Source organism: Duncaniella dubosii, assembly GCF_004803915.1.
Taxonomy (GTDB): Bacteria; Bacteroidota; Bacteroidia; order Bacteroidales; family Muribaculaceae; genus Duncaniella; species Duncaniella dubosii.
Map to the genome: position 1 here is coordinate 2882353 of NZ_CP039396.1, position 57671 is coordinate 2940023.

General features: G+C 46.4%; 53 protein-coding genes and 5 pseudogenes (2 of these 58 only partly in view). 17 read left to right on the forward strand and 41 right to left on the reverse strand.

Annotation, left to right across the window (positions count from 1 at the left end; translation table 11 throughout):
• The 3 genes and pseudogenes from E7747_RS12865 to E7747_RS12875 form a co-directional block, all read left to right on the forward strand.
• On the forward strand, positions 1-209 hold the 3' portion of the coding sequence (locus E7747_RS12865; RefSeq protein ID WP_121737173.1) for a helix-turn-helix domain-containing protein. Its footprint begins 142 nt before the window's first position; the window shows 209 of its 351 coding nt (coding positions 143-351); its start codon lies beyond the left edge, outside the window; the stop codon is at positions 207-209.
• A gap of 19 nt (positions 210-228) precedes the next feature.
• A pseudogene (locus E7747_RS12870) lies at positions 229-1801 on the forward strand (DUF4099 domain-containing protein).
• 60 nt (positions 1802-1861) lie between these two features.
• Positions 1862-3066, forward strand: a pseudogene (locus E7747_RS12875) (DNA topoisomerase); the annotation flags it as partial.
• 62 nt (positions 3067-3128) lie between these two features.
• Here E7747_RS12875 and tnpC (E7747_RS12880) read toward each other — a convergent pair.
• The 3 genes from tnpC (E7747_RS12880) to E7747_RS12890 all read right to left on the reverse strand — a co-directional run bounded on the left by tnpC (E7747_RS12880) (position 3129) and on the right by E7747_RS12890 (position 5568).
• Positions 3129-4730, reverse strand: a complete 1602-nt coding sequence (gene tnpC, locus E7747_RS12880) for an IS66 family transposase (protein ID WP_136413423.1) — start codon at positions 4728-4730, stop codon at positions 3129-3131.
• A 78-nt stretch (positions 4731-4808) separates the two neighbouring features.
• Positions 4809-5165 (reverse strand): IS66 family insertion sequence element accessory protein TnpB, encoded by a 357-nt coding sequence (tnpB, locus tag E7747_RS12885; RefSeq protein ID WP_136413421.1) that lies wholly within the window; start codon positions 5163-5165, stop codon positions 4809-4811.
• Positions 5152-5568, reverse strand: a complete 417-nt coding sequence (locus E7747_RS12890; RefSeq protein ID WP_136413419.1) for a hypothetical protein — start codon at positions 5566-5568, stop codon at positions 5152-5154. Before E7747_RS12890 ends, tnpB (E7747_RS12885) begins: the two co-directional genes overlap by 14 nt.
• A 4-nt stretch (positions 5569-5572) precedes the next feature.
• Between E7747_RS12890 and E7747_RS12895 the strand changes: the two are divergent.
• From E7747_RS12895 to tnpC (E7747_RS12920), 6 genes and pseudogenes are all read left to right on the forward strand, one after another.
• Positions 5573-6529: pseudogene (locus E7747_RS12895) on the forward strand (DNA topoisomerase); the annotation flags it as partial.
• A gap of 167 nt (positions 6530-6696) precedes the next feature.
• A complete protein-coding gene (locus tag E7747_RS12900) occupies positions 6697-7149 on the forward strand; it encodes a DUF1896 domain-containing protein (protein WP_136416395.1) in 453 nt (150 codons plus the stop codon).
• A pseudogene (locus E7747_RS12905) lies at positions 7139-8323 on the forward strand (N-6 DNA methylase); the annotation flags it as partial. The gene E7747_RS12900 and the pseudogene E7747_RS12905, both read left to right, overlap by 11 nt.
• A 69-nt stretch (positions 8324-8392) precedes the next feature.
• The gene (locus tag E7747_RS12910) at positions 8393-8809 is read left to right on the forward strand and encodes a hypothetical protein (RefSeq protein ID WP_136413419.1); all 417 of its coding nucleotides are present in this window, start codon (positions 8393-8395) and stop codon (positions 8807-8809) included.
• Positions 8796-9152, forward strand: a complete 357-nt coding sequence (gene tnpB, locus E7747_RS12915; protein ID WP_136413421.1) for an IS66 family insertion sequence element accessory protein TnpB — start codon at positions 8796-8798, stop codon at positions 9150-9152. Before E7747_RS12910 ends, tnpB (E7747_RS12915) begins: the two co-directional genes overlap by 14 nt.
• 78 nt (positions 9153-9230) lie before the next feature.
• Positions 9231-10832, forward strand: coding sequence for an IS66 family transposase (tnpC, locus tag E7747_RS12920; RefSeq protein ID WP_136413423.1), 1602 nt, complete (start codon positions 9231-9233; stop codon positions 10830-10832).
• Between the two features lie 157 nt (positions 10833-10989).
• Here the strand turns inward: tnpC (E7747_RS12920) and E7747_RS12925 are convergent, their stop codons facing one another.
• Both E7747_RS12925 and E7747_RS17045 read right to left on the reverse strand, forming a co-directional pair.
• Positions 10990-11325 (reverse strand): hypothetical protein, encoded by a 336-nt coding sequence (locus tag E7747_RS12925; protein WP_025069034.1) that lies wholly within the window; start codon positions 11323-11325, stop codon positions 10990-10992.
• 61 nt (positions 11326-11386) lie between these two features.
• Positions 11387-11890, reverse strand: coding sequence for a hypothetical protein (locus tag E7747_RS17045; protein ID WP_228449166.1), 504 nt, complete (start codon positions 11888-11890; stop codon positions 11387-11389).
• A gap of 467 nt (positions 11891-12357) precedes the next feature.
• Here E7747_RS17045 and priA point away from each other — a divergent pair, with 467 nt between their 5' ends.
• Positions 12358-14826 (forward strand): replication restart helicase PriA, encoded by a 2469-nt coding sequence (gene priA, locus E7747_RS12940; protein ID WP_136416396.1) that lies wholly within the window; start codon positions 12358-12360, stop codon positions 14824-14826.
• Here priA and E7747_RS12945 read toward each other — a convergent pair.
• From E7747_RS12945 to E7747_RS13085, 29 genes and pseudogenes are all read right to left on the reverse strand, one after another.
• On the reverse strand, positions 14782-15189 hold the full coding sequence (locus E7747_RS12945; RefSeq protein WP_136416398.1) for a VanZ family protein: 408 nt from the start codon (positions 15187-15189) through the stop codon (positions 14782-14784). The genes priA and E7747_RS12945 overlap by 45 nt on opposite strands.
• Before the next feature lie 21 nt (positions 15190-15210).
• Positions 15211-15762, reverse strand: coding sequence for a DUF3332 domain-containing protein (locus tag E7747_RS12950; protein WP_123614707.1), 552 nt, complete (start codon positions 15760-15762; stop codon positions 15211-15213).
• Positions 15763-15813: 51 nt separating this feature from the next.
• Positions 15814-17202: an MltF family protein gene (locus E7747_RS12955; protein ID WP_136416400.1), complete on the reverse strand. Its 1389-nt coding sequence runs from the start codon at positions 17200-17202 to the stop codon at positions 15814-15816.
• Positions 17203-17284: 82 nt separating this feature from the next.
• Positions 17285-18451 carry an AIR synthase related protein gene (locus E7747_RS12960; RefSeq protein WP_136416402.1) on the reverse strand — a complete coding sequence of 389 codons (1167 nt, stop codon included), beginning with the start codon at positions 18449-18451 and terminating at the stop codon, positions 17285-17287.
• Positions 18452-18602: 151 nt separating this feature from the next.
• Positions 18603-19736 carry a universal stress protein gene (locus tag E7747_RS12965; RefSeq protein ID WP_136416404.1) on the reverse strand — a complete coding sequence of 378 codons (1134 nt, stop codon included), beginning with the start codon at positions 19734-19736 and terminating at the stop codon, positions 18603-18605.
• A 110-nt stretch (positions 19737-19846) separates the two neighbouring features.
• Entirely contained in the window at positions 19847-20107 is a 261-nt protein-coding gene (locus E7747_RS12970; RefSeq protein WP_123614711.1) for a DNA-binding protein, read from the reverse strand.
• 212 nt (positions 20108-20319) lie between these two features.
• Positions 20320-21099 (reverse strand): tetratricopeptide repeat protein, encoded by a 780-nt coding sequence (locus E7747_RS12975; RefSeq protein ID WP_123614712.1) that lies wholly within the window; start codon positions 21097-21099, stop codon positions 20320-20322.
• Positions 21096-22895, reverse strand: coding sequence for a BatD family protein (locus E7747_RS12980; RefSeq protein ID WP_136416406.1), 1800 nt, complete (start codon positions 22893-22895; stop codon positions 21096-21098). The genes E7747_RS12975 and E7747_RS12980 overlap by 4 nt, the downstream gene beginning before the upstream one ends.
• Positions 22896-22937: 42 nt before the next feature.
• Positions 22938-23720: a tetratricopeptide repeat protein gene (locus tag E7747_RS12985; RefSeq protein ID WP_136416408.1), complete on the reverse strand. Its 783-nt coding sequence runs from the start codon at positions 23718-23720 to the stop codon at positions 22938-22940.
• Positions 23717-24781: a VWA domain-containing protein gene (locus E7747_RS12990; RefSeq protein ID WP_136416410.1), complete on the reverse strand. Its 1065-nt coding sequence runs from the start codon at positions 24779-24781 to the stop codon at positions 23717-23719. Before E7747_RS12990 ends, E7747_RS12985 begins: the two co-directional genes overlap by 4 nt.
• A 15-nt stretch (positions 24782-24796) precedes the next feature.
• On the reverse strand, positions 24797-25783 hold the full coding sequence (locus tag E7747_RS12995) for a vWA domain-containing protein (protein ID WP_136416412.1): 987 nt from the start codon (positions 25781-25783) through the stop codon (positions 24797-24799).
• A gap of 6 nt (positions 25784-25789) precedes the next feature.
• Entirely contained in the window at positions 25790-26782 is a 993-nt protein-coding gene (locus tag E7747_RS13000; protein WP_136416414.1) for a flagellar basal body-associated FliL family protein, read from the reverse strand.
• A 57-nt stretch (positions 26783-26839) separates the two neighbouring features.
• Positions 26840-27715, reverse strand: a complete 876-nt coding sequence (locus tag E7747_RS13005) for a DUF58 domain-containing protein (RefSeq protein WP_136416416.1) — start codon at positions 27713-27715, stop codon at positions 26840-26842.
• Between the two features lie 29 nt (positions 27716-27744).
• A pseudogene (locus tag E7747_RS13010) lies at positions 27745-28739 on the reverse strand (AAA family ATPase).
• A 420-nt stretch (positions 28740-29159) separates the two neighbouring features.
• On the reverse strand, positions 29160-30473 hold the full coding sequence (locus E7747_RS13015) for an HU family DNA-binding protein (RefSeq protein ID WP_136416418.1): 1314 nt from the start codon (positions 30471-30473) through the stop codon (positions 29160-29162).
• Positions 30470-30745 (reverse strand): HU family DNA-binding protein, encoded by a 276-nt coding sequence (locus tag E7747_RS17525; RefSeq protein WP_123614721.1) that lies wholly within the window; start codon positions 30743-30745, stop codon positions 30470-30472. The genes E7747_RS13015 and E7747_RS17525 overlap by 4 nt, the downstream gene beginning before the upstream one ends.
• Complete coding sequence (locus E7747_RS13025) at positions 30745-31698, reverse strand: glycosyltransferase family 2 protein (protein ID WP_123614722.1); 954 nt, start codon at positions 31696-31698, stop codon at positions 30745-30747. The genes E7747_RS17525 and E7747_RS13025 overlap by 1 nt, the downstream gene beginning before the upstream one ends.
• Positions 31695-33314, reverse strand: a complete 1620-nt coding sequence (locus tag E7747_RS13030) for a hypothetical protein (protein WP_136416420.1) — start codon at positions 33312-33314, stop codon at positions 31695-31697. The genes E7747_RS13025 and E7747_RS13030 overlap by 4 nt, the downstream gene beginning before the upstream one ends.
• 94 nt (positions 33315-33408) lie before the next feature.
• Positions 33409-34890, reverse strand: a complete 1482-nt coding sequence (proS, locus tag E7747_RS13035; RefSeq protein ID WP_136416422.1) for a proline--tRNA ligase — start codon at positions 34888-34890, stop codon at positions 33409-33411.
• 83 nt (positions 34891-34973) lie between these two features.
• Positions 34974-35618, reverse strand: coding sequence for an OmpA family protein (locus E7747_RS13040; protein ID WP_168185347.1), 645 nt, complete (start codon positions 35616-35618; stop codon positions 34974-34976).
• Positions 35619-35694: 76 nt separating this feature from the next.
• The gene (locus E7747_RS13045) at positions 35695-36000 is read right to left on the reverse strand and encodes a hypothetical protein (protein ID WP_123614726.1); all 306 of its coding nucleotides are present in this window, start codon (positions 35998-36000) and stop codon (positions 35695-35697) included.
• 41 nt (positions 36001-36041) lie between these two features.
• The gene (gene rimM, locus E7747_RS13050; RefSeq protein WP_136416427.1) at positions 36042-36587 is read right to left on the reverse strand and encodes a ribosome maturation factor RimM; all 546 of its coding nucleotides are present in this window, start codon (positions 36585-36587) and stop codon (positions 36042-36044) included.
• Positions 36588-36595: 8 nt separating this feature from the next.
• The gene (locus tag E7747_RS13055; protein WP_228449167.1) at positions 36596-37183 is read right to left on the reverse strand and encodes a DUF4290 domain-containing protein; all 588 of its coding nucleotides are present in this window, start codon (positions 37181-37183) and stop codon (positions 36596-36598) included.
• 97 nt (positions 37184-37280) lie between these two features.
• Positions 37281-38027 carry a 3-oxoacyl-[acyl-carrier-protein] reductase gene (fabG, locus tag E7747_RS13060; protein ID WP_123614728.1) on the reverse strand — a complete coding sequence of 249 codons (747 nt, stop codon included), beginning with the start codon at positions 38025-38027 and terminating at the stop codon, positions 37281-37283.
• A gap of 22 nt (positions 38028-38049) precedes the next feature.
• A complete protein-coding gene (locus E7747_RS13065; RefSeq protein WP_228449168.1) occupies positions 38050-38655 on the reverse strand; it encodes a TetR/AcrR family transcriptional regulator in 606 nt (201 codons plus the stop codon).
• 143 nt (positions 38656-38798) lie between these two features.
• Complete coding sequence (locus tag E7747_RS13070; RefSeq protein ID WP_136416429.1) at positions 38799-41981, reverse strand: efflux RND transporter permease subunit; 3183 nt, start codon at positions 41979-41981, stop codon at positions 38799-38801.
• 73 nt (positions 41982-42054) lie between these two features.
• Positions 42055-43158: an efflux RND transporter periplasmic adaptor subunit gene (locus E7747_RS13075; protein ID WP_136416430.1), complete on the reverse strand. Its 1104-nt coding sequence runs from the start codon at positions 43156-43158 to the stop codon at positions 42055-42057.
• 34 nt (positions 43159-43192) lie between these two features.
• Positions 43193-44416 carry an efflux transporter outer membrane subunit gene (locus tag E7747_RS13080; protein ID WP_136416432.1) on the reverse strand — a complete coding sequence of 408 codons (1224 nt, stop codon included), beginning with the start codon at positions 44414-44416 and terminating at the stop codon, positions 43193-43195.
• On the reverse strand, positions 44401-44604 hold the full coding sequence (locus E7747_RS13085) for a hypothetical protein (RefSeq protein WP_136416434.1): 204 nt from the start codon (positions 44602-44604) through the stop codon (positions 44401-44403). Before E7747_RS13085 ends, E7747_RS13080 begins: the two co-directional genes overlap by 16 nt.
• A gap of 191 nt (positions 44605-44795) precedes the next feature.
• On the opposite strand from E7747_RS13085, the gene E7747_RS13090 reads away from it, so the two are divergent.
• Positions 44796-45080 (forward strand): hypothetical protein, encoded by a 285-nt coding sequence (locus E7747_RS13090; protein WP_123614733.1) that lies wholly within the window; start codon positions 44796-44798, stop codon positions 45078-45080.
• 64 nt (positions 45081-45144) lie between these two features.
• On the opposite strand, the gene E7747_RS13095 is transcribed toward E7747_RS13090, so the two are convergent.
• Positions 45145-45477 carry a single-stranded DNA-binding protein gene (locus E7747_RS13095; RefSeq protein WP_123614734.1) on the reverse strand — a complete coding sequence of 111 codons (333 nt, stop codon included), beginning with the start codon at positions 45475-45477 and terminating at the stop codon, positions 45145-45147.
• A gap of 148 nt (positions 45478-45625) precedes the next feature.
• Here E7747_RS13095 and E7747_RS13100 point away from each other — a divergent pair, with 148 nt between their 5' ends.
• The 4 genes from E7747_RS13100 to E7747_RS13115 all read left to right on the forward strand — a co-directional run bounded on the left by E7747_RS13100 (position 45626) and on the right by E7747_RS13115 (position 49559).
• A complete protein-coding gene (locus E7747_RS13100) occupies positions 45626-46246 on the forward strand; it encodes a hypothetical protein (RefSeq protein WP_136416436.1) in 621 nt (206 codons plus the stop codon).
• Positions 46247-46325: 79 nt separating this feature from the next.
• Complete coding sequence (locus E7747_RS13105) at positions 46326-46964, forward strand: thymidine kinase (protein ID WP_123614736.1); 639 nt, start codon at positions 46326-46328, stop codon at positions 46962-46964.
• Between the two features lie 17 nt (positions 46965-46981).
• Positions 46982-47755: a DUF3108 domain-containing protein gene (locus tag E7747_RS13110; protein ID WP_136416438.1), complete on the forward strand. Its 774-nt coding sequence runs from the start codon at positions 46982-46984 to the stop codon at positions 47753-47755.
• Between the two features lie 58 nt (positions 47756-47813).
• The gene (locus tag E7747_RS13115; protein WP_228449169.1) at positions 47814-49559 is read left to right on the forward strand and encodes a bifunctional metallophosphatase/5'-nucleotidase; all 1746 of its coding nucleotides are present in this window, start codon (positions 47814-47816) and stop codon (positions 49557-49559) included.
• Positions 49560-49627: 68 nt separating this feature from the next.
• On the opposite strand, the gene E7747_RS13120 is transcribed toward E7747_RS13115, so the two are convergent.
• Genes E7747_RS13120 through E7747_RS13145 form a run of 6 tightly spaced genes read right to left on the reverse strand, consistent with a single transcriptional unit; the run spans position 49628 to position 55862 of the window.
• Positions 49628-50470 carry a histidinol-phosphatase gene (locus E7747_RS13120; protein WP_136416440.1) on the reverse strand — a complete coding sequence of 281 codons (843 nt, stop codon included), beginning with the start codon at positions 50468-50470 and terminating at the stop codon, positions 49628-49630.
• Between the two features lie 38 nt (positions 50471-50508).
• A complete protein-coding gene (floA, locus tag E7747_RS13125) occupies positions 50509-51480 on the reverse strand; it encodes a flotillin-like protein FloA (protein ID WP_123614740.1) in 972 nt (323 codons plus the stop codon).
• A gap of 26 nt (positions 51481-51506) precedes the next feature.
• A complete protein-coding gene (locus tag E7747_RS13130) occupies positions 51507-52943 on the reverse strand; it encodes a hypothetical protein (protein WP_136416442.1) in 1437 nt (478 codons plus the stop codon).
• Between the two features lie 17 nt (positions 52944-52960).
• On the reverse strand, positions 52961-54433 hold the full coding sequence (gene gltA / locus E7747_RS13135; RefSeq protein ID WP_136416443.1) for an NADPH-dependent glutamate synthase: 1473 nt from the start codon (positions 54431-54433) through the stop codon (positions 52961-52963).
• Between the two features lie 54 nt (positions 54434-54487).
• Positions 54488-55270, reverse strand: coding sequence for a sulfide/dihydroorotate dehydrogenase-like FAD/NAD-binding protein (locus E7747_RS13140; RefSeq protein ID WP_123614743.1), 783 nt, complete (start codon positions 55268-55270; stop codon positions 54488-54490).
• Between the two features lie 49 nt (positions 55271-55319).
• The gene (locus tag E7747_RS13145) at positions 55320-55862 is read right to left on the reverse strand and encodes an RHS repeat domain-containing protein (RefSeq protein ID WP_123614744.1); all 543 of its coding nucleotides are present in this window, start codon (positions 55860-55862) and stop codon (positions 55320-55322) included.
• Between the two features lie 123 nt (positions 55863-55985).
• On the opposite strand from E7747_RS13145, the gene E7747_RS13150 reads away from it, so the two are divergent.
• Positions 55986-57371 carry an MATE family efflux transporter gene (locus E7747_RS13150; RefSeq protein WP_136416445.1) on the forward strand — a complete coding sequence of 462 codons (1386 nt, stop codon included), beginning with the start codon at positions 55986-55988 and terminating at the stop codon, positions 57369-57371.
• A gap of 135 nt (positions 57372-57506) precedes the next feature.
• Positions 57507-57671, forward strand: partial view of an ion channel gene (locus E7747_RS13155; protein ID WP_136416447.1) — the beginning only. The gene runs 633 nt beyond the window's last position; 165 of the gene's 798 nt are visible here — the first part of the coding sequence; the start codon lies at positions 57507-57509; its stop codon lies off the right edge, out of view.

Consider the following 57671-nt stretch of genomic DNA (forward strand, 5'->3'; position numbering starts at 1 on the left):
ACCAGGACCTCTGCATGCTGCTCCAGATCAGCAAGCGCACCCTGCAACGCTACCGCAGCACCGGCGCGTTGCCGTACAAGACGCTCGGCAAAAAGACCTATTACAGCGAGGAGGACGTGCTGACGTTCCTTTCCGGACACGTAAAGGACTTCAAAAAAGAAGATATAGCCTTCTACAAGGCTCGTATCCATAATTTCTTTCAAAAATAACCATTAAAACATTTTTCAGATGGCAAAGAAAAAAGACGAAAAGGACGTGCTGATTGTCCGTGACGAGAAGACGGGCGAAATCAGCGTGGTAGCCGGGCTGAACGCCGACGGCTCCCCAAGCGCACCCCGCGAAAGCGGAGAACGCGCAAAGTTTCCTGCAATTCGACCGCCACGGCGACGTGCTGGACAACTTCTTCAAGAACTTCTTCCGGCAGTGTAAGGAACCCAGCCGCTTCGGTTTCTACCGTGTCGCGGCAGACCAAGCCGACAAACTGCTGGAGGTTATCAAGGACTTGCTGAAAGACCCCGACGGCAACAAGGAGATGCTTGCGCCCCACAAGGTGGACACCTCCGGCTACGAGAAGAAAGTGCAGGAGGAACAGGCGGCTGAAAAGCCTGAACAGAAACAGGAAGAACCTAAAAAACAGGAAGAAATGGAACAGAAAAATGAACAGAATCAGGAAAGCCCGCAGCAGACGCAGGGCAACCGGGGCTACCAGCCCATCGACGAGAGCAAGATCAACTGGCAGGAGCTGGAAGAGAAATGGGGTGTGAAACGCGATGACCTTGAGAAGTCCGGCGACCTGACCAAGATGCTCAACTACGGCAAATCCGATTTGGTGAGAGTGTCGCCCAATTTCGGCGGCGAGGCTTTCGAGCTGGACGCGCGCCTCTCCTTCAAGAAAGACAGCGAGGGTAATGTCAGCCTTGTGCCGCACTTCATACGCAAGGAGCAGAAGCTCGACGAGTACAAGGAACACAAGTTTTCCGATGAAGACCGTAAGAACCTGCGCGAAACGGGCAACCTCGGCAGGGTCGTGGACATCGTGGACAGGGAAACGGGCGAGATCATCCCCTCGTTCATCAGCATCGACCGCAAGACGAACGAGATTACCGACATCCCGGCAAACAAGGTGCGCATACCGGAGCGCATCGGCAAGACGGAAATCACCAAGCAGGAGCAGGACATGCTCCGCGCCGGGCTGCCCGTGCGCGACAAACTTATCGAGCGCAAGGACGGCAGGAAGTTCGTCACCACCCTTCAGGTGAACGTGGAGCAGCGCGGTGTGGAGTTCGTGCCGGGGACCGGCAGGTCGCCCCGTGCCGCACAGGCACAGGAAGCCAAGAACAATCCCATACAGGGACAGGCACAGGACGCGGAGAACGCCGCAGCCATACAGAACGGGCAACGCCGCAACTCGTGGACGAACGCCGACGGCAGTATCCGCCCCATCAGCAAATGGAGCGGCGTGGAGTTCACCGAGCAGCAGAAAGCCGACTACGTGGCGGGCAAAGCCGTGAAACTGGAGAACGTGACCGACAAGCAGGGCTTCCACGCCACGATGTACATCAGGTTCAATCCGGAGAAGGGACGTCCGTACCGCTACGACACCGACCCCGACAACGCACAGAAGGTCGCACCCTCCAACGAGAGCCGCACGCAGGTGGCGGTGAACAGCGAGGGCAAGACCAACGAAGCGACCAAGAACCTGAAAGAGCCGTTGCGGGAGGGACAGACCGCCCCGAAGGACACCGCGCAGCAACAGCAGCAGGAGAACGGCAAAAAGAGAAACAAGGGCATGAGGATGTAACCCTGTGTCCGCCACTGAATCCGAAGTAAACATTTGTAAAATTTCAAAACAGAAAAAAACATGAAGACAATCATTGCTGAAAAGCCATCCGTGGCACGTGAGATCGCCCGCATCGTGGGCGCGACAAAAAGAGAGGAAGGATATTTCGAGGGAGGCGGCTATGCCGTGACATGGGCGTTCGGACACCTCGTGCAGCTTGCCATGCCCGACGGCTACGGCATACGCGGCTTCGTCCGCGACAACCTGCCCGTCATACCGGATACCTTCACGCTCGTTCCCCGTCAGGTAAAGACGGACAAGGGCTACAAGCCCGACAGCGGCGTGGTGTCGCAGATCAAGACCGTCACCCGGCTATTCAAGGAAAGCGAACAGATCATCGTGGCGACCGATGCAGGACGAGAAGGTGAACTTATCTTCCGATACCTCTACCATTATATCGGATGTACTACTCCTTTCGTGCGCCTCTGGATAAGCTCGCTTACCGACAAGGCTATCCGCGAGGGATTACGCAACCTTGAAACGGGCAGCAAGTATGACAACCTCTATCTTGCTGCCAAAGCGCGGAGCGAATCCGACTGGCTCGTGGGTATCAACGGCACTCAGGCACTCTCCATCGCCGCCGGACACGGCACGTACTCCGTCGGACGGGTACAGACACCCACGCTGGCAATGGTATGCGCACGTTACTGGGAGAACCGTCGTTTCACGGTGGAACCTTTCTGGCAGCTCCATATTGCCGCCGACGATGGCAACGGCGAAGTGGTGAAATTCTCCTCTTCCGAGAAATGGAAAGCAAAAGAGCCTGCGACGGAACTATATAATAAGGTGAAGGAAGCAGGCACAGCCACCGTCACGAAAGCCGAGCGCAAGGAGAAGATAGAGGACACTCCTCTCCTGTACGACCTGACCACGCTCCAGAAGGAGGCCAACGCCAAACACGGCTTCACGGCGGAGCAGACACTTGAAATCGCGCAGAAGCTCTACGAGAAGAAACTTATCACCTATCCGAGAACCGGAAGCCGCTACATCCCGAAGACGTGTTCGTGGAAATCCCCAAGCTGCTCGCCTTCATCGGCAACTTGCCCGAATGGAAAGACAAAGTCAATCCGAAGGCAGTGCCTACACGCCGCAGCGTGGACGGCGGCAAGGTAACAGACCACCATGCCCTACTCGTCACGGGCGAGAAACCGCTGTTCCTCTCCAAAGAAGATAATACCGTCTATCAGATGATTGCCGGACGCATGATTGAGGCTTTCTCTGAAAAATGGTACAACCGTCCGCGACAGCAGGTATAGCTTAAAAAAATAGCCGTCCAGGTTTTGGGCGGCTATTTTTGTGAGAGTTTCCAGCGGTCGGGAAGCAGGTCGCGGTATTTTTCGATCGGGGTGTTTGGCGGCCATGCGGCACATCGGTCGATTATGTCGCAGAAGTAGTCGAAGACGTTGACTCCGCAGCGGTGGCAGGTGATCGCAAGAGAGTGGTACAGGGCGGCGGCTTCGGCTCCGGAGTGGGAGCCGATTGTAAGTCGGCGACGGGTCAGGGATATGTAGCGGTTGATTCGCTCGACTTCGTTGTTGTCGAGTCTGTAGGTGGGTGAGGCAAAGATGCGTGGTATCTCGTCCCATTGTTTGAGTGCATGTTCGGTGGCGGCGAGCAGCGGGTCGTCGGGTGGCACGCCGATGCGGTCTTTGACTGCTGTCAGTCTCATGCGGATTTTCTCGAGCATCACCTTGGAGTATCGTTGTCTCCACTCAAGGTGCTTTCCCGCCGTCCATCCGTCTTTGCCTATGCGGTGCTGATGCTCGAAGTGGTAAAGGAGTCCGAAGAGCTTTGCTATTTCCTGCGCCTTTGGATTGTCTTTCAGATCGAGAAACTTTCGCTTGATGTGCTGCAGGCATGGCAAGCGTTTTATCCCGCTCATCCCACCGATTCCGATATGCCGGTATCCCGAGTAATAGTCGCACTGGAAGGCTCCGTTGAAGCCTTTTATGTGTTGCTCGAAGACTTCGGCCGAGCGGGAGCCGTCGTCATAGAAGAAGTACACAAGCCCGGTTGTCATGCCGACGAACACCCATATGTAGCCTTTCTTGATCTTTCTTCCCGAAGGAGTTGCCACCTGCAGCCGCACTTTCTGATAGGTCTCGTCACCGCAGATATAATTGTCCGCGACTATTGCCTGACCCAGCGCCTTGTATAGATTTTCCAGATGTACCCTTACCTTACTTACGAGCTTCTGTGCGGTGCCTTTGTCAAGGTCGAAGCCGTGGGCACGGAAGTATTCGACAGCATTTTCAAGTGGCATGCAGTGGAGATAGCGTAGCTCGGCGAGTCCGGCTATGAAGGAAGATGTATACTGCGAGTTAAGCAGCGGTGTGGCGGGTGCGGAACCTTTGTATATTTTCTCGTCCTGCACGTATTTTCTGACCTTGTAGATAATTTTTTTGAAGCGCATCGGCTCCATGACGTAGCGCACGACATCGCACTCGCCGATAAACGTCGCCGCCTCGGGATTGAAGTCCGGACTGTCAGGCTCCACTATAATGGTCTCCACCTCACACTCCGGATGCGTCTTCCTTTTGGCGCCGTTGTTGGTACGTTTCTTCTCTGGCTTCTGCTGTCGAGTTTCGGATGTGGCAGGAGTCGTCACCGGTTTCTTCTGACGCTCCGACGGCGAGCCCTGCAGACGCTGCACTGCCTGACGCGCGGCTTTCTCTTTGCTCAGTTCCGCACTTTTGCCTTTCATAGCCTCCTCCATTGAGGCCATTTGCTTGCGCAGTTCATCTACAGTCGCCACAAGCTTCTCGTTGGTCGACTGCAGCTTTTCATTGGATAAAGTAAGCGAGCTGACAGAGGCCAACGCCTCGTCGAGCCGCCCTTGAAGGAACTCGATCTGACGTTGCAGAAACTCTATCAACTCGTTCTTTTTCATGGTGTAAAGTTACAAAAAATATCTGACATTTGCAACTTTCCACGCCATTTATTTATTTGATTAACAAATTATTAAGCCTTATTTTACGGCCATTCTGAAGCGATTTTCGACCATCACCTTCACAGGCGTGAGGCCCCTCATCAGCATATAGAAATCGTCCCATTGGAGCCTGCGCACGCCGTCATCGCCCTTTTTGAGCACCTCCCGGAAACGGCCTCGCGACAGTCTTTTTGTGTACATCAAAAATCCGTCGCCATCCCATTTCAACGCCTTCATGGTCTTGCGGTCCTTTGAGAAAAACACATACACATCGCCCGATGCCGGAGAATGCCCCTTCCACGACCACACCATCTGGGCCAGACCCCGGATGCCGTAGCGCATCGATACCGGCTGCCGGCATACCCAGAGCCGCATATCCGCCTCAAGACTCCACATCACTCCTGCGTGTCATGACATCCACCAGAAGCGCCAGCCCCTCCGCGCTTATCTCTCCCAGACTCACGCCTCGGCCCCAACCGAGTTCGATGTGCACGTCACGCACGACACTGGTGGCACCGACATCCCGGCTCTCATCCGCAACCTGAATACCGGGAACCTTAACCTCCCGGAATAACGGCCCGCCACCTTCCCGCGACGAATCCGGTCTCTCCGGCAGACTGCGTTGATAATCGCTTATGCTGATTTTGCGGCGCCGAAGCCACTCATAAAGCCGCTGGACGTTGACGCCGGTACCGGCACAGAAACGGTTCAATGCGATATAGCCGTCTGTCTCGCATTGATTCTTGTAACGCGTCCATGTCTCTGAATAGACATCGGACAAAGACTTGTTATAACCCATGATTCTTTTTGTCGACAAAGATACAACTCTCTTTCGGAGTTCGTCAATATGCTATCGCGGATGGTTGTACGAAAAATGCGTCAAAGACACCGCTACTGTTACGGCGGAGTGTGCCGGAGTAGAGTTCGTGGCAAAAGGCAGCATCATCAAACAAGCCGGGTGGCGTGCCGTTTATGTCGAGGAAGAGAAAGAGGAAACCATCATCCCCGGCTGGCAGGAAGGCGATACGCTGGCACTGAAAGCCGCTTCCATCACGGAGGGAAAGACCAAACCCAAGCCGCTGCATACCGAAGCCACTCTACTGTCCGCAATGGAAACGGCAGGCAAGGAGATTGAGGACGACGCACTGCGGCAGGCATTGAAGGACTGCGGCATCGGCACCCCCGCCACCCGTGCGGCGATTATCGAAACGCTCTTCAAGCGCGGATACATGGAACGCTGCAAGAAGTCGCTTGTGCCGACTGAAAAAGGGCTTGCCCTCCATTCGGTCGTGAAGACGATGCGCATCGCTGACGTCGCCATGACGGGCGAATGGGAGAAGAATCTGGCACGCATCGAGCGTGGCGAGCTGCCCGCCGACACTTTCCGCAAGGAGATAGAGGCTTACACACGCGAAATCACCTCCGAACTGCTCTCGTGCGACAAGCTGTTCTCCCGCAGGGATTCGGGCTGCAAGTGCCCCAAGTGCGGAACGGGCAGTATGCAGTTCTACGGCAAGGTCGTCCGCTGCGACAACGCGGAATGCGGGCTGCCCGTGTTCCGCCTGAAGTCAAACCGTACCCTCACCGATGACGAGATCAAAGACCTGCTTACAGACGGACACACGAAGCTGCTCAAAGGCTTCAAGAGCAAGCAGGGCAAGAGTTTCGATGCCATAGTAGCCTTTGACGGGGAGTATAACACGACTTTCGTGTTCCCCGAAAGGAAAAGTAAGGCAACCTCTGCGAGAAGAAGAAAATAATGAGTAACTTTGCCACTGATTCAGAGTAATGAATTGTTCTTCGATACCGGATTACACTCATGCTTTGGATTTAGTGGTGGCACTCGGAGGGATACCGAGTGCCTTTTCTTTCTCCTTTCAGACAATTATCCCGGTCATGATTTACCAATCCACTAAATTCCAAAGTAATGAACAACAAGAAGAAAAACGAGGGGCAGACCGACTTTTCCTACTACGGTCTGTATCTGCTGGACTATCTCCGCACGAACAGGTTTGAACAGGCTTCCGACGAAGCCTTCATCCGTGAACGCGCCGACCGTGCCGCCGGAACGTATGAACGGGCAATACTCGAAGGCTATCCCGCCGCAGGTGCGCAGGAATTGGCTATGCGCACGCTGACGGAGGGGCTTCGCTACTCCAAGTACGCCATCCTGTGCGAAGTCGTAGAGAACGAGTTTGCCGACGACGTGCCGGAAGCGGAGCGTGAATCCTTTACCCGAAAACTGCTGCCGCTTGTCGGAAACGTATTCTCCATTTATGACCTTTCGGATGACAATTTCGCCCTGTCGCCCGATTATGACCTGCTCTATACGGAGCTGACGGGGGCTGTCGTCCTTTATATAGAGGAATATGGCGTTTAACCGCAAACAAAAGTTGCGGGACAACATTGAGGCGATACGGACGGCATTCGTCCTTGACAGGGAACAACGCACCCCCACCGCACGCGAAAGGCTCTTGTTGGAGCGTTATTGCGGTTTCGGTGGACTGAAGTGCATACTTAACCCAGCAAAGGAACTGACGGATGCCGTTCATTGGGCGAAATCCGACCTCGAACTGTTTGCCCCGACTGTGGAACTGCACAAGTTACTACGGGAGAATACAAAAGACGATACGGAGTATAAGCGGTACATGGATGCCATGAAGCAATCCGTCCTGACCGCCTTCTATACACCGCCGGAGATAACAGGCACTATTGCGGACGTGCTGCATGAACACGGCATACGCCCCGACCGGGTATTGGAACCGTCGGCAGGTGTTGGCGCATTTGTGGATGCCGTATTAGAGAACAAGCCGGACACGGACATCATGGCTTTTGAGAAAGACCTGATGACGGGCAAGATATTGAAACACCTGCATCCCGACCAGAAAGTAAGGATACAGGGGTACGAGAAAATTGAAAAGCCGTTCATGAACCATTTTGATCTGGCTATATCCAATATCCCCTTTGGTGATGTGGCGGTGTTCGACCCAGAATTTACCAACAGTCATGATCCCGCAAGACACTCGGCGGCGCGGACGATACATAACTACTTCTTTCTGAAAAGCCTTGATGCGGTGCGTGAAGGCGGAATCGTGGCGTTCATTACCTCGCAGGGGGTGTTGGATGCTCCGACCAATGCGCCCATACGCGAGTATATGATGAACCATGCCAATCTTGTGGGCGTTGCCCGTCTGCCAAACAACCTCTTTACGGAAAATGCGGGTACGGAGGTGGGCAGTGATTTGATTATCCTGCAAAAGAACAGCGGAAAGAACGGGGAACTGTATTATAACGAGAAACTCTTTGTGCAAACCGAACAGACCCCTATCGGCACTTCCGTAAACGGGTATGTATGGAGTATTGGTTCGCTTTCCCACACGGATTTGACCAAAAGTACCGACCCTTACGGAAAGCCTGCCTATAAACTCATGCACAGGGGTGACACCGCACAACTGGCGGAAGACTTACGGGAACATCTGAAAATAGAACTGCACCAACTCAACAGGGAACTCTACGAAAAACACAGCCTGCATCCAACGCAAACGGAAAGTACGTACAACCATCCGCGATAGCATATTGACGAACTCCGAAAGAGAGTTGTATCTTTGTCGACAAAAAGAATCATGGGTTATAACAAGTCTTTGTCCGATGTCTATTCAGAGACATGGACGCGTTACAAGAATCAATGCGAGACAGACGGCTATATCGCATTGAACCGTTTCTGTGCCGGTACCGGCGTCAACGTCCAGCGGCTTTATGAGTGGCTTCGGCGCCGCAAAATCAGCATAAGCGATTATCAACGCAGTCTGCCGGAGAGACCGGATTCGTCGCGGGAAGGTGGCGGGCCGTTATTCCGGGAGGTTAAGGTTCCCGGTATTCAGGTTGCGGATGAGAGCCGGGATGTCGGTGCCACCAGTGTCGTGCGTGACGTGCACATCGAACTCGGTTGGGGCCGAGGCGTGAGTCTGGGAGAGATAAGCGCGGAGGGGCTGGCGCTTCTGGTGGATGTCATGACACGCAGGAGTGATGTGGAGTCTTGAGGCGGATATGCGGCTCTGGGTATGCCGGCAGCCGGTATCGATGCGCTACGGCATCCGGGGTCTGGCCCAGATGGTGTGGTCGTGGAAGGGGCATTCTCCGGCATCGGGCGATGTGTATGTGTTTTTCTCAAAGGACCGCAAGACCATGAAGGCGTTGAAATGGGATGGCGACGGATTTTTGATGTACACAAAAAGACTGTCGCGAGGCCGTTTCCGGGAGGTGCTCAAAAAGGGCGATGACGGCGTGCGCAGGCTCCAATGGGACGATTTCTATATGCTGATGAGGGGCCTCACGCCTGTGAAGGTGATGGTCGAAAATCGCTTCAGAATGGCCGTAAAATAAGGCTTAATAATTTGTTAATCAAATAAATAAATGGCGTGGAAAGTTGCAAATGTCAGATATTTTTTGTAACTTTACACCATGAAAAAGAACGAGTTGATAGAGTTTCTGCAACGTCAGATCGAGTTCCTTCAAGGGCGGCTCGACGAGGCGTTGGCCTCTGTCAGCTCGCTTACTTTATCCAATGAAAAGCTGCAGTCGACCAACGAGAAGCTTGTGGCGACTGTAGATGAACTGCGCAAGCAAATGGCCTCAATGGAGGAGGCTATGAAAGGCAAAAGTGCGGAACTGAGCAAAGAGAAAGCCGCGCGTCAGGCAGTGCAGCGTCTGCAGGGCTCGCCGTCGGAGCGTCAGAAGAAACCGGTGACGACTCCTGCCACATCCGAAACTCGACAGCAGAAGCCAGAGAAGAAACGTACCAACAACGGCGCCAAAAGGAAGACGCATCCGGAGTGTGAGGTGGAGACCATTATAGTGGAGCCTGACAGTCCGGACTTCAATCCCGAGGCGGCGACGTTTATCGGCGAGTGCGATGTCGTGCGCTACGTCATGGAGCCGATGCGCTTCAAAAAAATTATCTACAAGGTCAGAAAATACGTGCAGGACGAGAAAATATACAAAGGTTCCGCACCCGCCACACCGCTGCTTAACTCGCAGTATACATCTTCCTTCATAGCCGGACTCGCCGAGCTACGCTATCTCCACTGCATGCCACTTGAAAATGCTGTCGAATACTTCCGTGCCCACGGCTTCGACCTTGACAAAGGCACCGCACAGAAGCTCGTAAGTAAGGTAAGGGTACATCTGGAAAATCTATACAAGGCGCTGGGTCAGGCAATAGTCGCGGACAATTATATCTGCGGTGACGAGACCTATCAGAAAGTGCGGCTGCAGGTGGCAACTCCTTCGGGAAGAAAGATCAAGAAAGGCTACATATGGGTGTTCGTCGGCATGACAACCGGGCTTGTGTACTTCTTCTATGACGACGGCTCCCGCTCGGCCGAAGTCTTCGAGCAACACATAAAAGGCTTCAACGGAGCCTTCCAGTGCGACTATTACTCGGGATACCGGCATATCGGAATCGGTGGGATGAGCGGGATAAAACGCTTGCCATGCCTGCAGCACATCAAGCGAAAGTTTCTCGATCTGAAAGACAATCCAAAGGCGCAGGAAATAGCAAAGCTCTTCGGACTCCTTTACCACTTCGAGCATCAGCACCGCATAGGCAAAGACGGATGGACGGCGGGAAAGCACCTTGAGTGGAGACAACGATACTCCAAGGTGATGCTCGAGAAAATCCGCATGAGACTGACAGCAGTCAAAGACCGCATCGGCGTGCCACCCGACGACCCGCTGCTCGCCGCCACCGAACATGCACTCAAACAATGGGACGAGATACCACGCATCTTTGCCTCACCCACCTACAGACTCGACAACAACGAAGTCGAGCGAATCAACCGCTACATATCCCTGACCCGTCGCCGACTTACAATCGGCTCCCACTCCGGAGCCGAAGCCGCCGCCCTGTACCACTCTCTTGCGATCACCTGCCACCGCTGCGGAGTCAACGTCTTCGACTACTTCTGCGACATAATCGACCGATGTGCCGCATGGCCGCCAAACACCCCGATCGAAAAATACCGCGACCTGCTTCCCGACCGCTGGAAACTCTCACAAAAATAGCCGCCCAAAACCTGGACGGCTATTTTTTTAAGCTATACCTGCTGTCGCGGACGGTTGTACCAATATCCCGAAGGCGGTGCGCACGATTAAACCGCATATCGCAAGTCCTATGTATTGCGCCACTTGTCTGAAATTTGCCGTTGCCGTCATAGCCGTATCATTTTTCAAGTTCCACAATGTTGTCTATCCTGCCGTATAGGTATCTGCGAAGTCCGGTCTTGTCCGTTGCCTTGTATTCCGTCCAACGTCCGTATTGGCATACGAGGAACGTGCGGAGAACATCGGAGAAGTCAAACCTCCAGCCTTGCAAGGGGACTGCGCTCTTGAAATAGGTGTTACTGTTCACGTTTTCGGTGAGCCAATCCTTTTCCTCTCGGTTCATCTGTCCTCCGTTGTTCAGTTTCTCACGAAGGATGTAAGCCTTACTGCCTTTCAGTGTTTCCAATGTCGGCACTTCCCAAGCCACGAATTTTGTTGCCATTGTTGTTTCCATATCCGTTTTGTTTTTGATTTTTTGTTTTTAATGCGGATTCAAGAGCTGAGGGAGTTGAGTTTCAAACTATCTTATCTGCCTCTCGTTTATCCGACATTTTTTTTAATGCGTCTTTCTGTCGCATCGGTCGTTTTCGTTTCGGGTGCTTAAAAAGGTAGGGATTAGGGAATGCAAGGTTTTTCGCGGAAATACTACCCGCAGGGCTGGAGATTTCCGCAGAAAACAGGAGGCTTGACCTTGCTTTCCCGTCCAATCCCGGAATTACCTTTGCGCCCAGAACGGAAATGACTGCCTGATGCGGCTCACTGAAAGGCGCGGAAATGGAGGTAAACGGAAGTGGAGGCAGATTGGACAGGAAAACTTCAAAAGAGAAATCCGTAAAAAAGAAGTCCACAAAAGAAAAAGGGAAACAGCCGGAAGCGTGGAACCGGGCAAACCACCGTGTGGAAAGTATGGTTTTATATGTCCGGCAGGACGTGTCCGGTCGGACATATAAAATCATTCTTTCAGGTTTGCCTGCCGTGGGTGACGGCTTGTTCCATTCATGGAGCGGGCGGTCTTGCACGGCTTTCCGCTTCCGGCTCAAATGGACAGCGAAAAAGAAAAACAGTCAGAAATCCGTAAAAGCACCTCTCTGGCATAAGCGCAAAAGAAATGGGCCTTGCATCATCAGTCTAAACTTCTGTTTAGGCGTGAGGCAAAGCCCTTTTCTCCGCTTATGCGGTAGTCGGCATACGTTCGTCCAAAATCTCTTTGGGCGATGGTGTGCCGACGGACAAAACCGCTTTTACGGAAAAACTTATATGTGAGGATAAAAAATCAGGAGATTTATTTCTAAATCTCCCGTTTAATTTCTATTTTTGCATACGAAGAGTTCTTTGAAGGTTACGCAACGCGCAGAAGGATAATGCAGTAGATAACTAACTAATTCGTAACCTATTACTATCATGAGCAATTAACCTACGCTCATTTCCAATAAATTACACTCTTTTCGTAACTTTACAACGCGATATTAGTATAAATTCATAATTTATGACCTTTGCTGACATTCTTGTTCCAGTCCCTATTATGGGAACATTTACATATAAAATCCCAGCCGACATCGGTGATTCACTGAGCGTGGGCCATAGGGTCATTGTGCCTTTCGGACGTAAGAAATTCTATACAGGAATTATTACCGGGATGAGCAATATCGGACCGGAGGACTATGAGGTGAAGGATATATCATGTGTTCTTGACTCAAATCCTGTTGTCAGGCATCCGCAGCTCAAGTTCTGGCAGTGGGTCGCTGACTACTATCTTTGCACACCGGGAGAGGTGATGCGTGCGGCAATGCCTGCGGGTCTTAAGGTTGAAAGTGAAACCTACATACAGCCGGCGCCTGACTATGAAGAGTCGGAAATAGACCGGCTGAACCAGCGTGAACTTGCTGTGATGGAGCTATTGCTTGGAAGCGATAAAAAAATGCCTCTCGATGTCATAAGTAAAAAAACAGGTTTTTCAAATATTGTCAATGTAACCAACTCGCTTCTTGCAAAAGGTGCGGTGATGATTTCTGAAAATCTTGTTGAGCGCTATCGGTCAAGGAAAGAAGTGTATGTGCGTCTGGCGATTCCGAAAGGCGACAATGAGGCGCTGCATCGGTTATTCGATTCTGTAAAAAGCGGTGGAAAGCAGGAAAAGGCACTTCTGGCCTTGATTGTACTCTCGGGTTTCATGAGGCAAGGTGGGAATGTGAATGAAGTTACTCGCACCGAATTGATTGAACGCGCAGCCGTGACGACTACAGTGGTGGCGACTATGGCTAAAAAAGGACTCGTGGATATATACACGAAAGAAGTCAACAGATTCAGTTTTTCAGGTCTTGTCGCCGGCAAGCTCCCCGAGTTGACTGAAGCTCAGAATGTGGCTTTGGACAAGGTACATAAATTATGGCTTGACAAGGATATCACACTGCTTCATGGAGTCACGTCAAGTGGCAAGACGGAGCTTTATATACATCTTATCGACTATGTGCTCCGGCAGGGACGTCAGATTCTTTATCTTGTGCCTGAAATTGCATTGACAACACAGCTCACAAGACGTCTGCAATGTGTCTTTGGCGATAAAGTCGTCATATATCATTCCAAGTTTTCTGACAATGAGCGTGTCGATATATGGAAGAAGCTGCTTGAATCCTCGGAACCTTGTGTGGTTATAGGCGCGCGATCATCGGTCTTTCTGCCGTTCAGTTCTTTGGGACTTGTAATCGTTGATGAGGAACATGAAAGCGCTTATAAACAGCATGATCCTGCTCCGCGATACAATGCACGCGATGCAGCGATAGTCCTCGCATCCATGCACGGTGCAAAAACACTCCTTGGAAGTGCGACGCCGTCAATCGAGACATATTATAAGGCTACGACGGGCCGTTTCGGGCTTGTCAGTCTGACAGAGCGTTTTGAAGGAATGAAACTCCCTGAGATGCGATTGATTGATATGTCGGATGCCCGTAAAAAAGGTCTTGTGACAGGTACATTTGCTTTTGAGACTGAACGTCTTGTCAATGAATCCTTGAAACGTGGTGAGCAATCCATCCTTTTTATCAATCGTCGCGGATATGCACCGATCGCACGCTGTAAGTTGTGTGGCTATGTGCCTAAATGTAATAATTGTGATGTGTCGCTTACATATCACCGACATTCCGATAAACTCGTGTGCCACTATTGTGCGGCTCCTTATTCAGTGCCTGACGTGTGTCCCGCATGTAAAGAGCCGGGTATAGAAGTGCTCGGCTATGGAACGGAAAGGGTTGAGGAAGAAGTTGAATCGCTTTTCGGGCACGCTTCCATATCGCGGATGGATCTTGATACCACACGCAGTAAGGACAGTTATGAAAATATCATTGAAAATTTCTCGAAAGGAAAATCACAGATTCTTGTCGGCACTCAGATGGTGACCAAAGGGCTTGACTTTGACAAGGTGAGCACTGTTGGGGTTATTAACGCTGATAGTGTAATCAATTTCCCGGATTTCAGAGCCTCCGAACGGGCATTTAATATGATCGAGCAGGTTGCCGGTCGGGCAGGGCGACGGAATGAAAACGGAGTGGTGGCCATCCAGACCTATAATCCGTCTCATCCAGTGTTGTCATATCTGTTGCAACATGACTACACCGGTTTTTATGAGCATGAGCTTTCAGAACGGCAGCGCTATAATTATCCTCCTTTCGTCAGGGTCATATACATATATATAAAGCACCGTGATCAGACTGCCGTGTCATCAATTGCATTTGAGTATGCAAACCGTCTGAGAAAGTTGTTGGGCAACAGGGTAAACGGACCCGACGAACCCTACGTAGCACGTATTCAGTCTCTCTATATACGCAGAATAATGCTCAAGATTGAGAACAATGCTTCTATAACGAAAGTCAAGAAACTGCTTAACGATCTGCGTATCGAGATGACAAATCAGAAACTACTTTCTGGTGCGGTGCTTTACTATGATGTCGATCCAGTGTAGACAGTAGCATAACGGGACAGCTGCGAATGCTCCTGCTGCATCGGCTATTGCATCAGCAAGGTCTCCGCTGCGTCCGAGTCCCATAGCGTTTTGGATGAATTCGACGGCTATGCCAAAGATTGTAACTACCGATGCTGTGATTAAAGCACCTTTCATGGAAACCGGTCGGTGGTCGCGTTTTCGTTCAAATATATACGTGAGTGCCAATCCGCCAAACATGCAGCAGTGGGCCAGTTTGTCAGCTCCGGGAAACAATGGCAGATCCTCCTCCCCAAAAGGTTTGGGAAGGAGGGTCAGGTAAAGGATTACGATGCCCACCGCCAATGTAAGCTGGTAAGGTGGAATCCATCGCAGATATTTCATAGTTCTGTGGTGTGCTTAGTTTTATTTTGCAGCCATAAGACTTTCATTAACCATCTCGCGATATGCCATGAGTCCTTCTGCCGACAATTCGACAATCTTACGCTCACCGTCAACACCGGGTACGGCAACATGGCTATCGTCAATAAATGTGACAAGGTCAAAACTCTCGCCTGAAGGTAGAGCTACACTCCATGTCTGATCGTCGGTGTCAAAATCAAGACGCACAACCGATTTGTCGTTTTCGGATGTGATGGTGTATCCTTTTCCGTCGCATTCAACGATATATCTCCCATCTTTGCCATCAATGACTTTCTTTCCGGCTGCAACGGGATTGTCTCCGCTCCAGAATTCGATGGAGTTAAGAACAAGAATATCGGCGAGAGCTGCAACCTCATAGACTGGAAGTGGACACCAGAATACAAAGAACACGAGTTCATTGACAAACTTATTGTCAATCTGTTTATTCCATGCCAGCAGTTTATTTGTCAGGGCAAAACTTCCGATACAAGATGTGGTGAGCATCGAACCGCAAAGACTGAGAACGATTGCTACGGGTAAAAAGCGTCTTTTCATTAGGATAAATAGTTGGAATGATGAGGTAATATATGTAATGATATCTCAGTTTCAAGCCTTTGTGCGGGCTTTGTTATAGAAGTTGTATATTCGGTTGACATAATCATATGTCTCTCTTCCTCGCGAATAGCCATATTTGACCACCGGGTCCCTGTAATATTTAGGATTTGATTTCCACAAAATGGCTTTTGCGACATTATTGTCCCATTTCTGAGGGTTAAGTCCGTATTTCTTTGCAAGATTTATTGCGTCGTTGACATGCCCAAGACCTGTGTTGTAGGCAGCAAGAACGAATTTCTTTCGTTCTTTTTCATCAGGAACTTTTTTTTCAAGCTGACGGTCGAGGTCGTTAAGAAATTTGAGCGCGGTTTCAATCGCGACTTCAGTTTTCATTACACTTTTGGCGCTCGCCCCATATCCTTTGGCGGTTTTGGGCATAATCTGCATGAGCCCTCTGGCTCCGGCCCATGAGACTGCTTTCGGGTCGAACTTGCTTTCGACATATGCCTGTGATGCTAATAGTTTCCAATCCCAATTGTAAGATTCAGAATATCGTTTGAAAAGATGGTCAAACGGTGAGACCCCTGCTCCGTTAAGGGCGTAATATTTGGTATTTGGATCATTCTTGCTCAGTTCAAAATAGCGTTTCAGCAACTGAGCCTGTTCTTCGCGTGGTTGGTCGCTGTTCAGCCACGCATTGATGCTATCGCCAAGCCATGCCTTGGACGGTGCTACGGCCCAGCTCGAACGCTGTTCGAAACTTAACGGGAGAGTGATGTCGAGATCATTGTAATAGGTCTTGTTGATTCGGGCAATATCACTGTCGACAACAGTAAGAGGTATTTTTCCTTCACTGACCATTGCAATGAGGTCTTCGGTAATCATCGTATCGCGGTCGACGGTATGGATGTTTATTCCTCCGCCGACTTCCTGATTCAGATTTCTGATGCGAGCCTCATATTTGGAGTCAGATTCAACGTATACATCTTTTCCGACAAGATCAGTCACATCGGTTATAAGTTCTTCGTCTCCTTTTTTAGGCTGGACAAGAACTTGGGTTGTTACATTTTCCGGGCCGCATGGAATAACTCTGTCCTTATACTCTGCAGTAATCGGAACTTCATAGGCAATTAGATCTACTATTCCTGAATCAAGCATCTCGATGGCTCGTGACAGCGATGGTGCTATCTTCATCTTCAATGCCATATTTTTGTCAGCTGCGAGAGCGGTTACAAGTTCATAGTCATAGCCCATTTCCTGACCCTTGTAAATGAAATATGCTTCAGGACTGTAAAGCGTGGCAATACGTAATGTGTCGGGAAGCCGATGTCCTACAGAGTCAGACTTCTTTAGGCCATCGGAGCTACTGTTGCCTCCACAAGCAAACAACAGTGAACATAACGATAAGACAGTTAATGTCGAGAGAATCCCTCTTCTCATAGAAAATGTGTTGATTAATGTTGAAAATCAATGTTTTATATTTCATGCCGAGACAGAGGGACGCTCCCGTTAACTGAAAGTGTCAATACTCAAATGTTCCGGCTGATGACTTTATTGTTAGATGATTGGACTCTGAGTCTTCAACGCGACCGATAATTCGGGATTCGATTCCGAATTCCGAAGCAATCGCCATGACCTTCCCGGCAGCTTCCGGACGGACATAAATCTCCATGCGATGACCCATGTTGAACACTTTATACATTTCGCTCCACGGAGTTCCGCTTTCTTTCTGTATAAGATCAAACAGCGGAGGAATGGGGAATAGATTGTCTTTGATGACATGTTTGTTCTCGACAAAATGCAGCACTTTGGTCTGTGCGCCACCGGTGCAGTGAACCATACCGTCGATTTCTTCACGCATCTCGTTCAGGAGCTTTTTGATGACAGGTGCGTAAGTACGGGTAGGAGACAGTACGAGCTCTCCTGCAGTCAGGGTAGTGCCGTCTACCTTGTCTGTCAGCTTCTTCGAACCTGAATAGACAAGATCTTCTGGAACAGCTGCGTCGAATGTCTCAGGATATTTCTGCGCAAGATATTTTGCAAAGACATCGTGACGGGCTGAAGTAAGGCCGTTGCTACCCATTCCACCGTTATAACGGGTTTCATACTTTGCCTGTCCGAAAGAAGCGAGTCCTACAATCACGTCTCCACCTTTGATATTAGCATTGTCGATGACATCAGCCCGACGCATACGGCAAGTGACTGTAGAGTCTACTATGATTGTGCGGACAAGATCGCCCACATCTGCGGTCTCTCCGCCGGTTGAGTATATGCCTACACCCATTTCACGCAGTGTTGCAAGAAGTTCTTCGGTGCCGTTGATGATTGCCGAGATTACTTCTCCGGGTATGAGATTCTTGTTTCTGCCGATTGTCGATGATACAAGTATATTGTCTGTAGCTCCGACGCAGAGAAGGTCGTCAATATTCATGACCAGTGCGTCCTGAGCAATGCCCTTCCACACTGAAAGGTCACCGGTTTCACGCCAGTAAGCATAGGCAAGAGATGATTTTGTTCCTGCTCCGTCAGCGTGCATGATATTACACCATTCCGGATCGCCACCAAGTATATCGGGGATGATTTTGCAGAATGCGTGAGGGAAGATGCCTTTGTCAACATTTTTGATGGCGTTATGGACATCCTCTTTTGAGGCAGAAACACCGCGTAGATTGTATCGCTGGTCACTCATAATATCTCGTAATTGAAAGTTCAACAAACGTGAGTAATGGTTGGTTTAGATAAATTTTTTACAAAAATACAAAAAAATGCCGAATCACTCTCAACAGGCTTCGATTTTTAGTGTGTCTGTTGTTGTTAGTCCAAGCAATGCAGGCGTTGTATCAGACCGGGATTGAGAGCATAGGGATGTCGGAATGAAACAACAGTTTATGAGCAAGAGAGGGATTGAACAATCTAATGAATATGTTCTTACGAGGAGTTGGGACGGCTATCATGTCGATATGTAATTCTTTGTCAAGTCCGTTGAAATCCTCGATTTCATGTGAAAATGAAAGCTGGATTGTCTTGAACATATATGCAGGATAATTTTTCCGGCAATAGTCAAGAAGATTGGCGATTGCCTCGGTGTCACCTTTCGGCTTTTTCTTTGACGGCAATGACACAAGTGTCACGGAAAGAGACGTTTCCGGAAGCATGCGGTAAAGAGCGTCGAGAGCGAGGATGTCTTGTTGTTTGGATGACGCAAGATAGACTACTTCGCGGATATCTTCAGCGCGTTTAAATCTGAGAGTTTCGGGGACTGTGAATACGCATGACCGACATGTGTCAAGCACTTCGGCGGTGACACTGCCGAGCATGTCGCGGTTCTGTTTGTCAGTTCCGCGTGTACCCATGACTATCAGCAGCGGATGGTTGGCAGCGGAATAATTGTTTATAACTTCTTCTGGAAGCCCCTCTGCGATTTCTGATGAGAAGTTAACCGGTGGTATGATTCCGTTTTTAATTTTTTCGCGTAAAGATGTTTCCAGTTCCTCCATCTGTTTTTTGCACATTTGGGATATCTGCTTGTCTTCCTGCAGCTGTTGGATGACATCGGCAGTCCCGTCAAATGTCATCGAGTCGGATAACTGTAAAGATGTATTCGTAAGAACCGGATCGAAATAGGTGTGGAGAAGTTTGATTCGGGCTTTGTGGAGTGCCGCTATATGAAATGCGAGATGACAGGCTTGAACCGATGATTTTGAGAAGTCTGTAGGGACAAGGATCTCAGGCTCTCCTGCGGGACATTCTTTTATGGCTTTAGGCGAAAAAATCTCGATGTTTTCAATCAGCCGTAGTGCCATAGGCAAATCGGATTCATGAATTCTCACCCTTATGCCGGACGATACTACCGGCGTAGAGAGATTGACATTTTGTAAGACAACTTCGAGACCTTCGCATTCGAGTATGGTTTTTAACTCGTGGGCTTTATCATAAGTGTGGATTGCTATAGTAATAAATCGATCTGGCTGCATAGGCTTGGAATTAATGAATTTATTCTAATTAAAACGGACGAAAGAGCAAAAAGTCGTTGTTGACAGCGCTCTTTTTGCTCTTTCGCGTATATTTTCTTGTTTTACCAAACTTATTCTTCCTTATTTTCTCCCTGTAGAATTTCTATTGCCATATCATAGATAGTAGTGTCGTCAAGGACCACGATGCCACCGTCAGGACCCGGTTCTATGTGTACGCCGCAGTTTTTACCAAATTCGTAGTTTGTGCCACCGAAATAGTTTCTGACTGTCTGAGGTGTGACGTTAAGCTTGTCAGCTATCTGACGGATTGAACCATCGGGAAGACTGTCTTTGATGCGACGGAGATCGTTGAATGAGATAGTTTTAGTCATGATACATATAGGTGTTTGGGGTTAATATTTGGTTTGTTTTATAGATGTTTGGTGGAATGTCTTTTATTTCCACGTCACTAAATTAGGCTTTAATTTCTATTAAAACAAATAATTGTCGAAAAAAAATCTATGTTTTAGAACACGTTTTTTTACCTGATTGCCATGAGTGAAAATAACCGTTTGACTTGCAATAAATAAAGTTCACTCAAGCATCATATTTTCTCAACGGCGGCAGCATTAATCCATGCACGGTGTGTATTGTCGACCTGCACATCATACCAGAGAGAATTGATGGAGTCTGTAGTTGATTTTACCGAATCAAGGATTTCAACGCGTGTCCCTTCGTGGAGGAGCATTGCTTCTTGTGTACGGTCTTTAGGAACTCGGGGACTTGTGCTCAGTATTGTGGATGGTGATGTGATTATAGCTATATTGTCTGCTGTGGCTATAGCAGCAGATCTGAATGCAAGGAAAATGAAACAGAGGCATCCGAAGAAGGTCAGCAGACTTCCGAAAAATCCGATTTTTCGTACTGCTATTATGTCAGAGAACAGATAGGCGAGAACTCCAATAAGTGTAAGAACAAAGCAGCCGAATGCAATCCATGCCCATGAATTCGAACGGGCTGTGTTGGCAACCGAGTCGAGAGCGTTTCCTAAAAAAGTCCCTCGCTCGCCGGGGCGGTCGGCGATTCTGGAATTGATGAATTCAAGGTTTGTTCTTGCGTCATGGAATGTCGGGTCAAAACGGAGTGCACGTTCGTAGGCAAGGATTGCCTTGCCCATTTCTCCAAGACGGTAATAGCAGTTCCCGAGATTGTATTGAAGCGTAGCCGAGTTGCCTTCGGTAGCTATGACATGCAGATATGTATCGGCTGCTTCCTTGAAGTTGTCAGCAGTGTAGGCCGAATCTGCCTGCTGGATAAGTGTCGCTTCCGCTTTTGAGAAAAGTCCGCAGACTGTCAGTATTATTAGTGAAAGTATATATTTCATTTTTTGTTGCTTTCAAGTTTGTTAATAGCGTTTACTCCTCGCTCGTAGACACTGTCCATGTGACTTGAACTGTCAGGTGTATAGCGTGCCATTTCACAGTCGTCAAGAACAGCTACGATAGCATTGGCGTTTTCTTCCGAATAGCCCTTTGATGCCAGAGTGGCTGAAATGTTGTCGCGAGAGAGCTGAGACACCGGCATTGATAGCTTATCGGAAAGATAACCCCATATTGCGCGTAACATTTCTTCATAGAACTTGTCGCTGTCTCCTGATTTCATGAAGCCTTCGGCTGCTTTTAGTCTGCGGCGTGCGACCTTGCTTGCCTTGGCGGTACGGCGTCCCGTCACATCAGCATTGAGTCGGGCATTGCGTCTGTTGATAGCCAAGACAGCTCCGGCGACGATAAGGAGACCGATATAGAGAATCCAGTACCATGATTCAAATACGACCAAATGATGTTGCTTCATTGGATTTTTGTCGCCAAGATAGATATGACGGATATCGGAATTCTTATTTTCGACATCTTTCTGATCCGTTGTCACAGGTGCTGAGACTCCCTTGGCAACTTTTATCAGATAGGACGGTGTATTCAAAGTGACATATTGTTTTGTCTGAGGATTGAAATAAACGAATTTATTACTTCCGATAGTGAAGTCTCCGACACTCTGGGGAACAAAGGTGTATTCAACAGTCATTCTTCCGGTGACATCGTTTCCCTGAACTTCAGCATCGATGTCGTTTTTCGGAGTGTACTGCTCGAATTCTGTCGGGAAATCAATTACAGGTTCTTTCACATATTTTATGTTGCCTGTACCGCTTATAGTATATATAAGCGTCGCGGGATCATTTGTGCGGAATGAATTGCCAATAAGACGGCTGTCGATATTGAATGTTCCGACTGCACCTGTAAATCCATTCGGCTGGGGCTGGGGGAGAGGGAGAATGTTGATTGATGCGGAATTGGAATTGACTTTTATTTTGGCTTCTTTAGGTTGGCGTACTTGGAACATGCCCATGTTCACATTGTCATACTGAACAACCGATATATCATAATTGCCGGAGTTTATGGTGAGCTTGCCACTTTTCTGGGGGAATATGATACATTTCTTCAATACAGCAGTCATGTAGTTCTGACCGTTGTATGTTTCCATTTGATTGAGTGAAGGCTGGACATCAACTTCCTGAATAAGGAATCCGTCAAATGCCGGTTGGCGAGTAGGAAGGAATGATGATATGCTGTATTTGGTATAGAGTTTGATTGTGCAGCCGATGGCTTCCTGTTCATAAGCCGATGATTTTGACAGTATGATTCGGACAAACACATCATCACTGTTGACACGCCGGCCGGCCGCCTGAGTGTCAACATCGTCAAAATCGACAGGCCTCTGTGAGGCCGGAGTGTTGGCATCCTGGATGCTGTGTACGGTAAATGTGACAGCTTTTGTCGAAAGATGTTTTCCGTCGGCTACTATCGAGGCAGCCGGTATAGTGAAAGTGCCTGCTTTGTCGGCTTTATAGTAATATGTATACTCGGTTGCTGATGTTGACGAAGCTTTACCATTTACCACCTGATAGCTTTGGGACTGCGAGACCGACGGCCCATAGAGCAGGCTACAGCCGTTGATCTGAGACACTTTCAAATCAGAGCCATCGGCATTTGTCAGGCGGAATGTGACCGGGAACCGCTGGCCTTCATAAACCCTTGATGGCGGTTTTACAGTAAAATTTACCTGCGCCTGAAGTGCTGTCGCACAAACGAGAAGGGTAAGATATATAAATATGATGAAACGTTTCATTCAGATGTCTAATTTAGTGGAATAAATTCAGAATACTTCGTCTTACCAAGGGTTGGTCACGGGTCGACGTGAAGGTGCTCCTGTCTTTTTCTTTTCAGCGTTTATGCGGGCACGGGTGGCATTCTCTTCATTTTCCATAGCCTTGAGTATTTTTTCGGCGTTTTGTTGGCTTATGCCTCCCTGCTGTTGTTGCTTCTGCTGCTGATCCTGTTTTTGGTCTGGCTGCTGCTGGTCTTTTTTATCGTCTTTATTTTGGTCATTATTCTGGTTCTGGTTCTTATTTTGATCCTGTTTGTCCTGATCTTTTTTGTCTTGATCCTGCTTGTCTTGATTTTGGTCTTGGTTCTGATCCTGATTTTGCTGGTCTTCAAGCCTTTTTTGCGCTAAACGAAGATTTTCGCGAGCCTTGTCATTGTCAGGATTTTTACGAAGCGCATTTTTGTAAAGTTCGATACTTTTCGCATAATCCTGAGAATTAAAGGCTATGTTGCCGAGGTTGTAAAATGCTTTTTCAGCAATAGATATATTTTCGGCATCACGAGTCAGATTCTGAAGTATGGCAGATGCCTCCTTCTGTGTCTCACCGGAAGCAGAACCCTGACGCAGGAGCGAAGCTGCAAGATTAAACTGCGCGATTTCATTCATCGCATTTTCCTGCAATGCCTTGCGATAAGCTACCTCAGCATCAGCATAACGCTGTTCGTTGTAAAGTTTGTTGCCTTCAACGATATAGTTTCGCTCGTCGCGAGTGGTCGCGGTCTTGCTCTGGGCCATAGACGGCATGACAGACATGGCAGCCATGATTGAGAACAATATCTTTTTCATTTGTTGCCTCCTTCCTCTTTTGTAAAGAAACGATATCTCTTAAGCCATGATATTTTTCTGGTTACTGTCACAGAATAAATCACAAGAAGGATTAAGGATATAAATGCAAAAATCGGGAATTGCTCGCTTTGTGGAGAGAATGACTTGCGTTCGAAATCACCTTGTTCCAGTTCGTCCATTTTTTCGTCAATTGCGTTTATGGCTGAATTGGAACCTCCGTTCACATAAATACCGTTGCCTGCTTTCGCTATCTGTGTGGCAGTTTCCTCATCGTGTTTGGTGATGACTTCTTCGCCTGTCATAGGATTTATCATGTATTGGCCTTTACCGATAGGGATACGTGCTCCGTGGGAAGTACCGAGACCTACGACATCGACTTGAACACCCGCGCTGGCTGCCCGCTTGGCTGCTTCAACGGCATTGTCCTCAAAATTCTCTCCGTCTGTAATCACAACAATGGCTTTGCCCATGTCGTCGTTGGGTGTGAAAGAGTTCATTGCCATTTCAAGTGCCGTACCGATTGCTGTACCCTGAGTCGGTACCATATCGGTTGTGATTCCGTTAAGAAACATCTTGGCTGAGATATAGTCTGACGTGATAGGTAGCTGGGTATAAGCATCGCCGGCAAACACTATAAGCCCGACCTTGTCATTAGTCATTTTATCAATGAGCTTTTCAAGGATATGCTTGGCTCTTTGCAGACGACTGATACCATGATCGTCGTCTGTGCTTGACGCAAGCATGGAATTTGAAACGTCGAGACAGACCATTACTTCGATACCTCTTGATGTTTTGGTCTCTGAAGCATCTGGTTCAAGTCCTCCGGTTGCTCGGGGACGGGCAATCATAAGGACAAGTGCGGCGATAACAAGCAGCGATAAAACCATTTTTACCCAGGGCATATATTTCGAGACCTCAGGCATTAGGTTTTCAATTACTTCCTGCCGGCCATATCGGGCAAGTTTGCGACGACGTGAGTAACGTGCCCAACAGAAGATGGCTGCTACCAACGGAAGCAGGAGCAGGAGATATAACAGATGTGGATATGCAAACGAAATCATAGACAGTTGTTTAATTTAAGGAATTGTCCTGAAAACTGTATATCGGAGAAGCACCGCGAGCCCAAACAGGCTAAGAGCTGCGATAGCCCAAGGCAGGTAGTCGTCTTCTGTGCTTGTGAAATTTCTAAGATCCATCTTAGTTTTTTCAAGGCGGTCAATCTCGGCAAATACATCCTTGAGCACATTGTTGCCTGTGGCACGGAAATATTTGCCACCTGTTGTTTCGGCGATAGTTCTTAACGTTGCTTCATCAATAACAACCGGCAGATTGACATATTCGATTCGTCCAAACATGTTTTCCTGTGGATATGGTGCAGTTCCGTTTGTTCCGATACCGATAGTGTAGACCTTTATGCCGAGTTGCTTGGCTATTTCAGCAGCAGTGATAGGTGCGACATTACCTGTATTGTTCGAACCGTCGGTAAGGAGGATTATGCTCTTTGATTTTGCTTTACCATCCTTTATGCGGTTGATTGATGTTGCAAGGCCGTCGCCTATGGCTGTTCCGTCTTGTAGCATTCCCATTTTGATGTCACCTATATAATTGGCGATGAGTGAGCGGTCTGTCGTCATAGGAATTGCCGTAAAACTTTCGGCTGCGAAAATCACGACACCGATATTGTCACCTTCACGTCCTGCGACAAATTTTGCTGCCACATCCTTTGCCGCCTCAAAGCGGTCGGGTTTGAAATCGCGGGCAAGCATACTGGTCGATATGTCCATCGCAATCACGATGTCAGTACCCTCTACACTTGATGTGTTCCATGAATCGCGTGTTTGCGGGCGTGCCAGCACAATGATAACGCAGCCTATCGCTCCTAACTGAAGGATGAACAGAACGTGGCGCATGGAGGCCAGCAACGAACGTGGCGCTTTTGAAAATGCGGACACTGTCGATACCTCCATTGAGGCATATAGTGAGCGCTGTTTATAGATATACCATGCTATCAGCGGGATGAACAGCAGGAACAGCCAAAGGTATCCGGGATTTGCCAGTAACATTGTCGCTTATTTATGGTTTGGAGTTGTAGTTTCTTTGTCATTATTTCTCTCAGATGGTTCTTCGGGCTCTGGTTTTGGTCTTGTATCCTCAACGAATTGCATTGCCGAATTGAATGCACAGATATTGTCGTCTGGAAGAGGTCTGACTTTCGCGAATTTAACGAAGTCGGCCGTTTCAAGCACACGCTCCATGTTTTGTTTTGAAAGTTTTGCTTCCGCATTGGAGTTGAGCATGTGTCTTATCTGGGTCGAAGTCATCTCCATCGCATTTATACCGAAGCGTCCGTTGAGATATACACGTAGAATATCGGTAAGGCGTGTATAGAATTCTTTTTCATGCCCGTTTTCGCAGAGTTTCTCTCCACGTAGGCGGTTAAGTTCCCCGATTGCTTTTTCATAGGGGGGCACAGGCTTTTCCGGTGCTGCAGCAAACGGATTCTTTTTGCGTTTAAGTAGATAGAACGCATAGCCACCCGCTCCAAGAACGATTATGACTGCAAGAATCCACAAACCATAGTCAACAATGAAATCAGGTAGATAATCGATGAAGCTACGGTCGATATCGGCCACGTCGGCATAATCATGTATTGTCTCTAACGAGTCTACGTCGGCAGGAAATACTTTAAGCACAAGTCTGTTTGAACGGAACGTGTCATTGCCGATGACATACATTATAGGGTTCAGTCTGTATACGCCGGAGTCAAATGATTGCAGAACGATGTCCTGTTTGATTTCAATCCTGTCGTTGCCAAGCTGAGTAGTGTCGGCTTCAAGCATCTTCAGAATCTCGACTTGATCACACATCGAATCTTTCGGGATGAGCAAACGACCTTCTGGCTTGGCCGGTGTGACGAGCTCAAGATGAAGAGGTGTCGTGCGCCCCATCAACAAAAATGCAGAGTCGAGACTTAGTTTCACCGTCGGGTTTTGAGCGCTGACGGTTATAGACGCAATGAGCGCTGTCAGGCTTATGAATAATATGCGGAGTGGTCGATGCATAGACTTTTGTATTTTATTTATACTGTCATAAACAATCTTGAGTGGGGGATGGAACGGTCAACGGACACCTCGGTTCTTAAATAGTGCCATGAGCGATTTCGCGAAATCTTCGTCTGTTGCGATTGAAGCATGGTCTACTCTACATTTGCTTAATCTTTCGACCATGATCTGCTGACGTTCATACCACCATTTGTCAAAAGCCTGACGTGTACGTTTCGAAGATGTATTTATCCACCGCGTTCCTCCGGTTTCAAGATCCATTACCCTCATTAACCCGACATCGGGAAGAGAAGTGTCACGCTTGTCGTAGACCTGAATTGCAATTATGTCATGCTTATTGCATGCTACCTGCAACTGACGTGAATAGTCATGGCTGTCAATGAAGTCGGATATCAGGAATGTAGTACATCGTTTCTTTAGAGCGTCTGTAAAGTAACGCAAAGTAATGCCTATATCCGTACCGGGACTTTCAGGAGTAAAATCAAGAAGCTCTCTAATAATCAGGAGTATATGCTTTTTGCCTTTTTTGGGCGGAATGAATTTTTCAATCTTGTCAGAGAAGAATATGACACCGATCTTGTCATTGTTGGTTATGGCAGAATAGGCAAGAGTGGCGGCAATTTCAGCAATCATCTCTCGTTTTTCCTCACCGACAGCTCCGAATAGGCGACTCCGCGACATGTCGATGAGAAGCATAACAGTCAGCTCTCGCTCCTCTTCATAAACTTTTACATACGGGTGATTGTGGCGTGCGGTTACATTCCAGTCGATGTCTCGCACGTCATCTCCATATTGATATTCCCTGACTTCAGAGAAGGTCATGCCTCGACCTTTAAAAGCCGTGTGGTACTCTCCCGCAAATATATTTTGGGAGAGACCACGGGTTTTAATATCAATTTTTCTGACTTTTTTAAGCAGTTCGTTAGCTTCCATGTGAGGACGCGATATGAGGGGGTTATGGTTTAGGGCACTTCAACCTTGTCGAGAATTTCGGAAATCACCTGATCGGTGGTGATGTTGTTTGCTTCGGCTTCGTAGGTGAGTCCTATGCGGTGACGAAGAACATCGTGACATACAGCACGTACGTCCTCTGGAATCACATATCCACGGCCACGAAGGAAAGCGTAGGCACGGGCTGCCTTGGCGAGACCTATTGAGGCACGCGGCGATGCACCGAAGCTGATCATTCCGGCGAGGTCTTTCAGATTGTATTCTGATGGATTTCGGGTCGCGAATACGATGTCGACAATGTAGCGCTCGATTTTTTCATCAAGATAAATCTTTTCGACAATCTTCTGCACTTCAATAATCTCGGAAGGCTGGAGGAGCGGTCTTACTTCGATTTTATGCCCCGATATATTTTGGCGGATAATCAGCTTTTCATCCTCCTTGGTTGGATATCCGATGATTACTTTCAGAAGGAAACGGTCGACCTGCGCTTCAGGGAGCGGATATGTTCCTTCCTGTTCGATCGGGTTTTGCGTGGCCATTACCAAAAGGGTTCGTCCAGCTTAAATGTCTTTTCACCGATGGTCACCTGTCGTTCCTGCATGGCTTCAAGCAGTGCGCTCTGTACTTTAGCCGGCGCACGGTTGATTTCATCAGCAAGGACGAAATTGGCAAAAATCGGTCCGCGTTTAATTTGGAATTGTTCTTTCTGCACGCTATAAATCATTGTTCCGATTACGTCGGCAGGAAGAAGGTCAGGGGTAAACTGGATACGGCTGTATTTTGCATCGATAATCTGGGCGAGAGTCTTGATGGCGAGGGTCTTTGCAAGACCGGGAACGCCCTCAAGAAGTACATGCCCGTTGGATAGCAGGGCAATCAGGAGTGAATCAATCAGATGTTTCTGGCCAACGATGGTCTGATCCATCCCTCGCGTGACAAGATTTATAAAGTCTTTCTTTCCGGCAACGAGATCGTTGAGTTCTCGGATGTTTACTGACTCGCTCATAGTCTCAGTAGTGAAATTTTCGTATGTATTGTGTTAATTAAAATTCCTATAAAATTCCTTCAAGAGTTGATGAAATGGAATACAAAATTATAAATAACAACAATTATTGTGTGAAAAAAGTGTGTTAATTTTAGCTATTTTTCGTTTAACAATATAGAAATGATAAATTTTGAAACTAAAAATAAAATCCCGTGAAAATTTATCTCAATATATTTTCACGGGATTTTATTTTAAACAACAGTTCGGTAATTTTTGAGCAGACATAGCTGTATCGCACTGATACACAATAGTTTGCATTGATATTGAATTATTATTGCATCTTATTGATATTCAATTGAATATGCAAATTTTACCGAACTATTGTTTAAAAGAAAGTATGAATGAAATAATTACGGAATCATTGATTGCTCATCTGAAAGATTATCTCGGATATTTTCGTAATATTTCCGTCGCTTTGACCCTTGCTTTCTGTAGACTTGCTGCATTGTCCGGGACTATGCCATATTTTTCTGCAGCAGGAATGACAAGCACTTGTCCCGGCTGGGTGTTGTTGGGGTTGCCGATTTTTGATTTGTTCTCTTCATAGATATAAACCCAATAGTCCTTGCTCCCGAAAAACTTCTTGGCCATATCTGGAATCAGATAGCCTCGGCGTATAGTGTCTGTAACAGTGACATTTGTTGCAGAAGTTGCCTCTTTGGGCTCTTCTGTCGCTTTCGGTGTTTCTGCCTGAGATGTTTCGTCGGGTATGGCTTCATTTTCTACAGTGGGTTGCGTTGTTATTGAATCCGGCAGCAATTCTGTCATCAGAGATGCGATTTCATCCTGTTCCTCAGATTGTTCTACAGCTGGACGTTGCACAGTTGGGAAAAAATAGTCAATGGCAAGATAAACACCGCATGCTCCAAGTGCAAGTCCGATGATTATACCGACTAACAGTCCGGTCCAGAAGTTGCCATTTCCTGATGGTTGTTTCGCTTGTCCGACATATTCTTCATCCTCGTCTTCTAACGGTTGAATCTGTTTTGGCGTAGAAGGTATGACAACAGGTTTGACTGGCGGTGTTGGTGTGCAAATCTGACGGGTGCTTGATTCAGGTGTGGGAATTTCTGTTTTAGCCGTGGGCTCAGACTCTGGATGCTTGATCCCTTCTGGTTCATTAGACGGGATCTGTGGCTCAGAAATGTGGACGGCCTGTTCGTAGCTTTTTTCGGCTTTTGTCTCTTGTTCAGGAACTGTTATAGGTTGCTCTTCTTTACCATTTTGCTCAGCGACGGGATTTTCCGGCGTGACAGGAACTGGAGTAGTGGATGATACATTCGTAGCAGACTGTCCGTCTATTGTTTCTTCAACATCTGAGGCCGATGGAAAATCTGAAACTGATTCATCTTGAATGGATACATGGGGTTCTTCGTCTTCAGTATTGCTGTATGCCTGCGTAAGCATTTCCTCTGAGACAGAGGCATTGAGCTTGACAGGCTCAAACATTGCAAATGGAGCATTGATTACGTCAGTAATATCTTTGTCAGCCAGGAACTCGATGCTTTTCTCGCCATTTATATCAATCAGGTTGAATGCTCCGAGCCCCTTGACCTTGACGCTTTCGCCTTTGATTAGCGATTCGAATATGAGGTCAAAGAAATTTTTGACAAATTGTTCTGCGCTTTCCTCACTGATACCTGTAGTGGTGGCTATGCGTGCTGAAAGTTCGTGAAATGGTATTTTCTGATTCATTTGCTTAATTTTTTCCTAAGAATGATGCTTGGCTGAAATTCCATGGAAATAACAGGAGGATATAGTGTTCGCTCCTGTGTAGTTTCATCAGTTACAACCCTCTCCTCTGTCTTTGTCGATTTGAAAGTGCCGAATCCCGGGATGGCAATTGAATCCAGTTCAGAACCGGCTTCGCGAAATATCCTGCTTAGTCCGTCAATGAGTGTCGAGACTTCAGATGTATCACGATTTAAGCGTTTCGACAATTTTGTAATAAATGTTTTGTTGTCCATTAATCGAATAAAATGTCGCGAATAGCATATCGCGGACGTTGTTTGACTTCAATGAATATTTTACCGATATACTCTCCGACAATTCCGATAGCCATCAATATGAGGCTCCCGAGAAACCAGACTGAGATTATCAGGGATGCCCATCCGGCTTCAAGATGGTCGGAGAAAAGAATTGATGCGATGACATAGATTGCTACAAGAAGGTCTATTATCAGCAGTGCGAATCCAACAAAAAATACCATTCTCATAGGTTTTGCCGAAAATGAGGTTATACCGTCAATCGAGAAAGATAACATCTTCGATAGAGGATATTTTGATTCTCCTGCAGCGCGGGCATGGCGCTCATAAGTGACAATCGCATTGTCAAGCCCAATCATAGGAACAATTCCGCGTAAATATAAGTTCGATTCGCTATAATCAGCCAATAAATCGATAGCCCTTGAACTCATCAGGCGGAAATCCGCATGGTCAGCGATTGCATTGACTCCCATTAATTGCTGGAATCTGTAAAATAATCTTGCAGTAGTGCGCTTGAACCAAGTGTCGGTGTCGCGTTTGTTACGCACGCCATATACGATTTCTTTCCCTGAAATGAATTTATCGACCATTTCAATAATGGCGGCAGGGTCATCCTGAAGATCGGCATCAATGGAGACTGCGGCATCACATTTCACTCTTACGCTCATCAATCCGGCTAAAAGTGCGTTTTGATGGCCACGATTATGGGCCAATGCTATTCCTTTAATCCTGTTGTCTTTCCGGTGAAGGCTGTTGATTACAGCCCATGTGGCATCCTTGCTGCCATCATCGCAGCATAAGATGAAGCTGTCATGCGCAATTTTACCGTCCTCGATGAGACGGTCGAGAATGGCAAGCAGCTCTTTGGCCGAAAGTGGCAGAACTGCCTCTTCGTTGTAACAAGGAACGACTATGGCTAATTTTATTGGTGTCATCTCTGCCAGATGGTATAATCTTCGTCGCTAAGGTACAAAGAAAAACCGTTTTCAGCTAATTTATTTGAAATTTTCTGTCTGTCTGAATCCTTAAACTCATATCCGAGATATATGAAATCAAATCTATCGGCCATATCGTAGAGCTGGCATTCTATGCCTTCAAACGAATTGTCATCGTGGTAGCGTTGCACCGGATAACGGTCAATGTTGTCTTTTGAATGGCCGAGAAGATAGTCAAACATATAGCGGTCATTGCCAAGGAAGAGTATTTTCTTGTTATCAGCTTCAATCTCTTTCCCAAGATGATAAATTTTTGTTCTTCTTGAAACTTCTTTATCTGAATGACGTATGCCTTGGAGTTTTGTTATTGTGTATGTAGCAGGGTAGCGGTTCATCCATTCTCTTGTCCACGGATTTTTTAGCCGTAACGGCAGATAACAGATGACCACCACAACGGCAATTGAAAAATAGAATTCATTGACGCTGCGTAAGCGATATTTTGCTAAATCGGCAAGCGCTATCGGTATTAGGGGCATGCAGAGTATTTTATATAGTCCGCAGTCAGATCCTACGTATGAAACGAGAGCGAAAGCTATGAGCGTAAGGCAGAGTAGCACTGATTGCCGAATCTCAGAATGTCTGTATATAGCTATTGCAGGGATAAGAGCCGTGGAAAAATAAAACAGATCAATCATGTAGGAGTTTGTGTCGTCAGATGTCACACGTACGACAAGCCATAGCGCTATGATTGAGAACGATATTATAACAATAATCGTGTATTTCCAAAATCTGGTTATTATAATTTTGTTTAGATAGCATATGGCAGCAAATACTCCTCCCCACATATAGAAATATCTGAGCGAAATAGGATAGCGTGTCCATACTTGCAGGAAGAGTACATCGGTTAGGCTGCTATGGCCGGTGATGTAATTGTCGGAAGACCATGATGCGATGAAAGATTGGAAATCACCCCATATAAGGAATATAATTATTGCTGATGTGCATAGCGCAACTATCATGTAGACTGTGAAATCGCAGGCAATACGTCTTACCGTTCTTCGGCTGACGGATATAAGTATTAACGCGACAGGTAGAATTGCAGCATTTGGTATTCGTGCGAAGATAGCACATGAAGAAAAAACAGCGAGTAACGAGATTTTGGCAACTGTAGGTCTGTCAAGATAACTGACTGCAATCAGGCAGCATACTGTAAGAAACAAATGTGTAGTCGTATCCCATTCATAGGAAAATAATCCGAATAGCGACATACAGAGCTGCAGGATAAAAAAGATTACAGTGGCTGCGAGTGACTGATGTGTTTTGCTATAAAAATAGCAACATGGCAGCAATATGCTTAGAGCGTTGCAGATATAGGCAAGATAGCGAAATGACATGATATTGTCGTTCCCGACAATTATTGACCACAGGTGTCCGATATACATCGTTAGTGCGGCTAAAGGTGTAGACCTGTAGTCTGCTATGCACATAAGTTGATACTCCTCATCTTTCCAAGGGTAGAACCCGAGATGAAGCGTAAGCAATGGAACTATAAGCCCGAGAATTGCAATCAGCGTGGATATGCCGACTGTTACTCGCGGGATACGTATTATTGGCATGATTCTTATGTGCAGAAATGTCAGTAGAGAAGAGATATTGAAGGAGAGAGGAGAATAAGTGATGGTCAAGTCGAGAGAAAGACTTGCTAGTGGATTAGTAGTTACGGGCAAATATGACTCTGCGCGCAGAAGGCTTGCCAGTCACCATACATACTCCGGGAGTCTCGTCTCCGTCAAGAGGAATGCAACGGATTGTAGCCTTTGTTTCATCCTTGATTTTTTCCTCGGTTTCTGTTGTTCCGTCCCAATGCGCAAGGATGAAACCTCCCTTTTCGATTTCTTTTTTGAATTCTTCGTAGGTATCGACAGTGCGCGTCATCGATTCGCGATGCTTGAGTGCCTTTTGGAAGATGTTGTCCTGTATCTCTTCGAGAAGTTTGGCCACATAATTGGCGATACCGTCAAGCGGAGCGACGTGTTTTTCAAGTGTGTCGCGACGCATGACTTCCACTGTCCCGTTTTCGATGTCACGAGCTCCGATGGCAAGACGTACGGGAACACCTTTAAGTTCGTAATCGGCAAATTTGAAGCCTGGACGTTTGTTTTCGGAATCGTCGTATTTCACGCTGATACCGAGCGCACGGAGTTCATTGATGATAGGCTCGACTTTAGCCGAGATTTCAGCAAGTTGCTCGCTATTCTTATAGATGGGTATGATCACTACCTGAATGGGAGCGAGATGTGGCGGAAGTACGAGACCGTTGTCATCAGAGTGGGTCATGATGAGAGCTCCCATCAGACGGGTTGACACACCCCATGAGTTGGCCCATACATATTCCGGCTTGTTGTCTTTGTTGACGAAAGTAACGTCGAATGCCTTTGCGAAATTTTGGCCGAGGTTATGGGATGTGCCGGACTGAAGCGCTTTTCCATCCTGCATCATAGCCTCGATGGTGTATGTGTTGAGAGCACCTGCAAAACGTTCGTTAGCAGACTTCACGCCCTTTATTACAGGCATTGCCATATATTTTTCAGCAAAATCTGCATATAGGTTTATCATCTGCACGGTGCGTGCTTCTGACTCTTCGGCTGTGGCGTGTGCACAGTGGCCTTCCTGCCAAAGGAATTCTGCTGTGCGGAGGAACATACGTGTGCGCATCTCCCAGCGCATTACGTTTGCCCACTGGTTGCAAAGAACGGGGAGATCACGGTAACTGTGAATCCAGTTCTTATAAGTGCCCCATATAATTGTTTCAGATGTCGGACGGACAATCAATTCCTCTTCAAGACGTGCGTCAGGATCGACAACCACACCGTTGCCGTTTGGGTCATTCTTAAGACGGTAGTGTGTCACAACGGCACATTCTTTGGCAAAGCCTTCGACATGTTCGGCCTCACGACAAAGAAACGATTTGGGAATGAGAAGGGGGAAATAAGCGTTCTGCACCCCTGTTTCCTTGAACATTTTGTCGAGCGTTTGCTGCATTTTTTCCCATATGGCATAACCATATGGTTTGATGACCATACAGCCACGCACAGCGCTCTGCTCGGCAAGGTCAGCCTTTACTACAAGTTCGTTGTACCATTTTGAATAATCTTCACTGCGTTTGGTGAGATCTTTTAGTTCCTTTGCCATTGTAAAGAATTTATATTCTTGAGTTTTGTGATATGTAGAAGTTGGATAAATACAAAATTACAAAAAAATACGCGCCCGGAAAATTATTTCAGCATTCCTTTTTGAGCTGAACTTATCAGCTTTGGTCCGGGAATCAGGAAGATTTCGACTCGCCTGTTCTCTTTTCGGCCTTCGCGAGAGTCGTTTGGTCCGAGAGGATCTGTATCGCCATATTCGTAAGGAATGACAATCTGGTCTTCGCTGATTTTTTCGAGCAACCAATCGTAGATGGAGTTGTTGCGTTGGTGTGAAAGACGCATATTATATGTCGGAGAGCCTGTATTGTCTGTATGGACTGCATAGCCCACTTTGAACATGTATGGGTCAGAGAGGAGTGAGATTATTGGTGCGAGTTTTGCCGGAGCGGCAGGTGAAAGAAGCGTGTCGTTTGGGAGAAAGATGTCATCAGACGGGATTGTGACGAGAACAACTTCGTCATCTCTCATCAAATCCACGATATAGTTTTTTTTCGCAAGGTCTTTTCCAAGACGTGTCATGTATGATTTGACCGCATTGTGTTCGTTCTTACTGACCGTTGGTGCCTTTAGGTTGTCCTCCAGCTCCATGTCCATATAGACGGTCTCGTCGTATCCTCTATAGGGATCTTTGCTTATGTCTTTTGCTTCGCATTCGGCTGGTACGCCGAATGCGAAGGCGGCAAAAAGAGAGGCCAATAGAAATTTTTTCATATGTTTTGTCTGCTGGAAAAATAATTGTTGAAGAGATTGGAGAGTTCCGCGGTTGATTACAGAAAATCTGTATTGATTATATTTCGTCAAGCGATTGTTCATAACGAAGTTCGGCCATAACCAATGGCTCGACATCCTCACGTTTCACAGGAGAATCGGTATCCTTGGAAATCATTTTACCGACATGTTTGATGAGAGCGTCAGTATTGACATCTTCGTCATCCGCTTCAGCATCAATATCAAGAAGCCCTTGGTCGTCATACCAGTCCCATATTATGTCAATGATATTAAGAAGCTCGTCATCGTCGTAGAGTCGTGACTTTTCTTCGCTGATGGCGGTGCGCATGGCTTTTATAGCCTCTTTTTCATCAAATTCTTTCATGACAGAATAATATTTGATTTATTTGTATGTGGATTGTGTTCTTAGCTGTTGAGATCCACGAGCCCGGAGGGGAGATCCGTTGTTATCTTCTGAGAGTCATGGTCGATATCTTCGATGTATTCATCCGCTACAGGAATAAAAATATCATTTCCTTTATCGGTCGAAATGATAAAGAGCACGTTTTCGGTCGCATCGTTTATGCTTGAAATCATGCCTATGTCACCAAGATGGCGATCATAAATCCTGTATCCAATAAGGTCAGAAGCATAAAATCCATCTTCATCATCCGGCTCATCGTCGTTATCGTCTTCCGGTATATCAGAGCGCAGGATATAGAAAGTTCTGTTGTTGAATTCCTGCGCCTTCATGTCAGAATTGATTCCGTCAAGAGTAAGCAGACAGGTATCAGCCGTCTTAGGACGCCATGAGCGTATGAAAAAAGGCACAAAGATGCCTTCGACCGGAACTATGATACATTTGACATTATCTAAGTCAAGGTCGAAATCAAGTGTGGCCGACATTTCTCCTTTTATTCCGTGGGGTTTGTTGAAATGTCCGGCTTCTGCTATTTCCGCGAGTCTAATCACCTTCTTTATTATCTTTTCTTTTTCTTCTTATTGCTTGGAGGAGCTACAATTTTGAATTCATGCAGTCTGACGGTCTGTGGGTCGAGGCGCAGTATCCCGTGTGAATAGTCTGCCAAATCCTTGAAAATCTTGCTGTCGTCAACGCCATCAGCGGTGACGCTGAGCAGCAGTTTTTTCATGTGGTTGGCAATGAGCATGACAAATTCATCGCGCTCAGGTCCTTCTTCCATACTGACAGCCCGATTGATCATTAGCTCGATATCCTTTCCATAATGACGATACCTGATATGTCCGGCGGTATATGGTACTTTGGATGGCGCGGAGGTGAATTTTTCGGCCATTAGAGGTTCTGTCGGATAGTCGATGTCAAGTTTGAAATTGCTCATGATTGCAAGGTGGTCCCAAAGTTTTCGCTGATAATCCTCTTCTTCGCGTATTTTCGGGAAGAGCTTGGACATGCTGGCGATGATTGAATGGGCACACCGTGTACGTTCGTCTCTGTCCTCGATGGTCAGACAATGGTCTACCATCTGGTGGATGTTACGTCCGTATTCCGGAAGAACGAGCCTTTTAAGTTGGGTGTTATATGTCAGCATAGGGGTATACTCTTGATAAATGTTAATGACATAAGAGAACCGGATTGCCTTTTATGCAATCTACGATCCCTTATGTCAGTGAAACGTTGTCGGGCTATCACATGTTCATGCCACCGTCGACCTGAATAACCTGGCCGGAGATGTAGCTTGACATATCGGATGCAAGGAATGTAGCGACATTTGCGATGTCTTCCACTTGACCGGCGCGACGCAGGGGTATCTTGAGCGCCCATTCTTTGCGAACATCGTCAGGAAGGGCTGCGGTCATAGCTGTTTCGATGAATCCGGGTGCGATTGCATTGGCGCGGATACCACGTGAACCGACTTCCTGTGCGATACTTTTTGCAAGTGCGATGAGACCTGCCTTTGACGCTGCGTAGTTTGACTGTCCGGCATTGCCGTGTACACCTACAACAGATGCCATGTTAATGATTGAGCCTTGACGCTGACGCATCATAATCGGAAGAACCGCATGGATGAAATTGAAAGCACTCTTAAGGTTAACAGCGATTACTGCATCCCATTGTGCTTCAGACATACGCATCATAAGGCCGTCTTTGGTAATACCTGCGTTGTTGACGAGGATGTCGATATGACCGAAATCTTCTTTAATCTTTCCTACGACTTCTTCGGTTTGGGCGAAGTCAGCTGCGTTTGAGGCATATCCTTTAGCTTTGACACCGAGGGCTTCGAGTTCCTTCTCGGTAGCTTCCATGTTCTCATCACGATTGAGGTCTGTAAATGCGATGTCCGCACCTTCCTGTGCAAACTTGACAGCGATGCTCTTTCCGATACCACGGGCGGCTCCGGTGATGAGCGCTACTTTTCCTTCAAGTAATTTCATTTGTCTGATAGTCGTTATTTAGTTAACTATATTGATGGTTCTTTTTGATTATAGTATTGATGAGAAATTTTATGGTAGATTCCCGAATGTCGGATACCGTAAAATTAAATTGCGAGAAATTACCGCTAAGATGGCAATAATCGACCCCTTGGAATATCATCTGATACACTTCCGGGAGTAATCGTGCCTGTACCGGGTCGAAGACACCTTTCCCGATTCCTTCGTCAATCATCCTTGAAATCAGGAGTTGTTCCTTAGCGACAGCAAGTGTCCTTATGCGCTCCAGACGCTTATAGTCAAGAGTGAGATATGAGATAATCTGGCTTGTCGCCGATGCCTTGATGGTTTCTTCGACAATATCGAAGCGTGCTTCAAGAAAACGTTCGAATTTTTCAGCCGGCTCAAGGTCTGACATGACTACGGCTTTGAGCTTCATGACAATAGCTTCGCTTTCGCGTTCAATAACGGCATCATAAATCTCCTTCTTGTTTTTAAAATACGTGTAGATGGTACGCCGCCCCTTGTCAGAAGCGGTGGCAATGTCGTTCATTGTGGTCTTCTCAACGCCATTGCTGGCAAAGAGCTGACGCGCAACGTCCAAGAGTCTTTCGCGTGTCTTTGACGCCATTGTCATAACTTAGTCATTTGAACGACAAAGGTACAAAAAAATCCTAAAAAAATAACAAATATCTCCTGTCGGGTGCATTTTAGCTTCCGGCAGGAGATATTTATTCGTTATTTGACTTGTAGCAACCTCGCTTAAATAGCTGCTCAATCATGTTTGTCTGGCTTTGCAGATATGGTCGCATTGGTGGCAGAGGACTGGGTAGAGCCGGCGAATATTTTTGCAAGATGTTTCTCACGGAAATTTTCAAGCAACTCCCAGAATCCCGGGACAAAAAGAGTGCCGACTATAGCGTTGACCGCCATGCCAAAAACGACAGCCGTTCCAAGTGCGATTCGCGATTGAGCGCCTGCTCCTGTAGCAAACAGCATCGGAAGTACACCGAACACGAATGCGAATGCTGTCATCATGATCGGACGGAAACGAATCCTTCCTGCGTCAAGTGCCGCCTGTCTTACATCTTGTCCTCCTTTATGGAAATCACGTGCATATTCTACAATAAGAATTGCATTTTTTGCCGAGAGTCCAAGGAGAAGGATGATGCCGATTTGTGTGTAAATCGAAATAGATTGTGACAGGAACAGACATCCGATTACAGTTCCAAGTATTGCAGTAGGCATTGAAATCACTACGGCGAGAGGATCGGTCCAGCTTTCATACTGAGCGGCAAGGACGAGAATTGTAATTACTATTGCAAAGAGCAGTACAAATGAGATTGTCGTTCCGGATTGGGTCTCCTGATAGGCTTCGCCTGTCCATGCGTATGCAAAGCGGTCGCCTACAGTGTCTTTCAATATTTCTTCCATCGCCTTGATTGCATCTTCGCTTGATACGTGTGAGGCGGGTGTGCCTGTGATGGAGGCTGAGGTGTACATATTATATCGGCTGATCGTTGATTGTCCCATCGTCGGCTCGATAGATGCAAAAGAAGAGAATGGAACCATCTGTCCGTCGGTATTTCTGACAGTCAGATTCGGAATCTTTTCGACTGTGCTTCTCGCGTCACTGTCACCGCTCATGTTGACCTGATAGGTTCGTCCGAATTCAACGAAGTCATTAACATAGCTTCCACCCATGAATTCAGCGAGTGTGCTATAAATATTTTCGATGGTTAATCCCATAAGTTTTGCTTTGTCACGGTCGACATTAATTCGATATTGTGGTACTCCGGCCTGAAACTGAGTAGTGAGTTGTGCAAGACGGTTGTCTTTATCCGCTGCATCCTTCATTGACTGGATTGTCTGCTGCAGGGCTTGTGCACCGAGGTTGTTGATGTCGAGAATCTGCATTTCCATACCCGATGTCATGCCGAGTCCCGGAATTGCCGGAGGGTTGATTGAAAATACGATTGGCTCCTGATAGGTGGAGGCTATTTCATTGACTTTTGCGATTACGGCATCAACGTCGTGTGATTTCCCGCGTCGTTCATTCCACGGTTTGAGCACAACAAAAAGAGAGCCCATGTTGCCTCCCGAGCCACCGCCCATCATGGATTGACCTGAGATAGAAATTACATCTTTTACTTCTTCGATATTTTTGATTTTATCAGACAGCTCGGTCACAATCTTGTCAGTACGGTCAAGAGATGCTCCTGTCGGCAGTTGTATGGAAGTCATGAAATATCCCATATCTTCTTGTGGGATGTAGCTTGACGGTAGTTTGATGAATCCCCAGAATGCGATTGCACAGATGACAAAGTATATGCCTATGGCTACAATCGGATGGTGAAGTAATTTTCCGATCTGATTGGTGTAGCCCTTTATTACAATACCATATCCCTTGTTAAACCATTTGTAAAGAAAAAAGTGAGGGTTCGGATCTTCTTTTTTTCTGAGAAAGAGTGCGCACATCGCAGGGGTAAACGTGAGAGCATTGAATCCTGAGAAAGCGACAGAAGTTGCGATTGTAAGTGCGAATTGCTTGTATAATTCCCCTGTGATTCCGCTGATGAATGCAGTCGGGATGAAAACAGACAATAGCACAAGGACTTCACCAACTACCGGCCCTTGTAATTCAACCATGGCTTTTTCTGCGCTTTGGCGGGGAGTAAGTTTTCCTTCTTGGACAAGTCGCGCGCAGTCTTCAACCACGACAATAGCGTCGTCGACAACGATTGCTATGGCGAGTACGAGGCCAAAAAGCGTAAGCGTGTTAAGAGAGAATCCGAGCAGTTTCATGACTGCGAATGTAGCAATCAGTGACACAGGGATTGCAATCATCGGAATGATAACAGCTCGCCAACTCTGGAGGAATATCAGTATTACCAACATAACGATGAGAGTAGTTTCCACAAATGTGACCAAAACTTCATCAATCGATGCCGTCACAAATGATGTGGTGTCGAGTATGACGCTGTAATGTACTCCGGCGGGAAAATACTCCGAAAGCTCTTCCATCTTGGCTTTGACTTTTTTTGCGACATCAAGCGCATTCGCTCCGGGTAATTGTTGTACGCCTATAAGCCCAGCTTCTTTCCCTGACACATGTGATATGCCTGAATAGCTTTGGCTGCCAAGTTCGACTTTGGCAATGTCCTTCAAACGGAGTAAGCCTCCGTTCTCGGCTGTACGGATGATGATATTAGAGAATTCTTCGGCTGTCTTAAGTTGTCCCTCAGAAGTAAGAGTGAATTCAAATTCGACACTATTGTTAACAGGAGGCGTTCCGACACTTCCTGCAGATACCTCCAGATTCTGTGATTGAATCATCGCACTGACATCTGCAGGAGTCAGATTGTAATGTCTCATCTTATCAGGATCGAGCCATATGCGCATGCTATATTTTCCTGCACCGAATGCGCCTGCACCTCCGACTCCGTCGATTCGAGCCAGTTCATCAATTATGTTGAGTTGGGCGTAATTAGTTAGATATAGGGCGTCATAACGGCCACTGTCATCTCCTTCGAGCGCGATGAACAATATGATGTTTGATGACTCCGACATGACCGATACCCCTTGCTCTTTCACGGATGTCGGCAAAGTCGCTTCGGCTAAAGAGATGCGGTTCTGCACCTTCACAGTCGCTTCATCAAGATCGGTTCCATTCTCGAACGTTACGGTGAGGTTATATGACCCGTCGCTTGAATTTGAACTCATATACATCATTCCTTCTACACCGTTGATCTGTTCTTCAATCGGAGCTCCGACTACTTCGGCTACTGTGGCTGCATCTGCGCCCGGATAAGATGCCGACACCATGACTGTTGGAGGAGTGATGTCCGGATACTGTGATATGGGAAGACTTTTGACGGTCATCAGACCGACAAGCACCATGATAATAGCCAAGACGGTGGCGAATATGGGACGGTCTATAAAAAATCTTGAAAACATGGTTTTATGCTCTAATTGGTTGTAATTTGCGGCAATATCTGTCTCCTGTGCTATTGTCCGTATATGAATAAACCTATTTGATTAGGCGCGGGGTGACTTTCATCCCGTTTCTGACTTTCAGTAGAGCTTTCGTCACATATCTTGATTTGGGATTGATACCCGATGTTACGACGCGTAGTGAATCACGATAAAGTGGCCCGACTTTAATGGGGGTGTAGACAATCTTATCTGAATCGTTGACAACGTAGAGATATTTCCCTAACTGGTCTGTGCTGATTGATGCGTCTTTGACAAGTATTGCATCAGATACTTTTTTATATGGCAGATCAACTTTAACGAACATGCCGGGACGTAATTCATTATATGTATTCTTTATATGGCATCTCATATCGAGTGTTCCGGTGGAGGTTTCGAGGGCAGGGGCAACATAGCTCATATCTCCATAATATTTATGTCCTACTGAATCAGCGAAGCTCAGAGGTATATGCTTTAGTGAAGACATGGCTGCATTGGTTATTGCCGCTTCATTCTCGCTACCGACAGCGAAATGTGCGGTAAGGGTGGATGTATCATATATAGTTGTCATTTTTACAGGTGCCCCCTCGCCATTAACATAGTTGCCGATATTCATTGACCCGGCCGATGCTATTCCTGAAATAGGGGCGACGATTGTGCAATAACTGAGATTGGTCTGAGCTGATTCGAGTGCTGCCTGTGCATTTTTTATGCTTGCTTCAGCTTGATGGAGATTGCTTTCGGCCTGATTGACCTCCATCTTTGACACTGCATCGCTCAACAATGCTTTTTTGACGGCTTCGTAATGGCTCTGTGCATAGTCGCGTGAACTGATTGCAGTTGTCAGGGCAGCATTTGCCTGTTGTACGGCATCTCGGTATTTTCCGTCCTCTATACGGAAAAGCACATCTCCTTTTTTTACAAAATCGCCATCATTGTAATGTTGAGAAAGCAACTGGCCGTTTACCCTCCCCACGACATCTACTTGGCTGACAGCTGTCAATTCTCCCGGGTAAGTGGTGCTTAGTGTGACTGAGTCTATTTCTGGGAAAGCCACATCGACTGTTGGCTCTGTTTGTTCGGCCCTTTCTTCTTTATGTCCGCCACAGGCTGTGACAAGTATTCCGGCTGCTATTGCAGCCAATGTTATATTTTTCTTCATAGGTGTTGTATATTACATGGTGTCATGAGTAAAATCATTCGTTAGGCGATCCTCCCAATGCTTTATACAGGTCAACAAGATTGACAAGAGCATCACCTTTGGCTGAAATCAGAGAATTGGCATAAGTGAGACTGTTAATCTGAGCATCGACTACATTTGTGAAAGAGGTAAGCCCTTCTTTGTAGGCATCAACTGACAAATGGAATGATTCATCGCATTGATTGATGACTTTAGTGTAACTATCAATCGCTTTGAGTGACGATGTATAGGCAATCATTGCATTGTCGACTTCTTGGACTGCCGTCATTACAGTCAGATTATAGTTCTCAATGCCAATCTTCATCTGTTCCTTTGCTTCGGAAACAGCATATTTTCTTGCGAATCCGTCAAAAAGAGTCCATGAAAGAGTAGGAGCTATGCTATATTCAAAGCTATTGTCATTAAAAAGATCTCCGGCCTTATGAGATGACACTCCGACAGAACCATTTATTGATAATGTAGGCAGAAAATCCTTCTTTGCAATCCCTAATTCTGCGGCATATGCTGCTAATTCGTATTCAGCCGCAACTATATCTGGTCGTCTTCGGAGCAGATTTGCCGGTACCCCCATCGGAACAAGTTGTCTGTATTCAGGCATCTGTCCCCCTTTTTCAAGTTGAAGTGAAATATCTTCCGGATATACTCCGATGAGTATTGCGATGGCATTAATGGCTTGTCTGATTGATGTCTCAAGCTGCGGGATAGAAGCTTCTGTGGAATAATAGACTGTCAATGCCTGTGCGACATCAAGTTTTGATACAAGCCCTGCTTCAAATCTGGCTTTTGCGATATCGACCACACGGTCTTGGGATGAAAGATGCTCTTTTGTGACGTATAGCTGGCGCTGGAATGTCCGCAGATTGAAATAATATGTTGCGATTTCAGCAGAGAGACTTATCATGGTGGCAACATAGTCGGCCCGGCTTGCTTGATAGAGAGCTTTCTTGTTTTTTACTGCCGCAGTGACTTTGCCGAATACATCTATTTCCCAGCTGACGTTTGCTCCGAGATTGAAATAACTTGAGCTTGAGGAGTGCACATGTTCTCCACCGATTGCTCCTGCACTGCGGGCCTTTGTGTAACCTGCGCTGAGACCTATAGTTGGATAATACCCGGCTTGCGCGCTTTTCATCTGCGCTTTTGCCATATCTATTCTGTGGATGGCTGTCAGCACATTGAAGTTGTTGTCAATCCCCGTTGAAATCAGAGAGTCAAGCATGGGTCATTGAAATTTTCCCACCATTTGTCATCGCTTGGGAGAGTCTGTTCCATCTCGGTGGCATAAGTCCATCGGTCTGGCAGACTACTCCTCAAGATTTCCCGATGTGTGTTTTGGGCGATGACTGTCTGGGCTGAGCCCGTCAGAATCCCGCAGACAATAGTTAAAACGTGAATAAATTTTCTCATAAAATTAGAGTTGCTTTCTTTCAAACATCCGAGATGCAATTGTAGTTCATTGGTTTTGACACGCAAATCGCCGTAATTTAACTTTTATTTTGTTGCATGGGTATTAATTATGCCCATATACAATGCTACCTTTGCATTACAGTGAGATAGACACTGTAGATGACTGAAGTAATATAAAAAAACTCTCTGTTATGACAACCGCAATCAATAGAACCGATCTATTATATGTCACTGCACTTAGCAGCGGTGTGACATTGTTTTCCACAAGTCTTTGTGGTGCGGCATCAATCGGCGATGTTTTCCGCCATGTAAAAGCACAAACCGACTCGGCAAAAGGTGTTGTTTCATTGCGCATCCGTAACAGTACTCAGGGATGGACACAGCATCACAATATTGTATTAAAGCACCGGCCGAACAATTCAGCCGTCGCCACGGCCTCTATAAGAAAAGATTCCTATCCTTCTCTCTTTGACTAAAGAAAGAGGTGAAGTATGTTCAAGTTAATTTTATTTCTGCATTCATATTGAGGGAATGCAGAATTCATTTACCGCCCAATAGTTCAAAATTATCGACATATATTTCTGTAACATTACGTTTTATAGCGTTACGGTCTTCCCATATTCGATAACGTATTTTTCCTTCTATGTATAGACGTGAGCCTCTACGTATGTATTTTTCCGCAAATTCTGCCGCCGAATCCCACATTATTATAGAATGCCATTCTGTCCGTTCGGGGATTTTTGTGCCGTCAGGCCGTGTCCTTTCCCTCTCGTTTGTCGCTAATCTGAAACTTGCTATTGGGCGTGTTTCAATATAACGTATCTCCGGGTCATTCCCGACATTCCCGATTAGTATGACTTTGTTGACACTCACTTCGTTAAATTTAGAATAGTGGTTTGACGTAGGGTTTACGATTCACAAAATTACTAAATTTTTTTCAATGTAATGAAACTAATTTAAATCTATGAACGTTATTTGTAAAAATAGTTAATCGAAATTAAAATAACCAAATAGTGACATAATGAAAAATTTTATTACATCAGCATGCCTGTTTGCTGCTTTAGCATTGGTTTCATGTAACGATAACGCACGTCTTGCGAGTGAGGTGCAGGGGGCTTGGACCGGTACACCCGAAAACTTCACTGACAATTCGGTCGTGACAGCAACTATTCTTGAAACTTTTGATTTTGTATCTGACGGTACGGTTATTGCCAAAGGCAGTCATGGCGGCTCTGTCGTGATTGCCGGGATGATTACTGCATCGACTCAGGTAGTGGCTGATGCTGGGCTTGTAGAGCCTCTTAGCCTCACGGCTACAGCTAAATCTACTATTTCCGGAACATGGACAGTGATTGATGATGATGAAATTGCATTGTCTCTGAATCTTCAGTCTCTTGCGGTGGATGTCGATCCGTCGACACTTGTTGTTGAAGGCAATGTTCTCACCGGAAACGATACTCCGAAGATTGATTCAATCAGACCATCGGTTGCCGCGACTATAGGGGCGAGCATGAAACGCGCTCTTGAAAACCGCTATGCCTCGTTCCGTCATCTTGACGATGTAAAGGTCAAAGGTCCGTTACTGAAATTTGAAATCGGAAAAATGGATTGTGTCTTTACCCGTCAGGGAGAAGCTCAATAAGAAAAATTTCCTTACCTTTGTCTGCGTAAAGGATCAATAACATGTCTACATCCGGCATATTAAAAATTACTATTGGGTAATGAACAGAAAAGGTAAGTTATACTTTCGCTATGGCACAATGGGCTCTGCTAAAACAGCATTGCTTCTGACCACGGCTTACAATTTCGAGGAACGTCGCATGAAGTACGTTTGCCTCAAACCTGTCATTGATACAAGAGATCTGACAAATGTCATAAAATCGCGTATCGGCATTCAGCGTGAGTGCAAGTGGATATATCATGACACCGATCTCTATGAGATGGCTCAGGAATTATTTGAGAAATCCATGGCGGTAATCGACTGGTTTCTTGTCGACGAGGCTCAATTTCTTACACGTGAGCAGGTCGATCAGCTGTCTCGTGTCGTTGATGATTTTGGTAGCAACGTGATTTGTTACGGGTTGCGTACTGATTTTCAAAGTAACCTTTTTGAAGGTTCGCGACGGTTGTTTGAGATTGCTGATACGATCGATGAGATAAAATCGACATGTACATGTGGACGAAAGACCATAATAAATGCCCGCATTGACCGTCACGGCGATTTTGTCGAGGAGGGAGAGCAGGTTGAGATAGGTGGAGATGACCGATATATCGCTGTTTGTCGTAAGTGTTGGCGAAACAAGCAGATCGAGCAGTCCTACCGTTCTGTGCTCCCTTTCAGAGAGCTATCAAATGACTGATTTAGATTTTAACAGTTATGAAATCAAAAATTCTGACCGCAGCACTGGGCTTGCTTCTGTTTGCAGATTGTGCCACAGCCGCTAATCCTATATCACTTGTTGATGAGACTTTGACATATGATGTCATGTACAAATGGGGTTTCATTAATAAAGTTGCCGGTTATGCCACTATGACACTTAGGAACGACGGCGATTTATATCAGGCGGCCGTATTTGCCGAGAATGCTCCGTGGGCTAATAAGATATATATGCTGCGCGACACTCTTTACACGACAATGACCAAGAATGGATTTTATCCGGTATCGTATACATATATCGCTCATGAGAATGGTAAATATAAAAAGGATGTGCTGCATTTCAGGCATGACGGAAATACATTCTATGCCGATGCGGTCAGATATAAACGGAAAGCGACTGGAGGACCGATGACGACATCGACCATACAGCTTGAGGCCCAAGGGATGACAGTTGATATGCTAAGTTCGTTCTTCTATCTCCGTACTCTTGATTTTGACAACATGTCGGTCGGTCAGAATGTGGTTGTAAACATATTTTCTGGCTCAAAGAAAGAAAAATTAAAAATCACATATAAGGGAAAACAGGATGTTTCTCTAAATGGCCGTTCTTTCCCGGCCTATTATATCAACTTTACTTTTACGCGAAAAGGTGTTGAAAGTTCGCAGCCTATATCCGGATGGATTTCAATGGATGGGCAACGGATACCTCTTAAAGTCGAAGGGTCTCTCCCGGTAGGAAAGGTCAGGGCTATATACACCGGACCTAATCCTTAAAAGCGATTGTTTGAGTTGTTTTTATAATATCCCAAATTACGTAATATTTTTTTATAAATTGAAAAAGTTTTGTCTGGCAATGGCTATTGCTTCTTCACTCCTTGCTCCGACTTCCGGTCTGGGCAAGGAGCTAACACTTAAAATAGCGGTTACTTCTGATGTACATGGTAATTATTTCCCCTATAATTTTATCACTCGCTCTCCGGGTGATGGTTCTCTTGCCCGGGTCGCCACCCGCGTGAATGAACTGCGTGATTCTTTAGGGCGAGACAGGGTTATATTGCTCGACAATGGGGACATATTGCAGGGACAGCCTACGGCATACTATTATAATTTTATAAAGACAGATGCCCCGCATCTGACTGCCAGAATGTTGAAATGGCTTGATTATGATGCCGAGACAATAGGAAATCATGACGTGGAGACAGGTCATGCGGTATATGACCGTTATCGTAAGGATCTTGGCAGTTTGCCTCTGCTTGGTGCGAATGTGATTGATCGTACAACCGGCAAGCCATATCTTCAACCATACACAGTGTTGGATAAAAATGGCATCAGAATAGCGGTTCTTGGGCTTCTCACGCCTGCCATACCAGCATGGCTCCCGGAAACATTATGGGATGGACTGGAATTTGAGGATATGGTTGAGTCTGCAGGAAAGTGGGTCCCATATATAATGGAAAATGAGAAACCTGACTTGCTTATCGGCCTATTTCATTCAGGACGCGATTTTTCAAAAATGACAGGTGAATGGCGCGAAAATGCCTCTCTTCTTGTCGCAGAGCAAGTGCCCGGCTTCGATTTCATCTTTATGGGACATGATCATACATTATTTAATTCCACGGCGAATGACAAGGTTGATTCTTCTGCTGTAATCCTTAACCCTGCTAACAATGCAAATCATCTTGCTGAAGGAAATGTGACTTTCATACTTGATGATAATGGGAAAGTGATCGGGAAAAAACTAAGCGGTCAGCTTACGTCGCTTGACGATATCGTGCCGAATTCTGCTTTTATGGCGATGTTTGATTCAGAGAAAAATGAGATTCTTGATTTTGTGAATAGAAAAATCGGAACATCTGAAGGCGATTTCTCTGTACGCGATGCCTACTTTGGTCCTTCAGCGTTCATGCAACTTTTACACGATTTACAGTTAACGATTTCAGGTGCTGAAATTTCACTTGCAGCTCCTTTGTCGTTTGATGCCATAATCAGGAAAGGTGATTTGCACATGAGTGACATGTTTACTCTTTACAAATACGAAAACATGCTCTACACATTGGAAATGACCGGACGTGAGCTGAAGGATTATCTTGAGATGAGCTATTCGCTGTGGACCGATGTTATGAATTCGCAGGATGATAATCTTCTTCTGTTTTCAGGATTGCGTACAGCTGCTAAGGGCGATTATGCGAAACTTCTCAATCCTTCATATAACTTTGACTCTGCTGCCGGAATTAATTACAAGGTGGATGTGACCAAGCCGCAGGGTGAAAAAATTACAATTACTTCGATGTCCGATGGGACACCGTTTGATTTTGATAAAATTTATAGGGTCGCAGTAAATTCTTATCGTGGCAATGGCGGTGGAGACCTGCTAACCAAAGGGGCAGGCATACCCCACGATGAACTGAAATCTCGTGTGGTTTCATCGACTGATAAGGATTTGAGATTCTATCTGATCAAAGAGATTGAGAAAAGAGGCAAAATATCTCCTGAAGTCGTATCAAATTGGAAGTTCATTCCTGAAGATTTTGTAAAAGATGCTGTAAGAAGAGACCGAAAGACTCTTTTTGGTGATTAATTATTTAAAAAGACTCCGCATAGATTTGTTTTTATATCTTATGTGGAGTCTTTTTTATATCAAAAACATCAAATCGAGTCGATGATTCTGAAGGCCGGATCGCGACCTACAAGTATTCTTTCCGGGTAATGGACATCGCTGTTGACCGCGAAAGTCACACCTGCGTTATGGAGCCTTCGGATTGTAGAAGCCGACGGGAAAAGCCTTGGCTTGTATGTGCCGATTGTCTTCTCGTCACTGCCGACAGGGGCTTCCCATGCTTTGGTGTTGACTTCAACGACTACATTGCTCGCCACAATGGCTTCGATTGTGTCATCAAGATGTTTCTTATACCAAGATTCTTCTTCTATACCGGGATGATATGCCGAGGCGTTCAGCCCGATTTTATCAAAATGCCCAATCATATCAAAGCCTCCAAGCAAAATCATGTTGATTGTCCGTTCATAGAATGTATCGACGACATATTTTATATCATCGTGAAAATATCTGTGCATCTTTTCTATGAAATTTTTCGAACTGCCATCTACATCTACCAGCAAGCCGTCCTGTGTAGGTATAAAATGTATTGAGCTTAATCGATAGTCAAGAGGCAGTTCAGAAAAATATTTGTTGGCAGCGTTCCAGCAATCCCCGAGATAATCAATTTCCATGGACATGTAAAGTTCGATTTTCCCTTTATGCTCTTCTTTCAATCGAAGGAATTCGCAAATATAGTCATCGACATCTTCCTTTTTCATATTGCATGGCGATTCAATAGGAATAGGGGAATGGGGTGTGAAACCGAGATGTTTTATTCCGGTTTCAATTGCTGCATCGACAAAGCGCGCCATATCGGCGCGCCCGTCACAAAATTGAGTATGGGAATGAAGATTATAAGCTCTCGTCGAGCCTACGATGTCTTTGATATTCACAGTTCAGTTGATTTGTTGACAGTGTCTTGATGAATTTCCTACTTGTTTGACGCAGGAGGATTGGCTATGTTCTGCCGCATATTTGTGTCTGATTCGATATTTTTCATGCGATAGTAGTCCATGATTCCAAGATTCCCTGAAAGGAATGCCTGTGCCATTGCCCGTGGAAGTTCAGCTTCGGCCTCAATAACCTTTGCACGGGCTTCCTGTGCTTTCGCTCTCATTTCCTGTTCGAGTGCAATCGCCATGGCTCTGCGTTCCTCTGCCTTTGCCTGAGCTATGCTCTTGTCGGCCTGAGCCTGATCTATCTGCAAGGCTGCGCCGATGTTTTTACCTATATCAATATCGGCGATGTCGATTGACAGGATTTCAAACGCCGTGCCGGAATCAAGTCCCTTGCGGAGGACGAGTTTTGATATATTGTCAGGGTTTTCAAGCACTTGCTTGTGGCTCTCGGAAGAACCGATAGACGATACGATGCCTTCACCTACACGGGCAAGCACTGTATCTTCGCCTGCCCCTCCGACAAGCTGACGGATGTTGGCTCTGACTGTCACACGGGCTATAGCGATAAGCTGAATACCATCTTTCGCCACGGCTGTCACATGGGGAGTTTCAATGACTTTTGGATTTACAGACATCTGGACTGCCTGAAACACATCGCGTCCAGCAAGGTCAATGGCAGTAGCCATTTTGAAACCGAGATCGATATTGGCCTTTGATGCCGAGACAAGTGCATGCACTACTTTCTCTACATTGCCTCCGGCGAGATAATGGGCTTCGAGGTCGTCACGGCTAACATCGTTCAGACCGGCCTTATGAGCTTCGATTAGAGCGCGAACGATAACCGATGCCGGAACTTTTCGTATACGCATCAGAAACAGTTGCATCAGTGAGATGCGCACTCCGCTGACTCTTGCCGAAATCCATAGAAAAAATGGCACGTAATAAAAGAAAATGCAGATAATGATTACAAGAGCAATCAATATCAGGATTAAGGTAATTTCCATGTTGGCTTATTTTTAGGTTAAGGATTTTATTTTTGTTCGAGTTTTACAACACGGTTCTTTAGTCTGAGCATCTCGGCTTTTTTTACTTCAAGATCTTTTTCAAGTGATAGAATTCTGTTTCCGGCAGATTTATCACGTCTTGCATAAGCCTGACGCAGTTTTACAAGATCCGCTTTCATCTTTTCGTATGAGTCCTTTGCACTAAGATATTCTTTCATGGCCATTGCCGCACGGTTATTCGACAGCTGGTTCATGGAAGTAATTATCCTGCCGCCAGGAAGTCCGAATACGAAGTTTGTTGAACCGTTATCCCCTTTATCTTTTGATATGGAGGCTATGCGTGCTCTGATATCGTCATAATCGGTATTGTCGTCTTGTGTCATGGCTATGGATTTGACCATCGCATAGTCAGTAAGATTGGGCGTATCGGTCGGATAGTTCACTCGAAGTTCCTGAGGAATGAACGTGTAGATGGTCACCGAATCTTTCAGCTGGTTTCTGTCAGTAGCCCACCAGCCTAATTTATTCTCCTCGTCAATTGCATAAAGATAATCGTTGTAAGGGGAGTTATAAGGCATGCCGATGTTTGATGGCTGTAGAAATCCATCATTGTCCCGACGAGAAATAAATATGTCGAGTTCTCCGAGTGAGTTATCTCCATCTGCTGCAAAGTATAGGGTCACACCGTCAGACATAAGAAATGGATAAGAAACCCATGAGCCGTTGTTGTCGCCGAATATCCCGGCGTAGTCAAACAGAGCAACCGGCTTATCCCAGCTTCCGTCTGTCAGCCGGCTTGATTCAAACATTTTTGAATTGCCGTTTTCTGCAGAGCCATACCATATCATATCGTCACCGGTTTCAGTGGTGAACACAGGACTCCAGAGACTTACGATGCCTGATTGTTTGAGTGTCTCGGCCTTTACGACTTTTTCTATTTCCATTTCATCGCCGAAGCTTCCCGCGCTCTTTGCAAGTTTGAAAAACTTGTAGAAACTTTCGGCCGGAACGTTTATGCTGTCAACGATTTCGATTTTTTCGACACGGTCAAGCATCGAACGTCCAAGGTCTATACGCTTACGGAGGTCGTCAGTCCAGTCTGCCGTCTCGCTGCCGTCGCCATATGAAAATTTATTATCTCTTGATTCTTCGGCCTTGCTACGCTTTTCAAGATATTTGTCAAGATATTCGTCAGCTTTATCATATTCGTATAGATAAAAGTAACATTCAGCCGCACCAAGATTGCCTGAATTGTCTGCCTTCAAATAGTAGCTGATGGCATCCTTGAACTGTCCGGCATCTTTGAGCGCATCTCCGGCATTGCGATTGAGAGTCCTGTTTTTAGGTGATTCGCGGGCGAGGCTGACTGCTTTTGAGACTTCGGCCGGAGTGATGGCCATTGCTCCCAATACTGTCGTACAGGCTATGCAAGAGAGAATTATATGTCGAAATGATATGTCCATTCTTGATCGTGAATAAGTTATCTTTGTTTTCTGAGTTCCGCGTCCATTGCTGCTGCAGCCCTGCGTCCGTCGCCCATAGCGAGAATCACCGTCGCGCCACCACGGACAATGTCTCCTCCGGCGTAAATGTCGTAGATCGAAGATTGCATACTATCTTCATTGACTACGATTGTTCCGCGACGTGAGACCTCAAGTTGAGGAATTGCATTAGGAATAAGCGGGTTAGGGGAGACACCTACGCTGACAATAACGAGGTCGACTTCGATTTCTTCAACGGCTCCTTCAACTGGCACGGGCGATCTGCGGCCTGAAGCATCAGGTTCTCCAAGTTCCATCCGCTGAACACGCATGGCTTTGACACGGCCTTTTTCATCGGCGATATATTCGATTGGATTGCATAGCGTCATAAATTCAACGCCTTCTTCTTGCGCATGGTGCACTTCTTCGACGCGTGCAGGCATTTCTTCGAGGCTGCGGCGATAAACGATCATTGCTTTCTGCGAGCCTTGACGCAGCGCTGTACGAACAGAGTCCATAGCCGTATTTCCTCCTCCAATAACGGCGACACGGTTGCCTTTGAGAACCGGCGTGTCTTCGCCGGGACGGCCTGCACCCATCAGATTGATGCGTGTGAGGTATTCATTGGCCGACATGATTCCGATATAATTTTCACCGGGAATACCCATGAAGCGGGGAAGGCCCGCACCTGAGGCAACAAAGATGCCGTCGTAGCCCAATTCATGGAGCTGCTCGTATGAAATAGTTTTACCAATTATGCAGTCTTTGACAAAATTAACGCCTTCGGCACGGAGTCCGTCTATCTCAGCTTCAACAACAATGTTTGGTAGACGGAATTCGGGTATGCCGTACTTAAGCACACCTCCGATTTCGTGAAGCGCTTCGTAGACCGTGACGTTGTAACCTTTTTTTATCATGTCGCCTGCGAATGAAAGGCCGGCAGGTCCGGAACCGACAACCGCAATGTCCATTCCGTTTTTTTCAGTCGCAGAAGGCCGTAGTTCAATATTGTTTGCCTTTATATTCTCACGTTCAAAATCAGCGGCAAAGCGTTCAAGATAACCGATAGCGACGGGCTGTTTCTTCATCTTATTGTAGATACAACGTGATTCACATTGCTTTTCCTGTGGACATACACGTCCGCAGACAGCAGGAAGTGCACTTGTATGTTTGAGGATTTTGGCAGCGGTCAGAATTTCACCGCGTTCGATATTCTTGATGAATGACGGGATATTGATTGATACCGGGCAGCCTTGAATACACTGGGGGTCGGGGCAATCAAGGCAGCGCGAGGCTTCAAGCACTGCCTGTCCTTGAGATAGACCTTGATTGACTTCATGATTTGATTTCACCCGGAAGTCAGCCGGGAGCTGTGGCATGACGACACGCGGAATTGATGTGCGCTCTTTTGCCGTTAAAGCTGTGCGGAGTTCTTCGCGCCATACAGCATCGCGTGATATATCTGTATTCATTTCTGAAAAAATATAATATGCTTGTGATTAGTGAAATAGTATCTAACGTAGTTGTCAATTGTATGCTCTAAGCCGCATTATCATTTCATCGAAATCTACTTTGTGAGCGTCGAATTCAGGACCGTCGATACATACAAATTTTGTCTTTCCATCAACAGTCACACGGCATGCCCCACACATTCCTGTTCCATCAACCATTATAGTGTTGAGCGATACCATTGTGGGAATATCATATTTCTTTGTGGTCAGAGACACGAACTTCATCATCACGGCCGGCCCGATAGCTACGACAAGATCCACTTTCTCTCTATTTATGACCGATTCGACACCTGCCGTCACCAGCCCTTTTTGTCCCTTTGAGCCGTCATCAGTCATGATAATTACTTCATCGCTGTATTCAGATACTTCTTTTTCGAGAATAATCAGATCAGATGTGCGGGCTGCAAGTATAGATACCACTCGATTGCCGGCTTCTTTCATAGCTTTTATTATCGGTAGAAGCGGCGCTACACCGACTCCGCCGCCACAGCATACGACTGTGCCGACATTCTCGATATGTGTTGCCTGTCCGAGAGGGCCTACAATGTCCGTAAAGCAATCTCCGATTTCCAGTGCACATATTTTACGTGTGCTCTCGCCTATAGCCTGAACCACCAAAGTGATAGTGCCTTTTACGGTATCAGCAGCCGATATTGTAAGAGGTATCCTTTCGCCTCCTTCGCCAGTGCGCACGATTACAAAATGGCCCGGACGGCGCGATTGGGCTATCATCGGGGCTTCAACGATAAGCTTTACTACATTTTCAGAGAAATGTTCTTTCTCTACTATCTTATACATTGACATAGTAAAATGGATGAGTAAAATGGTGGTCTATATGGTTGACAATCTATTTTCGATATGTTATATTGCGTATCTGGATGATCTCAGAGTCCATTGACTGTAACTTTTCGACGCGTTTTGTCCAGTTCCCGTAATCATCAAACTTCAGGTAAGTGTATTTTAACGCCTCGTCTTGATCAACACTATCGTAATCACGCTCCTTAAGAAGACCATTGTGGTCATAGCGGTAATTCTGTGTCCAGATTTCGTCTGCCGACATTGATTTTACTTTTGACACACGTCCGGCTCTGTCATATGTCAGGTGCATTTCAATCGTCGTAAAGGCTTCTTCATTGTCTTCGTATGCGTCCTCGACAATAATCGAAATCATACGGCCAAAGCCGTCGCGTTTGCAATCAATATCACCTCCGTCCATCTCGACAAGAAAGCCTTGTTCGTCAAAACAAAATTCATTTTGCCATTCGAGGCCGGCATCGTTCATTATGATACATACCGAATCGACCGGGCCTTTCAGACAGAACATGTCAAGGTCATTCGCATGAGCGAAAATGCCAAAGACAGAGGCTATTAAAAAAATAATTACTTTCATTTTGTCACTATATCAGACATTAGCTTGTTTCTTAACTTACAAAGTTAATATTTATATCTTAAACAAACGCTAAAATTTGCTAAAAATTAGCCTTGTGGCCAAAGAATTACTACATTTGCAGCAATGGAAACCGGTACAACTGAAATAAGTAAACTTAAAGAATTGAGCGATGCACCGATAGGGAGGCTTTTATGGAAATACAGTCTTCCTGCAGTCGTGGGTATGCTCGTTATGTCGCTTTATAACGTCATAGATCGTATATTTATAGGTCAGTGGGTCGGTCCGGATGCTATAGCCGGACTTGCGATAACATTTCCTGTCATGAATTTGTCGGCTGCCTTCGGTGTCCTTATCGGTGCGGGAGGATCGGCACGCATTTCGATACTTTTCGGTTCGCGTGATTATAAAGGAGCAAGCACGGTGCTCGGAAATGCACTTGTTATACTGTCTGTCATAATCTGTTGCTACCTCACATTGTACGCCATATTCATCGACGACATTCTTATTGCTTTTGGCGCAAGTGAGGTTACTCTTCCTTATGCCCGCGATTTCATGTTATACATACTCCCGGGTATGTTTATGACCAACTTCTCCTTCACCTTTAATAATTTTATGCGTGCGTCGGGCTATCCGGTGCGTGCGATGGTGACAATGTTTATCGGGGCGTTGTGCAATCTGGCGCTTGCGCCGTTTTTCATCTATTATCTTGAGTGGGGTATAAAAGGTGCAGCCATAGCAACAGATATATCAATGACGCTTTCTGCATTTTTTGTGTTGTCTCATTTTTTTTCATCAAAAAGCACATTGCATTTCAAGACTGAAAAAGAAATGTATCGGGTTCGTTTGCGTGTTATCCTCCCGGTGCTGTCGATTGGAGCTGCTCCGTCGATGGTAAATGCAGCCGCATGCTTTATTAATGTCATTATAAATAAATCTCTATATGTTCACGGTGGAGACACTGCTGTGGCGGCCGCTGGAATTTTTACGACTTATACTTCTCTCATGACTATGGTCGTGGTCGGCATCTGCCAGGGAATGCAACCGATTGTGGGCTATAATTATGGCGCAGGGAAGATACATCGTCTCCGCCGTGCTTACTGGCTTGCCGTTGGGGTCTCGACCTGTATAGTTTCCATCGGCCAGCTTGCAGGTCTGACAATTCCGGAGCAGATTGGGCGTGCATTTACGACGGATGCCGGTTTGATATCAGAAACAGCGCGATGCCTACACATATCACTGCTCGCATTCACTGTTGTAGGTTTTCAGGTTGTTTCTACCACTTTGTTCCAATCTATCGGTAAGGCATCTGCATCCATATTCCTCTCTCTGGCGCGTCAGGTACTTTTCCTGATACCTCTTCTGCTGATTCTTCCCCCTGAATTCGGACTTGATGGCGTATGGGCTGCATTTCCGACTTCAGATCTTATAGCCACTGCTGTCACATGCTTAATGGTGGCATATCAGTTCGCGCAATTCCGTAAGCGCGAAAAAGAACTTTCGGTTGCCTGACCATGCCGGCGGTTATTGTGGCTGCCGGCATGGTCGTCGTAATAATTTTTGATTCATGTGTCAGCATTAAAAAACAAAAAATGTCATGGCTTGTTACAAATTATATAATAAGTCACGTCAATTATTTGTTTACTTATGCACCAACAGTTTCAATTAAGCGAATCCCGGCAGAAAGTGATGCGGACAATGCACTTCGGCGTCATCATCCTTTCGATGCTTATGATTACGCTTATTACTCTTGATACGCTCCGCAATGTGTCGTTTCTTGCCGACAGTACATATCTGCGTGTGCAGTTTTGG

Coding starts and splice junctions, on each gene's coding strand:
- tnpC (WP_136413423.1), bottom strand. CDS start 4,730: ATGAAAAAGAACGAGTTGATAGAGTTTCTGCAACGTCAGATCGAGTTC.
- tnpB (WP_136413421.1), bottom strand. CDS start 5,165: ATGTGGAGTCTTGAGGCGGATATGCGGCTCTGGGTATGCCGGCAGCCG.
- E7747_RS12890 (WP_136413419.1), bottom strand. CDS start 5,568: ATGGGTTATAACAAGTCTTTGTCCGATGTCTATTCAGAGACATGGACG.
- E7747_RS12900 (WP_136416395.1), top strand. CDS start 6,697: ATGAACAACAAGAAGAAAAACGAGGGGCAGACCGACTTTTCCTACTAC.
- E7747_RS12910 (WP_136413419.1), top strand. CDS start 8,393: ATGGGTTATAACAAGTCTTTGTCCGATGTCTATTCAGAGACATGGACG.
- tnpB (WP_136413421.1), top strand. CDS start 8,796: ATGTGGAGTCTTGAGGCGGATATGCGGCTCTGGGTATGCCGGCAGCCG.
- tnpC (WP_136413423.1), top strand. CDS start 9,231: ATGAAAAAGAACGAGTTGATAGAGTTTCTGCAACGTCAGATCGAGTTC.
- E7747_RS12925 (WP_025069034.1), bottom strand. CDS start 11,325: ATGGAAACAACAATGGCAACAAAATTCGTGGCTTGGGAAGTGCCGACA.
- priA (WP_136416396.1), top strand. CDS start 12,358: ATGACCTTTGCTGACATTCTTGTTCCAGTCCCTATTATGGGAACATTT.
- E7747_RS12945 (WP_136416398.1), bottom strand. CDS start 15,189: ATGAAATATCTGCGATGGATTCCACCTTACCAGCTTACATTGGCGGTG.
- E7747_RS12950 (WP_123614707.1), bottom strand. CDS start 15,762: ATGAAAAGACGCTTTTTACCCGTAGCAATCGTTCTCAGTCTTTGCGGT.
- E7747_RS12955 (WP_136416400.1), bottom strand. CDS start 17,202: ATGAGAAGAGGGATTCTCTCGACATTAACTGTCTTATCGTTATGTTCA.
- E7747_RS12960 (WP_136416402.1), bottom strand. CDS start 18,451: ATGAGTGACCAGCGATACAATCTACGCGGTGTTTCTGCCTCAAAAGAG.
- E7747_RS12965 (WP_136416404.1), bottom strand. CDS start 19,736: ATGCAGCCAGATCGATTTATTACTATAGCAATCCACACTTATGATAAA.
- E7747_RS12970 (WP_123614711.1), bottom strand. CDS start 20,107: ATGACTAAAACTATCTCATTCAACGATCTCCGTCGCATCAAAGACAGT.
- E7747_RS12975 (WP_123614712.1), bottom strand. CDS start 21,099: ATGAAATATATACTTTCACTAATAATACTGACAGTCTGCGGACTTTTC.
- E7747_RS12980 (WP_136416406.1), bottom strand. CDS start 22,895: ATGAAACGTTTCATCATATTTATATATCTTACCCTTCTCGTTTGTGCG.
- E7747_RS12985 (WP_136416408.1), bottom strand. CDS start 23,720: ATGAAAAAGATATTGTTCTCAATCATGGCTGCCATGTCTGTCATGCCG.
- E7747_RS12990 (WP_136416410.1), bottom strand. CDS start 24,781: ATGATTTCGTTTGCATATCCACATCTGTTATATCTCCTGCTCCTGCTT.
- E7747_RS12995 (WP_136416412.1), bottom strand. CDS start 25,783: ATGTTACTGGCAAATCCCGGATACCTTTGGCTGTTCCTGCTGTTCATC.
- E7747_RS13000 (WP_136416414.1), bottom strand. CDS start 26,782: ATGCATCGACCACTCCGCATATTATTCATAAGCCTGACAGCGCTCATT.
- E7747_RS13005 (WP_136416416.1), bottom strand. CDS start 27,715: ATGGAAGCTAACGAACTGCTTAAAAAAGTCAGAAAAATTGATATTAAA.
- E7747_RS13015 (WP_136416418.1), bottom strand. CDS start 30,473: ATGAATCAGAAAATACCATTTCACGAACTTTCAGCACGCATAGCCACC.
- E7747_RS17525 (WP_123614721.1), bottom strand. CDS start 30,745: ATGGACAACAAAACATTTATTACAAAATTGTCGAAACGCTTAAATCGT.
- E7747_RS13025 (WP_123614722.1), bottom strand. CDS start 31,698: ATGACACCAATAAAATTAGCCATAGTCGTTCCTTGTTACAACGAAGAG.
- E7747_RS13030 (WP_136416420.1), bottom strand. CDS start 33,314: ATGCCAATAATACGTATCCCGCGAGTAACAGTCGGCATATCCACGCTG.
- proS (WP_136416422.1), bottom strand. CDS start 34,890: ATGGCAAAGGAACTAAAAGATCTCACCAAACGCAGTGAAGATTATTCA.
- E7747_RS13040 (WP_168185347.1), bottom strand. CDS start 35,618: ATGAAAAAATTTCTATTGGCCTCTCTTTTTGCCGCCTTCGCATTCGGC.
- E7747_RS13045 (WP_123614726.1), bottom strand. CDS start 36,000: ATGAAAGAATTTGATGAAAAAGAGGCTATAAAAGCCATGCGCACCGCC.
- E7747_RS13055 (WP_228449167.1), bottom strand. CDS start 37,183: ATGCTGACATATAACACCCAACTTAAAAGGCTCGTTCTTCCGGAATAC.
- fabG (WP_123614728.1), bottom strand. CDS start 38,027: ATGAAATTACTTGAAGGAAAAGTAGCGCTCATCACCGGAGCCGCCCGT.
- E7747_RS13065 (WP_228449168.1), bottom strand. CDS start 38,655: ATGGCGTCAAAGACACGCGAAAGACTCTTGGACGTTGCGCGTCAGCTC.
- E7747_RS13070 (WP_136416429.1), bottom strand. CDS start 41,981: ATGTTTTCAAGATTTTTTATAGACCGTCCCATATTCGCCACCGTCTTG.
- E7747_RS13075 (WP_136416430.1), bottom strand. CDS start 43,158: ATGAAGAAAAATATAACATTGGCTGCAATAGCAGCCGGAATACTTGTC.
- E7747_RS13080 (WP_136416432.1), bottom strand. CDS start 44,416: ATGCTTGACTCTCTGATTTCAACGGGGATTGACAACAACTTCAATGTG.
- E7747_RS13085 (WP_136416434.1), bottom strand. CDS start 44,604: ATGAGAAAATTTATTCACGTTTTAACTATTGTCTGCGGGATTCTGACG.
- E7747_RS13090 (WP_123614733.1), top strand. CDS start 44,796: ATGACAACCGCAATCAATAGAACCGATCTATTATATGTCACTGCACTT.
- E7747_RS13100 (WP_136416436.1), top strand. CDS start 45,626: ATGAAAAATTTTATTACATCAGCATGCCTGTTTGCTGCTTTAGCATTG.
- E7747_RS13105 (WP_123614736.1), top strand. CDS start 46,326: ATGAACAGAAAAGGTAAGTTATACTTTCGCTATGGCACAATGGGCTCT.
- E7747_RS13110 (WP_136416438.1), top strand. CDS start 46,982: ATGAAATCAAAAATTCTGACCGCAGCACTGGGCTTGCTTCTGTTTGCA.
- floA (WP_123614740.1), bottom strand. CDS start 51,480: ATGGAAATTACCTTAATCCTGATATTGATTGCTCTTGTAATCATTATC.
- E7747_RS13130 (WP_136416442.1), bottom strand. CDS start 52,943: ATGGACATATCATTTCGACATATAATTCTCTCTTGCATAGCCTGTACG.
- gltA (WP_136416443.1), bottom strand. CDS start 54,433: ATGAATACAGATATATCACGCGATGCTGTATGGCGCGAAGAACTCCGC.
- E7747_RS13140 (WP_123614743.1), bottom strand. CDS start 55,270: ATGTATAAGATAGTAGAGAAAGAACATTTCTCTGAAAATGTAGTAAAG.
- E7747_RS13145 (WP_123614744.1), bottom strand. CDS start 55,862: ATGAAAGTAATTATTTTTTTAATAGCCTCTGTCTTTGGCATTTTCGCT.
- E7747_RS13150 (WP_136416445.1), top strand. CDS start 55,986: ATGGAAACCGGTACAACTGAAATAAGTAAACTTAAAGAATTGAGCGAT.